General features: G+C 66.2%; 53 protein-coding genes and 2 tRNA genes (2 of these 55 only partly in view). 32 read left to right on the top strand and 23 right to left on the bottom strand.

The features are described 5' to 3' along the window. The 3 genes in view from VGU00_RS19530 to VGU00_RS19520 are tightly spaced (each overlapping or abutting the next) and all read right to left on the bottom strand, a layout consistent with a single transcriptional unit that may run on beyond the window. Positions 1-688 carry the 5' portion of a sterol desaturase family protein gene (locus VGU00_RS19530; protein ID WP_327471534.1) on the bottom strand. 227 nt of this gene lie to the left of the window's left edge, so the window shows 688 of its 915 coding nt (coding positions 1-688); its start codon is at positions 686-688; its stop codon lies beyond the left edge, outside the window. Next, on the bottom strand, positions 681-1,088 hold the full coding sequence (locus VGU00_RS19525) for a hypothetical protein (protein ID WP_327471532.1): 408 nt from the start codon (positions 1,086-1,088) through the stop codon (positions 681-683). The genes VGU00_RS19530 and VGU00_RS19525 overlap by 8 nt, the downstream gene beginning before the upstream one ends. Beyond that, the gene (locus VGU00_RS19520; protein WP_327471530.1) at positions 1,085-1,519 is read right to left on the bottom strand and encodes a TIGR01244 family sulfur transferase; all 435 of its coding nucleotides are present in this window, start codon (positions 1,517-1,519) and stop codon (positions 1,085-1,087) included. The genes VGU00_RS19525 and VGU00_RS19520 overlap by 4 nt, the downstream gene beginning before the upstream one ends. A gap of 90 nt (positions 1,520-1,609) precedes the next feature. Between VGU00_RS19520 and VGU00_RS19515 the strand changes: the two genes are divergently transcribed. After that, positions 1,610-2,236 carry a GNAT family N-acetyltransferase gene (locus VGU00_RS19515; protein WP_327471528.1) on the top strand — a complete coding sequence of 209 codons (627 nt, stop codon included), beginning with the start codon at positions 1,610-1,612 and terminating at the stop codon, positions 2,234-2,236. Positions 2,237-2,248: 12 nt separating this feature from the next. Here the strand turns inward: VGU00_RS19515 and recQ are convergent, their stop codons facing one another. From recQ to VGU00_RS19475, 8 genes are all read right to left on the bottom strand, one after another. Beyond that, positions 2,249-4,024: a DNA helicase RecQ gene (recQ, locus tag VGU00_RS19510; RefSeq protein WP_327471526.1), complete on the bottom strand. Its 1,776-nt coding sequence runs from the start codon at positions 4,022-4,024 to the stop codon at positions 2,249-2,251. 79 nt (positions 4,025-4,103) lie between these two features. Beyond that, positions 4,104-5,747 carry a YbaL family putative K(+) efflux transporter gene (ybaL, locus tag VGU00_RS19505; protein ID WP_327471524.1) on the bottom strand — a complete coding sequence of 548 codons (1,644 nt, stop codon included), beginning with the start codon at positions 5,745-5,747 and terminating at the stop codon, positions 4,104-4,106. Between the two features lie 70 nt (positions 5,748-5,817). Next, on the bottom strand, positions 5,818-7,842 hold the full coding sequence (locus VGU00_RS19500; RefSeq protein ID WP_327471522.1) for a putative bifunctional diguanylate cyclase/phosphodiesterase: 2,025 nt from the start codon (positions 7,840-7,842) through the stop codon (positions 5,818-5,820). Between the two features lie 122 nt (positions 7,843-7,964). Further along, positions 7,965-9,785 carry an ABC transporter ATP-binding protein/permease gene (locus tag VGU00_RS19495; RefSeq protein ID WP_327471520.1) on the bottom strand — a complete coding sequence of 607 codons (1,821 nt, stop codon included), beginning with the start codon at positions 9,783-9,785 and terminating at the stop codon, positions 7,965-7,967. 40 nt (positions 9,786-9,825) lie between these two features. Beyond that, positions 9,826-9,975, bottom strand: coding sequence for a hypothetical protein (locus VGU00_RS19490; RefSeq protein ID WP_327471518.1), 150 nt, complete (start codon positions 9,973-9,975; stop codon positions 9,826-9,828). Positions 9,976-10,081: 106 nt separating this feature from the next. Further along, positions 10,082-10,657, bottom strand: coding sequence for an LptA/OstA family protein (locus VGU00_RS19485; RefSeq protein ID WP_327471516.1), 576 nt, complete (start codon positions 10,655-10,657; stop codon positions 10,082-10,084). Then, positions 10,654-11,292: an LPS export ABC transporter periplasmic protein LptC gene (locus VGU00_RS19480; RefSeq protein WP_327471514.1), complete on the bottom strand. Its 639-nt coding sequence runs from the start codon at positions 11,290-11,292 to the stop codon at positions 10,654-10,656. Before VGU00_RS19480 ends, VGU00_RS19485 begins: the two co-directional genes overlap by 4 nt. 17 nt (positions 11,293-11,309) lie before the next feature. Next, positions 11,310-11,927, bottom strand: coding sequence for a ribonuclease D (locus tag VGU00_RS19475; protein WP_327471512.1), 618 nt, complete (start codon positions 11,925-11,927; stop codon positions 11,310-11,312). A gap of 263 nt (positions 11,928-12,190) precedes the next feature. Here VGU00_RS19475 and VGU00_RS19470 point away from each other — a divergent pair, with 263 nt between their 5' ends. Further along, the gene (locus VGU00_RS19470) at positions 12,191-12,973 is read left to right on the top strand and encodes a cold-shock protein (protein WP_327471510.1); all 783 of its coding nucleotides are present in this window, start codon (positions 12,191-12,193) and stop codon (positions 12,971-12,973) included. 240 nt (positions 12,974-13,213) lie between these two features. On the opposite strand, the gene VGU00_RS19465 is transcribed toward VGU00_RS19470, so the two are convergent. The 4 genes from VGU00_RS19465 to VGU00_RS19450 all read right to left on the bottom strand — a co-directional run bounded on the left by VGU00_RS19465 (position 13,214) and on the right by VGU00_RS19450 (position 15,415). Next, on the bottom strand, positions 13,214-13,675 hold the full coding sequence (locus VGU00_RS19465) for a DNA starvation/stationary phase protection protein (protein ID WP_327471508.1): 462 nt from the start codon (positions 13,673-13,675) through the stop codon (positions 13,214-13,216). A 114-nt stretch (positions 13,676-13,789) separates the two neighbouring features. Continuing rightward, positions 13,790-14,356, bottom strand: a complete 567-nt coding sequence (locus VGU00_RS19460; protein ID WP_327471506.1) for a hypothetical protein — start codon at positions 14,354-14,356, stop codon at positions 13,790-13,792. 32 nt (positions 14,357-14,388) lie between these two features. After that, a complete protein-coding gene (locus tag VGU00_RS19455) occupies positions 14,389-14,721 on the bottom strand; it encodes a hypothetical protein (protein ID WP_327471504.1) in 333 nt (110 codons plus the stop codon). Positions 14,722-14,770: 49 nt separating this feature from the next. Beyond that, positions 14,771-15,415 (bottom strand): GGDEF domain-containing protein, encoded by a 645-nt coding sequence (locus VGU00_RS19450; protein ID WP_327471502.1) that lies wholly within the window; start codon positions 15,413-15,415, stop codon positions 14,771-14,773. Positions 15,416-15,602: 187 nt separating this feature from the next. On the opposite strand from VGU00_RS19450, the gene purE reads away from it, so the two are divergent. The 9 genes from purE (at position 15,603) to VGU00_RS19405 (ending at position 25,066) form a co-directional block, all read left to right on the top strand. Next, on the top strand, positions 15,603-16,100 hold the full coding sequence (purE, locus tag VGU00_RS19445; RefSeq protein ID WP_327471774.1) for a 5-(carboxyamino)imidazole ribonucleotide mutase: 498 nt from the start codon (positions 15,603-15,605) through the stop codon (positions 16,098-16,100). 5 nt (positions 16,101-16,105) lie between these two features. Then, positions 16,106-17,179 carry a 5-(carboxyamino)imidazole ribonucleotide synthase gene (locus tag VGU00_RS19440; protein ID WP_327471501.1) on the top strand — a complete coding sequence of 358 codons (1,074 nt, stop codon included), beginning with the start codon at positions 16,106-16,108 and terminating at the stop codon, positions 17,177-17,179. Continuing rightward, positions 17,176-17,667 carry a dihydrofolate reductase gene (locus VGU00_RS19435; RefSeq protein WP_327471499.1) on the top strand — a complete coding sequence of 164 codons (492 nt, stop codon included), beginning with the start codon at positions 17,176-17,178 and terminating at the stop codon, positions 17,665-17,667. The genes VGU00_RS19440 and VGU00_RS19435 overlap by 4 nt, the downstream gene beginning before the upstream one ends. A gap of 4 nt (positions 17,668-17,671) precedes the next feature. Next, positions 17,672-18,853, top strand: coding sequence for a dipeptidase (locus VGU00_RS19430; protein ID WP_327471497.1), 1,182 nt, complete (start codon positions 17,672-17,674; stop codon positions 18,851-18,853). Beyond that, complete coding sequence (locus VGU00_RS19425) at positions 18,850-19,779, top strand: bifunctional riboflavin kinase/FAD synthetase (protein WP_327471495.1); 930 nt, start codon at positions 18,850-18,852, stop codon at positions 19,777-19,779. The genes VGU00_RS19430 and VGU00_RS19425 overlap by 4 nt, the downstream gene beginning before the upstream one ends. A gap of 85 nt (positions 19,780-19,864) precedes the next feature. Beyond that, positions 19,865-20,911: a glycerophosphodiester phosphodiesterase family protein gene (locus tag VGU00_RS19420; RefSeq protein ID WP_327471493.1), complete on the top strand. Its 1,047-nt coding sequence runs from the start codon at positions 19,865-19,867 to the stop codon at positions 20,909-20,911. 147 nt (positions 20,912-21,058) lie between these two features. Further along, entirely contained in the window at positions 21,059-24,103 is a 3,045-nt protein-coding gene (locus tag VGU00_RS19415; RefSeq protein ID WP_327471491.1) for an isoleucine--tRNA ligase, read from the top strand. Beyond that, entirely contained in the window at positions 24,100-24,621 is a 522-nt protein-coding gene (lspA, locus tag VGU00_RS19410) for a signal peptidase II (RefSeq protein ID WP_327471489.1), read from the top strand. Before VGU00_RS19415 ends, lspA begins: the two co-directional genes overlap by 4 nt. 25 nt (positions 24,622-24,646) lie before the next feature. Next, positions 24,647-25,066, top strand: coding sequence for a DUF3035 domain-containing protein (locus VGU00_RS19405; protein WP_327471487.1), 420 nt, complete (start codon positions 24,647-24,649; stop codon positions 25,064-25,066). 62 nt (positions 25,067-25,128) lie between these two features. Here VGU00_RS19405 and VGU00_RS19400 read toward each other — a convergent pair whose 3' ends face one another. Genes VGU00_RS19400 through VGU00_RS19380 form a run of 5 tightly spaced genes read right to left on the bottom strand, consistent with a single transcriptional unit; the run spans position 25,129 to position 29,012 of the window. Next, positions 25,129-25,797 carry a hypothetical protein gene (locus tag VGU00_RS19400; RefSeq protein ID WP_327471486.1) on the bottom strand — a complete coding sequence of 223 codons (669 nt, stop codon included), beginning with the start codon at positions 25,795-25,797 and terminating at the stop codon, positions 25,129-25,131. After that, positions 25,794-26,225 carry a hypothetical protein gene (locus tag VGU00_RS19395; RefSeq protein WP_327471484.1) on the bottom strand — a complete coding sequence of 144 codons (432 nt, stop codon included), beginning with the start codon at positions 26,223-26,225 and terminating at the stop codon, positions 25,794-25,796. The genes VGU00_RS19400 and VGU00_RS19395 overlap by 4 nt, the downstream gene beginning before the upstream one ends. After that, the gene (gene dxs, locus VGU00_RS19390; protein WP_327471482.1) at positions 26,222-28,150 is read right to left on the bottom strand and encodes a 1-deoxy-D-xylulose-5-phosphate synthase; all 1,929 of its coding nucleotides are present in this window, start codon (positions 28,148-28,150) and stop codon (positions 26,222-26,224) included. Before dxs ends, VGU00_RS19395 begins: the two co-directional genes overlap by 4 nt. Before the next feature lie 51 nt (positions 28,151-28,201). Further along, positions 28,202-28,777, bottom strand: coding sequence for a hypothetical protein (locus tag VGU00_RS19385; RefSeq protein WP_327471480.1), 576 nt, complete (start codon positions 28,775-28,777; stop codon positions 28,202-28,204). Next, entirely contained in the window at positions 28,764-29,012 is a 249-nt protein-coding gene (locus tag VGU00_RS19380; RefSeq protein WP_327471479.1) for a hypothetical protein, read from the bottom strand. The genes VGU00_RS19385 and VGU00_RS19380 overlap by 14 nt, the downstream gene beginning before the upstream one ends. A gap of 311 nt (positions 29,013-29,323) precedes the next feature. On the opposite strand from VGU00_RS19380, the gene VGU00_RS19375 reads away from it, so the two are divergent. After that, complete coding sequence (locus tag VGU00_RS19375) at positions 29,324-30,277, top strand: MipA/OmpV family protein (protein ID WP_327471477.1); 954 nt, start codon at positions 29,324-29,326, stop codon at positions 30,275-30,277. 95 nt (positions 30,278-30,372) lie between these two features. Here VGU00_RS19375 and VGU00_RS19370 read toward each other — a convergent pair whose 3' ends face one another. Further along, on the bottom strand, positions 30,373-30,855 hold the full coding sequence (locus VGU00_RS19370; protein WP_327471475.1) for a flavodoxin family protein: 483 nt from the start codon (positions 30,853-30,855) through the stop codon (positions 30,373-30,375). Positions 30,856-30,955: 100 nt separating this feature from the next. On the opposite strand from VGU00_RS19370, the gene VGU00_RS19365 reads away from it, so the two are divergent. The 12 genes from VGU00_RS19365 (at position 30,956) to VGU00_RS19310 (ending at position 42,370) form a co-directional block, all read left to right on the top strand. Beyond that, positions 30,956-32,917: an alkyl/aryl-sulfatase gene (locus VGU00_RS19365; protein WP_327471473.1), complete on the top strand. Its 1,962-nt coding sequence runs from the start codon at positions 30,956-30,958 to the stop codon at positions 32,915-32,917. A 25-nt stretch (positions 32,918-32,942) separates the two neighbouring features. After that, positions 32,943-33,473 carry a PH domain-containing protein gene (locus VGU00_RS19360; protein ID WP_327471471.1) on the top strand — a complete coding sequence of 177 codons (531 nt, stop codon included), beginning with the start codon at positions 32,943-32,945 and terminating at the stop codon, positions 33,471-33,473. Then, complete coding sequence (locus VGU00_RS19355) at positions 33,470-34,990, top strand: PH domain-containing protein (RefSeq protein WP_327471469.1); 1,521 nt, start codon at positions 33,470-33,472, stop codon at positions 34,988-34,990. Before VGU00_RS19360 ends, VGU00_RS19355 begins: the two co-directional genes overlap by 4 nt. Further along, positions 34,987-36,753 carry a single-stranded-DNA-specific exonuclease RecJ gene (recJ, locus tag VGU00_RS19350; RefSeq protein ID WP_327471467.1) on the top strand — a complete coding sequence of 589 codons (1,767 nt, stop codon included), beginning with the start codon at positions 34,987-34,989 and terminating at the stop codon, positions 36,751-36,753. Before VGU00_RS19355 ends, recJ begins: the two co-directional genes overlap by 4 nt. Positions 36,754-36,867: 114 nt before the next feature. Then, positions 36,868-36,943, top strand: a tRNA-Glu gene (locus tag VGU00_RS19345). Between the two features lie 49 nt (positions 36,944-36,992). Then, positions 36,993-37,067 (top strand) — tRNA-Glu (locus VGU00_RS19340). Positions 37,068-37,241: 174 nt separating this feature from the next. Beyond that, a complete protein-coding gene (locus tag VGU00_RS19335) occupies positions 37,242-37,460 on the top strand; it encodes a hypothetical protein (protein ID WP_327471465.1) in 219 nt (72 codons plus the stop codon). A 189-nt stretch (positions 37,461-37,649) separates the two neighbouring features. Next, positions 37,650-38,075, top strand: a complete 426-nt coding sequence (locus VGU00_RS19330; protein ID WP_327471463.1) for a hypothetical protein — start codon at positions 37,650-37,652, stop codon at positions 38,073-38,075. An 88-nt stretch (positions 38,076-38,163) separates the two neighbouring features. Further along, a complete protein-coding gene (locus tag VGU00_RS19325; protein WP_327471461.1) occupies positions 38,164-38,844 on the top strand; it encodes a transposase in 681 nt (226 codons plus the stop codon). A 242-nt stretch (positions 38,845-39,086) separates the two neighbouring features. Beyond that, positions 39,087-39,956 (top strand): glyoxalase III HchA, encoded by an 870-nt coding sequence (gene hchA / locus VGU00_RS19320; RefSeq protein WP_327471459.1) that lies wholly within the window; start codon positions 39,087-39,089, stop codon positions 39,954-39,956. A 2-nt stretch (positions 39,957-39,958) separates the two neighbouring features. Continuing rightward, positions 39,959-40,678 (top strand): PA1136 family autoinducer-binding transcriptional regulator, encoded by a 720-nt coding sequence (locus VGU00_RS19315; RefSeq protein WP_327471457.1) that lies wholly within the window; start codon positions 39,959-39,961, stop codon positions 40,676-40,678. A 597-nt stretch (positions 40,679-41,275) separates the two neighbouring features. Next, positions 41,276-42,370, top strand: coding sequence for an alpha/beta fold hydrolase (locus tag VGU00_RS19310; protein ID WP_327471455.1), 1,095 nt, complete (start codon positions 41,276-41,278; stop codon positions 42,368-42,370). A 15-nt stretch (positions 42,371-42,385) separates the two neighbouring features. Here VGU00_RS19310 and VGU00_RS19305 read toward each other — a convergent pair whose 3' ends face one another. Next, positions 42,386-43,276, bottom strand: a complete 891-nt coding sequence (locus tag VGU00_RS19305; RefSeq protein ID WP_327471453.1) for a LysR family transcriptional regulator — start codon at positions 43,274-43,276, stop codon at positions 42,386-42,388. A gap of 93 nt (positions 43,277-43,369) precedes the next feature. Here VGU00_RS19305 and VGU00_RS19300 point away from each other — a divergent pair, with 93 nt between their 5' ends. The 4 genes from VGU00_RS19300 to VGU00_RS19285 are packed head-to-tail and all read left to right on the top strand — an operon-like array spanning position 43,370 to position 45,087. Next, positions 43,370-43,996 carry a pyridoxamine 5'-phosphate oxidase family protein gene (locus tag VGU00_RS19300; protein ID WP_327471451.1) on the top strand — a complete coding sequence of 209 codons (627 nt, stop codon included), beginning with the start codon at positions 43,370-43,372 and terminating at the stop codon, positions 43,994-43,996. After that, positions 43,993-44,403 (top strand): VOC family protein, encoded by a 411-nt coding sequence (locus VGU00_RS19295; protein ID WP_327471449.1) that lies wholly within the window; start codon positions 43,993-43,995, stop codon positions 44,401-44,403. The genes VGU00_RS19300 and VGU00_RS19295 overlap by 4 nt, the downstream gene beginning before the upstream one ends. Positions 44,404-44,413: 10 nt before the next feature. Next, positions 44,414-44,635, top strand: coding sequence for a 4-oxalocrotonate tautomerase family protein (locus VGU00_RS19290; RefSeq protein WP_327471447.1), 222 nt, complete (start codon positions 44,414-44,416; stop codon positions 44,633-44,635). After that, entirely contained in the window at positions 44,632-45,087 is a 456-nt protein-coding gene (locus tag VGU00_RS19285) for a DMT family transporter (RefSeq protein WP_327471445.1), read from the top strand. The genes VGU00_RS19290 and VGU00_RS19285 overlap by 4 nt, the downstream gene beginning before the upstream one ends. Positions 45,088-45,251: 164 nt before the next feature. On the opposite strand, the gene VGU00_RS19280 is transcribed toward VGU00_RS19285, so the two are convergent. Further along, positions 45,252-48,329: a TonB-dependent receptor domain-containing protein gene (locus VGU00_RS19280; protein WP_327471444.1), complete on the bottom strand. Its 3,078-nt coding sequence runs from the start codon at positions 48,327-48,329 to the stop codon at positions 45,252-45,254. 166 nt (positions 48,330-48,495) lie between these two features. Between VGU00_RS19280 and VGU00_RS19275 the strand changes: the two genes are divergently transcribed. The 4 genes from VGU00_RS19275 to pbpC form a co-directional block, all read left to right on the top strand. Next, positions 48,496-48,825 (top strand): phosphoribosyl-ATP diphosphatase, encoded by a 330-nt coding sequence (locus tag VGU00_RS19275; RefSeq protein WP_327471442.1) that lies wholly within the window; start codon positions 48,496-48,498, stop codon positions 48,823-48,825. A gap of 15 nt (positions 48,826-48,840) precedes the next feature. Continuing rightward, positions 48,841-49,218 (top strand): histidine triad nucleotide-binding protein, encoded by a 378-nt coding sequence (locus VGU00_RS19270; protein WP_327471440.1) that lies wholly within the window; start codon positions 48,841-48,843, stop codon positions 49,216-49,218. Between the two features lie 143 nt (positions 49,219-49,361). Beyond that, positions 49,362-55,199 carry an alpha-2-macroglobulin family protein gene (locus VGU00_RS19265; RefSeq protein ID WP_414713592.1) on the top strand — a complete coding sequence of 1,946 codons (5,838 nt, stop codon included), beginning with the start codon at positions 49,362-49,364 and terminating at the stop codon, positions 55,197-55,199. A 171-nt stretch (positions 55,200-55,370) separates the two neighbouring features. Further along, on the top strand, positions 55,371-56,727 hold the 5' portion of the coding sequence (pbpC, locus tag VGU00_RS19260; RefSeq protein ID WP_327471436.1) for a penicillin-binding protein 1C. 788 nt of this gene lie beyond the right edge of the window; 1,357 of the gene's 2,145 nt are visible here — the first part of the coding sequence; the start codon lies at positions 55,371-55,373; the stop codon falls past the right edge of the window.

The raw sequence follows: 56,727 nt of genomic DNA, 5'->3' as shown, positions 1-56,727 counted from the left end.
GATCGTCGTCGCGTTCGGCGACGAAGCTGCCGAACATCTTGTCCCAGATGATGAAGACGCCGGCATAATTGGCGTCGAGATAGCGCGGGTTCACCCCGTGGTGGACGCGGTGGTGCGACGGCGTGTTCATCACCGCCTCGAACCACTTCGGCAACCGCTTGATCGCCTCGGTATGGATCCAGAACTGATAGATCAGGTTGAGCCCCGCGCAGAAGAACACCATCGCGGGCGGAAAGCCGATCAGGAAAAGTGGAAGGCGGAACAGGAAGGTCAGGCTGAAAAAGCCGGTCCACGTCTGCCGGAGCGCGGTCGACAGATTATAATGCTGGCTGCTGTGGTGGATGACATGGCTTGCCCAGAACCAGCGCACACGATGCGCGCTGCGGTGAAAGGCATAATAGGCAAGATCGTCGAGGAAGAAGCAGAGGATCCACGCCCACCACCATTGGCTGAACTCGATGCCGATATCGAACAACCGGTATTGATACACGAACACCGACATACCGATCACCGCCGCGCCGACGAACGCGCCGGCAACCTGGCTGAACGTGCCGAGCATCAGCGAGGTCAGCGTATCGCGTGCCTCGTACCGGCTCTTGTCGCGGCGGAGCGAGAAGAGCATCTCGGCGATGAGCAACAGGATGAAGGCGGGAACGGCATAGACGACGGGATCGGGCAATTCAGGCACGCACGATCTCCCGCATCCGGCTCGCCCACATCCCCGCATCCTTCCCCAGCTGCAACGTCACCGCGCCGAATGTCTTCTCCGGCATCGTCAATGTCAGGAAATCCTTGTCGAGCCGGCCGATCACACCGGCATCGACCGGGCGCGCGGCGAAAAAATTACCGTGCGCACGCACCAGCATCATCCGCCCCTCGGCATTTTGCACGATCGCCGCAAAGCCCGCGCGGTCGCGCGCGACCTCGACACCCCCGAACCCCGCTTCGGCCTCTTCGGCCAGCCGGATCGCGTGCGCCGCATCCTCGATGCGCGGATCGGCGCCGAGCCCGATCCTGCCAACCAGCCAGGCGACGAAAAACACGGCGGCGAGCGACGCGCCGAGCTGGATCAGTTCGGCCTGGTTCATTTTTCGCCGGCGAGTGCGTCGAGCATCGGCCGCAGCCCGGTCAGGTCGTACCCCGCCTTTGCCGCCGCCTCGACGATGGCGTCAAGGTCTTCGCCCGCGCGCGCGCGCGCCAGCGCCCAGAGATGCGTCGAGCGCGTTCCCGACCGGCAATAGGCGAGAATCGGGCCCGTCGCATCGGTCAACAATTTGTCGAGCGCGTCGATCTGCGCGTGGCTGAAACCAGCATGGCCGATCGGGATCGCGGCATAGGCCAGCCCCTCGGCGGCGGCGGCGTGCGCGATGTCACCGCCCTGCGGCGCCGAAGGCTCTTCGCCGTCGGGGCGATTGTTGACCAGCATCGCAAAGCCCGCAGCCTTGGCCTCGGCCACATCCTCGATGCTGATTTGCGGGGCGACGCTGAAGTCGGCGGACAGGGGTCGAAAATCGCTCATGCCAGCGATCTACTCCTGCCACGCGCTTGCTGACAAGAGTGAAGGCGCGTTACCGTTTTCCTTGCCGCGCGCTTCGCCTAGTGTCGGGACATGGACGATCATTTTAAATGGGCCTTCGGCTATTGCGCGGCGCGTGGATATGGCCCTCCGGTCGCCGCGACCGACCCCTCGACGCTCTGGTTCGATGCCGGAAAGCCCGATCAGGCCGGCCGCTTCATTCTGGGCGCTGCGTCGGGCATCGCAGCGGCCACCGTCTTCGCCGCGGTCGGGGCGCCCAATATCTTTGTCGATATCGCGGGCGCGCGCGAAACGATCCTTCCGCACATTCCGCCACGTTGGCAACCGCGCGACCCGATGTGGCTGATGGCGGCCGGTGCCGACGTGCCCGCGGCAGCACTCACGCCCGATTTCACGATCGAAGTCGCAGAAGACACCGACCGTTTCGAAGCGATCGCGCGGTACGCGGACGGATCGCTCGCCGCGCGCGGAGTCCTCGGCATCCATGGCACGACCGCCGTCTATGACCAGATCGTGACCGAGCCGCAGTTCGGCCGCCGCGGGCTGGGGTCGGCGATCATGGCCGAACTCGGCCGCTGTGCCGCCGGCCGCGGCGCAACCGAGCGCCTGCTGGTCGCGACCGCCGACGGCAAGGCACTCTATGAACGACTGGGCTGGACGCTCCGCAGCGACATCGTGTCGGTCATTTCGCCGGACTAGCCGGCAACGGGATCAGAACTGCCGGATCACATTCAGGAACGCATCGCCCCACGCGTCGAGCTTCTTGCCCCCGACCCCCGGAATGTCGGCGAGCGCGCTCCGCGTCGCGGGTCGCTCGCTCGCCATCGCGCGCAGCACCGCATCGTGAAAGATGACATAGGGCGGCACATTCGCCTCCGCCGCCAGCTCGCGCCGCATCGCGCGCAGCGCATCGAACAGCGGATCGCCGACCGGGTTCGCCGCGGCGCGGTCCGCACGGCCCGCGCGCTGCGTCCGTTTCACCGGCGGCTCGGCGATCAGCACCTGCGTCTCGCCCTTCATAACCGCGCGCCCCTCGCGCCCGAACATCAGCCCGCCATGTTCGGTCGTCTCGAGCGCCTCGCGCGCGACGAGCGTGCGGACGAGCGGCTTGATCAGCCGCGCTTCCTCGCCCGCGACGATGCCGAACACCGACAATTTGTCGTGGCCGCGCTGGGCGATCCGTTCGTCGCTCTTGCCGGTCAGCACCGCCTCGACATGCCCCGCGCCATAGCTTTGGCCCGTGCGATAGACCGCCGACAGCAGTTTCTGCGCGAGCACGGTCGCATCGACCTGTCGCGGCGGTTCGAGGCAATTATCGCAATTGCCGCAGCGTTCGGGCGGGGTCTCACCGAAATGGCGGAGCAGCAGCGCGCGGCGGCATTCGACCGTCTCGACCAGTGCCGCGAGCGAATTGAGCCGCGCCCGCTCGCCCGCAAGCCGCGCTTCGGGCAGCTCGCCCAGCCGCATCCGCGCGCGCGCGAAATCCTCGGCACCCCACAGCATCAGCGCCTCGGCGGGATCGCCGTCGCGGCCGGCGCGGCCGGTTTCCTGATAATAGCTCTCGATCGACTTCGGAAGGCCCGCATGTGCGACGAAACGCACGTCGGGCTTGTCGATCCCCATGCCGAAGGCGACCGTCGCGGTCACGATGCCGTCCTCCGACGCAACGAAATCATGCTGCACCTGCGCGCGCCGTTCGGGGTCGAGCCCGGCGTGATAGGCGGCAACGCTGCGCCCCGTCGCCGCCGCAAGCTTCGCCGCCATCCGCTCGGTCCCGTCGCGCGTGGGACAATAGACGATGCCGGGCCCCGGATTGGCGGCGATGAAATCGGTGAGCTGTTTCGCCGGGCTCACCCGCGGCGTTACGCGATAGCGGATATTGGGCCGGTCGAACCCGGCGAGCACCAGTCCTTCGGCCGGGATGCCGAGCTGGACGAGGACATCCTCGCGCGTATGCTTGTCGGCGGTGGCCGTCAGCGCAAGGCGCGGCACCGCGGGAAAGGCGTCGAGCAACGGACGCAGCAACCGGTAATCGGGGCGGAAATCATGTCCCCATTCCGAAACGCAATGCGCCTCGTCGATCGCGAAGAGCGCCGGCGTGCGTGCCTCCATCAGCGATCGAAACCCCTCGCCCGTCGCGCGCTCGGGCGCGATGTAGAGGAGGTCGAGCTGGCCGTCGCGATACGCCTGCCGCGTATCGGCGAAATCGGCATCGACGCTGGTCAGGCTAGCCGCACGAATCCCCGCCGCGCGCGCGCCGCGCAGCTGGTCGTGCATCAGCGCGATCAAGGGCGACACGACAACCACGCAGCCATCGAGCGCGACCGCCGGCAGCTGATAGGTCAGCGACTTGCCCGCGCCGGTCGGCATCACCGCAAGCGTGCGCTCGCCCGCCATCACCCGCGCGACCACATCGCCCTGACGGCCGCGAAAATGGTCGAAACCGAAGGTCGTTTTGAGCAGCGGGAGAAGAGCGTCGGCGGACATTGTGCGAGGGCGATAGGGCGGATGGGGAGGAGAGGGAAGCCCCGGACTCATCCAGACGGACAACAAATCAACGTGGGGACTAAGCCCGTGTCAGCATCGCCCGTTCGGCCATCCGCGACGCGGTCTCGCGTTCGGCCATCACGACATGGTCGGCGCCGCGTCGTACCAGATCGGTCACTTCCTCGTCCGAATGCGCGCGCGCGACGATCACCAGCTTCGGGTTGATCGCACGCGCGCGGCGAACGATCGCCCCCGCCTCGACCCCCTCGGGGATCGCGATCAGCAGCGTCGACGCCTCGTCGAGCCCTGCCTGCCGCAGGATGCTTTCCTTGGTCGCGTCGCCGACGATCACCGTTGCGCCCGCTTCCTTTGCCGCGGCCGCCATGTCCTTCTGGTCCTCGATCACCGTCAGCCCCTCGCCGCGGCCGCAGATCATGCTGCCGATATGGCTGCCGACGCGGCCGTAGCCGATCAGCACGACGCCCGCGTTGCACGGTTCGGGCGCATCTTCGGCGACGTCGCCCGGGACGTCCTCGACCGGCTCGTCGGCGCGGATGCGCTTCACCGCCAATGTGAAGAGGATGGGATTGAACAGGATCGACAGCAGCGAACCGGCAAGGATCAGGTCGCGCCCCGTCTCGGGCAGCACCTCCAGCCCGACACCGAGCCCCGCGAGGATGAAGGAGAATTCGCCGATCTGCGCGAGGCTCACCGAAATCGTCAGCGCGGTCTGCGACTTGTGGCCGAAGGCACGGACGAGCGCATAGGCCGCGACCGACTTGCCGACGACGATGATCGCGACCGTCGCGATCACCGGCAGCGGCTGCTCGACGATCACCTTGGGGTCGAAAAGCATGCCCACCGACACGAAGAACAGCACCGCGAACGCATCGCGCAGCGGCAGCGTCTCCTCGGCCGCGCGCCGCGACAGCTGCGTCTCGCCGAGGATCATGCCCGCGAAAAAGGCACCGAGTGCGAACGACACGTCGAAAATCACCGCCGCGCCGAACGCGACCCCGAGGGCAATCGCCAGCACCGCGAGCCGGAACAGCTCGCGCGATCCCGAATGCGCGACCCAGTGCAGCACCCACGGCAGGACGCGGCGCGCGATCAGGAACATGAAGGCGGCGAAGCCGACGACCTTGACCAGCACGATCCCCGCCGACTGGAGCAGCCCCGCACTCACCCCCTCGTCGCCGCGGTCGCCGAACATCGCAGGCAGCAGCACGAGCGCGAGCACCATCACCAGATCCTCGACGATCAGCCAGCCGACCGCGATCCGGCCCTTTTCGGTCTCGACCATGTCGCGCGCCTGCAGCGCACGCAGCAACACGACGGTCGACGCGACCGACAGCGCCAGCCCGAACACTGCGCTGCCCTCGACCGACCAGCCAAGATACAGGCCCAGCATCATGCCGAGCGCGGTCGCCACGGCGATCTGCGCGATCGCCCCCGGCACCGCGATCTTGCGCACCGACAGCAGGTCTTTCAGCGAGAAATGGAGGCCGACCCCGAACATGAGCAGGATCACGCCGATTTCGGCAAGCTGCATCGCCAGCCCGGTGTCGGCGACGAAGCCCGGGGTGAAGGGGCCGACGAGGATGCCCGCGAGCAGATAGCCCGCAATCGGCGAAATCTTGAGCCGGTGCGCGAGCGCCCCCATCAGGAAGGCAACGCCAAGGCCCGCGACGATGGTTCCGATCAGCGTGGTATCATGCGGCATGACCCCTTGCGTAGAGGGGCGGTGCGCGCGGGGTCAACCCAAGCCAACCATTTTCGTTACGATTGAACCATCAGGCGGCATGGACCCGCGCGTCGTTGCCCTCGCCGCCGTTCGCTACCCCGCGCCCCGGCCGCCCGATCAGGAAACCCTGCGCCTCGTCGCAGCCTTCGCGGCGCAGCACGTCGAGCTGTTCGGGCGTCTCGATGCCTTCGGCGAGGATCGGGATCGACAGGCTTTTACCGAGCGCCAGCACCGCACGCAGGATCGCCGTCGACTGGATATTGCCCTCGAGCTCGGCAGCGAAGAAGCGGTCGAGCTTGATCTTGTCGAACGGAAAGGCGCGCAGCGTCTCGAGCGACGAATAGCCCGTACCGAAATCGTCGAGCGCGACCCCGACGCCAAGCGCCTTGATCTGGCGCAGCACGTGCAGCGCGCGTTCGCGGTCGGCGATGATCGCGGTCTCGGTCAGCTCGATCTCGAGCCGCCGCGGCGGCAGCCCGGTGTCGAGCAAGATCTGGTGGAACAGCCGCGGCAGGTCGACATGCGCCAGCTGGAGCGGCGAGACATTGACCGCGACCTTCGATTGGTGCGGCCAGGCCGCGGCATCGCTGCACGCGCGCCGCATCACCCATTCGCCGAGCGTCAGGATAAAGCCGTTCGCCTCGGCGAGCGGGATGAACACCGCCGGCGGGATCGCCCCGCGCGCGGGGTGCGTCCAGCGCAGCAGCGCCTCATAACCGGTGACCTCGCCCGTCGTAACCGATGTCTGGACCTGGTAATGGACGTCGAGCTGGTCGCGGTCGATCGCGTTTCGCAGATCGGTCGCGAGTTCGCGCTGGTCGCGGATCGCCTCGTCGAGCTGCCAGTCGTAATGGCACGGCACCGTCGCGGCGTCGGCCTTCGCGCGGTACATCGCAAGGTCGGCGTTGTTCGCCAGCATTTCGGCGGTTGCCGCATCGTCGGGGAAAACCGCGACGCCGATGCTCGCGCCCAGCCGCGCCTCGAAATCGGGAAAGACCAGCGGCGTCTTGAGTTCGGCGTCGAGCCGCGCGGCGAACGCCACCAGCTGCGCGCGGTCGGTAAAGCGCGTCAGCGCGACGAACTCGTCGCCGCCGAGCCGCGCGACGAACTCATTGTGACCAAGTGTATCGCGCATCCGCTGCGCAATCCGCGCGAGCACCTCGTCGCCCGCCTTGTGGCCGTGGACGTCGTTGATTTCCTTGAACCGGTCGAGGTCGATCGCGCACAGGCCGACGCGCTCGCCGCTCACCAGCGCCGCGCCGATCTGCCGCGACAGCTCGGCGCGAAAGGCGGTGCGGTTGGGCAGGCCGGTCAGCGCGTCGTTCATCGCCATCCGCGTCAGCTCGCGCATCGCCTCCGAGCGCGTCTGGCGGTCGAGCATCGCGGCGAACACGCCCGCCGCGATCACGATCCCGCCGACGAGTACCGTCGCGAGCGCGAGCGCGTTGAATTCGGACGGGCGCAGCGGCGTCTCGTCGAGCGCCATCGGGGTGATCCGCATCGCCGTCATCGCAAGGAAATGGAGCGACGCGATCGCGAGGACGATCAGCAGGGTCGCTAGCGGAACGCGGTAACGCACCTCGCGGCCCGTACGCAGCACGGTCAGCGCCGCGGCGGCGAAGGCCATGCCGCTCATGACCGCAGCTGCGATATAATTGCCGTCCCACGCGACGATGCCGTCGACGCGGTACGCGGTCATGCCGGTGAAGTGCATCGCCGCGATCGCGGCGCCGAAAAGCGCACCGCCGATTGCACCGAAAATCTCCTTCTTGCCCCACGCGGCAACCGCAAAACCGATGAAGGAGCCGACCATCGCGACCATCAGCGACGCGATGGTCAGCACCGGATCGAGCGTCACCGGCGCCTTCGCCTCGAACGCGAGCATCGCGACGAAATGCGTGCACCAGATCGTCGCGCTCGCGGCAACCGCGACCAGGAAGGCCCAGGCGATTCCCTGCGAGCGCTGCGCATCGCGCGCGCGCTCGAACATCTGGACGATCGCGAACGCGCCGACGCCGCAAATCGCAACCGCCAGCGCCACGAGCCACGGATCGTGGTCGATCGCGATACACATCGCCAGCCTGATCAAAATCCCACCTTTCGCCTCGAGCGTCCGCCTGTGATGCGGACGGGTCCCCAAAGGCCCAATTGGTGGAAATCACTTACAAAATTGTAAACGCCGGGATTCCGCGATGCTCAGGCCTCGACGGTGCCCTCGTCGCGCTCGGCCTGCTGGCGCGCCCACATGTCGGCATAGAGCCCGCGCATCGCGAGAAGCTGGTCGTGCGTCCCCGTCTCGGCAACGCGGCCCTTCTCGAGCACGATGATCCGGTCGGCATTCGTCACCGTCGACAAGCGGTGTGCGATCACCAGGGTCGTGCGCCGCGCCGCGATGCGCTCGAGCGTATCCTGAATCGCCGCCTCGGTGCGGCTGTCGAGCGCACTCGTCGCTTCGTCGAGGATCAGCAGCGGCGGGTTCTTGAGCAGCGTGCGCGCGATCGCGACGCGCTGCTTCTCGCCGCCCGAAAGCTTCAGCCCACGCTCGCCGACCTCGGTCTCATAGCCCTGCGGCAACAGCGCAATGAAACCGTCGATCGCCGCGCCCTCAGCCGCTTCCGCAATGGCTTCGGCGCTCGCCCCCTCGCGGCCATAGGCGATGTTGTAACCGATGCTGTCGTTGAACAGCACCGTGTCCTGCGGGACGATGCCGATTTCGGCGCGCAGGCTTTTTTGCGTGACCTTCGCGATATCCTGATCGTCGATCATGATGCGCCCGCCCTGCGGATCGTAGAAGCGGAAGAGCAGCCGCGCGATCGTCGACTTGCCCGCGCCCGACGGCCCGACGATCGCCAGCGTCTCGCCCGCGCCGACCGCAAAGCTCACGCCGTTCAGGATCGTGCGGTCGGGCTCATATCCGAACACGACATTGTCGAACGTCACCGCGCCGCCATTCACGACGAGCGGCCAGGCGTCCGGGGCATCGGCGATCTCGGACGGGGTGTCGATCAGGCGGAACATCGCCTCCATGTCGATCAGCCCCTGCCGGATCACGCGATAGACCATGCCGAGCATGTCGAGCGGGCGGAACAACTGCGCGAGCAAGGTGTTCACCAGCACCACGTCGCCGACCTTATATTCGCCGACAGACCAGCCCCACACCGTATAGGCCATCGCGCCGGCAAGCGCGGCGTTGGTGATCAGGCTCTGCCCGATGTTGAGCCAGGCAAGGCTGTTTTCGCTCTTCACCGCGGCGCGCGCATATTGGTCGGCGACATCGCGGTACCGCGCTTCCTCGCGCTCTTCGGCGCCGAAATATTTGACCGTCTCGTAATTGAGCAGGCTGTCGACGCTGCGCCCGATCGTCAGTGTGTCGAGGTCGTTCATCCGCGTGCGCAGCGCGTTGCGCCAGTCGGTCACCTTGCGCGTGAAGATGATATAGACGACAACCATCAGCGCGGTGGCGCTGGCAAGGCCGAAGCTGAACTTGGTCCAGAAGATGATCAGCACCGCCGCAAGCTCGATCACCGTCGGCGCGATATTGAACAGCAGGAAATAGAGCATCGTGTCGATGCTCTTGGTGCCGCGCTCGATCACCTTCGTGACCTCGCCCGTCCGCCGCGCGAGGTGGAAACGCAGGCTCAGCGCGTGCAGATGGCTAAAGGTCGTAATCGCGAGTTCGCGTGTCGCATCCTGCCCGACGCGTTCGAACACGACGTTGCGGAGGTTGTCGAACAGGACCCCGGCAAAGCGCGCGCCGGCATAGGCGAGCACCAGCCCGATCGCGAGCGCCGCGCCCTCCTCCATTCCCGGCACCATCTTGTCGATCGCGGCGCCATAGAGAAAGCCCATCGAAAGCTGCACGCCCTTCGACGCGAGCACGATCAGCCCCGCGAGAACGATGCGCAGCTTCGCCTCGCCCTGCCCGGCGGGCCACAAATAGGGAAGGAACCGCTTCAGCGTCGCAAGGACGGGCGGTTCGCGGCTGGCATCGGCAGAGGTGGAGGTGTCGGGCGGCATGGAGGCCCCATGTAGGGCGCCGATGCCGTTCCGCCAACGGTTAGCGCGATTCGCGATATCCTGCGCGGGCGATGATGCGATCGATCAGCCGCCGTTCCTCGGATGTCGGGGTCGGCACGATCGCCGCGGGCGGTTCCTGACGACGGCCGAACAAGGGGCGCCGGGGCGGGACGATAGGCGAAAAGCGCATGGGGGCTCGCTTTCTATGTGCAGCGTCGCCCCCCGGCACCGCAAGTGGATCTGGTCCCGCGCACCTTGGTGCAGGCGCATGGTTGCAGTCCGGTAAAGCGGGCTGGTTACTGCTTTCTTTCCGGTACCGTGAAGGTGCCCGTCACGCGCCCGCCGGTGCCGCCCTGTACCGGATTGCCGTCGGGTCCGCGCGCCGCGCCGCGCCCGTCGACCGTCGCGCGGCCGCTGTTGAGGTCGATCACCATGCGCCCGCCGCGCAGCTGGTTGCCGCGCTGGCGCAGCTCGACATTGCCGACCATCGTGATCAGGCGCCGGTCGAGGTCATAGATGGCGACATTGCCCGATGCACGTTCGTCGCCCTTCGTCACCACGACCCCGCCCGTGGCGTCGAGCCGGTTGACGTCGGTGCCGCCCGAGCGCGTATAGGCGACGGTCATCCGCGCCGCGGTCAGCGTCATGCCCGCCTGTGTCACGCGGACATTGCCCGAAATGACGACGCGGTCGGCGCGGTCCTGCACTTCGATGCTGTTCGCGGCGAAATCGACCGGGGCGTTGCTGTTGTGGTTCGCGAGCGCCTGCGCCTGCGCGCGGTCGCCGCCGCCCGACGACAGGATGGCAAGGCTGGTCAGGGCAAAACCTGCCCCCGCGAGCGCCATGCTCTTCATGGTCCAGAGCCGGTTCATTTGAGCACTCCCTGATTGATCCTGAGCCGCGCATTGCCTTCGAGGCGTACGATCCGCTTGTCGAGGTCGGCGGACAGGCGGTTGGCCGAGAAGGGGCCGATGTTGAGCGCGCCGTCCACGCCGCCAGTGCCGAGCAACGTCCGCGTTTTCAGATCGACCGCGACATTGCTTGCATCGATCCGGTATCCGCCCGCGCTCTTGACCTGCACCAGTCCCGGCACCGCGACCTTTTCGGTATCCATATTATAGGCGCTGTCGCGCGCGACGATCGTCGCTGGCCCGTCGTCGAGGCGAATCGCCCCCGACAGGTCGGTCATCCGCACGACCGGCTCGGCCGAACTTTTCTGTACCGCGCTGCCCGCGAGCAGGGCAAAGGGCTGGCCCTTCGCGTCCTGGCCGCGATATTCGGCGCGGGTGACCTTCATCCGTTCGCTCGCCATGTCGACCTTGTCCTTGGCGAGCAGGAAGCTGATTTCGGCGCGCTGGGTGAAGGGCGAGAAGACGAGCACCGCGGCAACGACGCCGATCACCAGCGGCAGGCCGAAGCGCAGGATGCGCACGACCTTGTCGTGGCTCGACCCGCTGGCCGCCCACATGCGGCGCATCGTGCGGTCAAGATCGGCGCGTTCGGACATCGTTCCCTCTCGCGGCCTCAGCTATGCGCGAAAATATCGGTTTCGGGCCAGCCGGCAAGATCGAGCGCGGCGCGCGTCGGCAGGAAATCGAAACAGGCCTGCGCAAGCGCCGTGCGCCCCTCGCGCGCCAGCCGCATGTCGAGAATCTCCTTCATCGCATGCAGGAAGCGCACATCGCTCGCCGCATAGTCGCGCTGCGCATCGGTCAGATCGGCGGCGCCCCAGTCGCTCGACTGCTGCTGCTTCGACACTTCCTGGCCCAGCAGTTCGCGCACCAGCTCCTTGAGGCCGTGGCGGTCGGTATAGGTCCGGATCAGCTTCGAGGCGATCTTGGTGCAATAGACGGGCGCGGTGACGACGCCGAGCGCCTGCTGCAGCGCCGCGATGTCGAACCGCGCAAAATGGAACAGCTTCAATCGGGCGGGGTCGGTCAGGATCGCCTTCAGCACCGGGGCATCATAAGCGCTGCCCGGTTTGAAGCGGACGAGATGCTCGTCGCCCGACCCGTCGCTGATCTGCACGAGGCACAGCCGGTCGCGCAGCGGGTTCAATCCCATGGTCTCGGTGTCGATGGCAACCGCACCCGGGCGCAGCACGCCTTCGGGCAAATCTTCTTCGTGGAAATGGACAGTCATGCGCTTCGCCTTAGGCCAAGCCGCCGTGCCGCTCAATGACTGGTTTTGGTGCCGGTCGCCTGCCCGCCGCGCGCCTGCGGCAAAGCGCATGTTATTCGGCTTCGCGACGTTGAATTTTCTGTTCGCAGAGCGCGTCCATATAGGCTATATATTACGCCGTTAGCGGCACGGGGCGAGTCTGTGCCCATGGTGAACTGCGTCCCCGTCCGGCGCAAGGCGCCGGTCGAATGGGTGATGGACGAACCGAAAGCGACTATTAGACAATGAGTTTCAACAAGGATCGCCGCGGCCAGCGGGGGCGCGGTAAGCGCGACGATTTCGGCAATTTCGACAGCTTTGAACCGGCTCCCTACGGTGGCGACAGCTACGGCGGCGGACGCGGCGGCTTCGGCGACCGCGATCGCGGCGGCTTCGGCGGTGGGGACCGCGGTGGCTTCGGCGGCGGCGATCGCGGCGGCTTCGGCGGCGGCGGCGGCGACCGTGGAGGCTTCGGCGGCGGACGTGGCGGCGGCATGCCGGCACAGGTTGTTGGCGAGGGTCAGGGCACGGTGAAATTCTTCAACGCGTCGAAGGGCTTCGGCTTCGTTGCCCGCGACGACGGCGGCGAAGACGTATTCGTGCACATCAGCGCGGTCGAGCAGGCGGGCCTTCAGGGCCTCGCTTCGGGCCAGCCGCTCGGCTTCACGCTCGTCGAACGCAATGGCAAGGTCTCGGCGATCGATCTGAAGATCGAGGGCGAACCGATGCCGGTCGAAGAATTCGCCCCGCGCCAGCGTGACGATCGCGGCGGCGCCCCCGGCGGCGCGCGTGGCCGTCGCCAGCTGACCGGTGAACGCACCTCGGGCACCGTCAAATTCTTCAACACGACGAAGGGCTTCGGCTTTATCGCGCGTGATGACGGACAGGCCGATGCCTTCGTTCACATCAGCGCGGTGCAGCGCGCCGGCATGGCGGGCCTCGACGAAGGCGACCGCGTCGCATTCGACATCGAAGTCGACGACCGCGGCAAGTTCGCGGCCGTGAACATCCAGCCGCATCAGGACTGATCGGCGGATCCACGATATAGAAAAGGGCGGCTCTCGGGCCGCCCTTTTTTTGTTTCGAATGAAGAATCGCCAACCGAGCCGAAACGACCGATAGAGATTGTGCACCCCGGCGAAAGCCGGGGCCCAGAATTCCGGCATGAACCTAATCGGTTGCAGCCCCGGGCCCCGGCTTTCGCCGGGGTTCACCGGGGGCCGCTCCCAACCCCGAAACCGTGCAAGGGGCCGGAGCGAACCGCCGGCTCAATAACCCAGCGTCGCTTCGAGGAACCAGATACGCTGCTGCGTTTCATCGGCCCAACCGTCGACCAGCCCGCTCGTCGCGATATCGCCATCGGCTTCGGCGGCGGCCTTCACCTCTTTGAGCTGGCCGAGCAAAGTCTTGTTGTCGCCCGCGAGGTTGCGGATCATCGCTTCGGCATCGACGCCCGCGGCATCATCGTCGCGGATCGACGCGCGGCGGCTGACATCGCCGATCGAACGCAGCGTCGGCGCGCCATTCTTGCGCACGCGCTCGGCGATCAGGTCGGTCGTCGCGAAAATCTGCGCCGCCTGCTCGTCGAACAGCAGGTGCAGCTCGCGAAACCGCGGGCCCTGAACGTGCCAGTGATAATTTTTGGTCTTGAGATAGAGCGCAAAGCTGTCGGCGAGCAGCGCGTTCAGCGCATCGGCGACGGCGGGGGCATTGTTGTTCTTGTCGGACATGAGAGCATCCTTTCTGTTGCCCCGATCATGTAGCGCGCCGACACGATATTTTCCCATTGAAGCTTTGGGTGAGTTTCATCGACAAAAACGATGAAACGCAATCCAAAAGGCGATTCAACCGATCAAACCAAACGCGCCGAGCCCGGTGCGGAGGCCCCATAGCGTCAGGATCAGCGCGCTCAGCCAGCGCAGGACGCGCGCCGCGCGCCCTTCGGAAAGCGCCGGCCCAAAGGCCAGAAAGGGCAGCATCGCCAGCGTCCAGCCGACCAGCCCGCCCGCGGCCGCCCATTGCCCCGCGCCGCTCGTCGCGGCGAGCGCGCCGATCAGGAAATGGCTGCGGTCGCCGAACTGGCGCGCCAACATCTGCCCCGCCAGCAGGACGGGCGACATATCGCCGGCTGCCGCGCCGGTATCGGGCTTGCCGCGCCACAGCAGCGCCGCCGCCGCCGACAGCATCGCGAGCGCGACAAGCAGCGCCGCCACCCCCTGCCCGATCATGCGATTGGCGATCGCACCCGCAATCGCCGCGACCAGCGCGTTGAGGATGAAGGCGCCAAAGGCGATCCCGACGGTCACCCGACGGTCGCTGCGCACACTCAGCAGCCGCGACAGGAAAATCCCGCTGCGCCCGTCGGCATTGGCGAGCAGCACCGCCACCAGCGCAAGCATGATTGCATCCATGACGTCGGATTTGAAGGGTCAGGCGGCGGGCGTCAATGGCCGAGCCGCACGGCGACCGACGCCAGCCAGGCTTCCTGCATCGCGGCGGGCAACGCCCCTTGCGGCGCGCCTGCGGCATCGCTCATCGCGTCGAGATAGGTCAGGATCGCAGCGCGATAGCCGCCCCCGGCAACCGCCGATTCCAGATGGCTCGCCAATGTCTCGACCGCGGCAAAGCCATTGTCGCGCGCAAGGCAGCGGATATCGTCGATCCCCTGCACGATCTGTGCGAGCGCGCAATGCGGCAGGGCTTCGGCCAGCGCGCCAACCTGCCCGATGATCCGGCTCTGGATTTCCTGATAATGTTCGGTTTGGGTTTGCATCATCCACCCCCTGTCCTGACGGTGACGATGCGCCTTTATGGTTAACGGGCGGTTAGCGGTGGCCCGGCAGGCCGCCCAGGCCCTGCTTGCTGCGATACATGTCGCGATCGGCGGCCGCCAATATGTCCGATTCGGTCATCCCGGTCTGCAGCATCGCGATGCCGAAACAGGCCGACAGCGCAATCTCGTGCCCGTCATATTCGGCGGGCGCGGCGGCAAGCACCTCGCACAATCGGTCGACCTGCGCCCGCGCGCCGGCTTCGTTCGACTGGTCGAGGATCAGGCCGAATTCGTCGCCGCCGATGCGCGCCGCGACATCGGTCGCGCGGATCGACGCGGCGAGCCGCTTGGCGATTTCCATCAGCGCGAAGTCGCCCGCGGCATGGCCGAAATTGTCGTTGATATATTTGAGCTGGTTCACGTCGATGAAGACGACGGCGGCGCGCTCGGCATGGCGCTCGAACCGCGCCATCCGGTGATGGATCGCGGTCAGGAAATAACGCCGGTTGAACAGCGGGGTCAGCGTGTCGCGTTCGGACACGCGCTCGAGCTCGGCGACGGCGATCTTCAATACGCGGTTTTCGCGGCGCAAGGCGTCGCGTTCCCGGCGTATCTCGCGCAGCTGGTCCTCGATGGAGTCAACGGAAACGGTGCCGAACTGGTCGACCGCGATCCGTGCCCCCCCTACGCTGTCCATTCAACGTCCCCGAAGCGAACCCATGGTCCCCGGCCCCATGCCGGTGGATATTGTCGGGCGACCCTAGCCGCGACTTGATACCAATCGGTAAACGCGAACCGCATAATTGGCGCCGTTGCCCGCAGGGAACACAGTCGCTAGGGGAAAGGCGGCGGCGATTCATTGCCGCCCGCAGGAGGGATGGGTGATGGGCGACAGTGCGCCGCAAGTCGGTGTGATCATGGGCAGCCAGTCGGACTGGCCGACGATGGTGCACGCGGTCCAGATCCTCGAAGAATTCGGCATCGCGCACGAAGTGCAGATCGTCTCGGCGCATCGCACCCCCGACCGCCTTGTCGGCTATGCCAAAAGCGCGGCCGATCGCGGGCTGAAAGCGATCATCGCGGGTGCCGGCGGCGCCGCGCATTTGCCCGGCATGGTCGCATCGATGACGCGCGTTCCGGTGCTTGGCGTGCCCGTCCAGTCGGCGGCGCTGAGCGGCGTCGACAGCCTCTATTCGATCGTCCAGATGCCCGGCGGCGTTCCCGTCGCGACCTTTGCGATCGGCAAGGCGGGCGCGACGAACGCCGGCCTCTTCGCCGCGGCGCTGCTCGCGAATAATGATGCCGATCTGGCACAAAAACTCGATGCGTGGCGCGAGGCGCAAACGAATAGCGTCGCCCCCACCCCCGTGCGCGAGGGCTGACCGCCTTGCTGGCACCGGGTTCGACGATCGGCATTCTCGGCGGCGGCCAGCTCGGCCGGATGCTCGCGGTCGCGGCCGCACAGCTCGGCTACAAGGTCCACATCTATGCCCCCGACGCCGAAAGCGTCGCGGCCGAAGTCACCGCGCACCACAGCCAGGCGGCATGGGACGACGAACCGCGCCTCGCCGCCTTTGCCGCGGCGTGCGACGTCGTCACCTATGAATTCGAAAATGTGCCGGTCGACACGGTGCGCTTCCTGTCGGGCCATGTCGCGGTCCGCCCCGGCGTCGCGGGGCTGAAGATCGCGCAGGACCGGCTCGAGGAAAAGAATTTCGTCGCCGGCCTCGGCGGACGCCCCGCCCCTTTCGCCGCGGCGCCCGACCGCGCCGCGCTCGATACCGCGCTGGCCGACATCGGCGCGCCCGCGATCCTCAAGACGGTGCGCATGGGCTATGACGGCAAGGGGCAGGCGCGCATCATGACGCCCGCCGACGCCGACGCCGCATGGGACGGGATCGACCGCCATGCCGCGGTTCTCGAGGGTTTCGTCACCTTCGAACATGAATTTTCGGTGATCCTCGTGCGCGGGATCGACGGCGAAGTCCGTTTCTGGGATTCGTCGGTCAACGTCCATGAAGGCGGGATCCTTGCCACCTCCAGCCTGCCGCCGCCGCAGATCGTCGCCGACCAACAGGCCGAAGCGCGCGAACTGATGACGCGCATCGCCGCCGAGCTCGACTATGTCGGCGTGCTCACCGGCGAATTTTTCGCCACCGAAGCCGGCCCGGTGTTCAACGAGATGGCGCCGCGCGTCCACAACAGCGGCCACTGGACGATCGAGGGCGCGGCCCAAAGCCAGTTCGAAAATCATATCCGCGCCGTCGCGGGCCTGCCGCTCGGCAGCACCGCGACGCGCGCCTTGCCCGTCACGATGCGCAACCTGATCGGCGCCGACATCGCGGACATCCCCGCGCTGCTCGCCGACGAAAACTGCCACGTCCATCATTACAGCAAGACCGAGGTGCGCGAGGGGCGCAAACTCGGCCACGCCACATGGGTTGGAGCCTCTCCCGCATGAATCGACCCGAGATTACGCTGATCCTTGCCCGTGCAGCCAATGGCGTGATCGGGGCGAACGGCAAGATGGCGTGGCACCTGCCCGCCGACCTCCGCCGTTTCAAGCAGCTCACCATGGGCCGCCCGATGATCATGGGGCGCAAGACCTTCGACAGCCTGCCTGCGGTGCTCGAAGGCCGTCGCCATATCGTCATCACGCGCGATCCCGACTGGCAGGACGAAGGCGCCGAGCCGGTCGGCACGATCGAGGAAGCGCTGCGGCTCGCCAATGCACCGCATGTCATGGTGATCGGCGGCGCCGAAATCTATCGCCTCTTCCTGCCGCTCGCCGACCGGATCGAGCTCACCGAAGTCGCGCTCGAACCAAAGGGCGACGCACTCATCGACTATCCCGCCGCCGCCGAGTGGCACGAGATCCTGCGCGAGGATCATCCCGCCGACGACGCCGGCCGCCCCGCCTACAGCTTCGTCACGCTGACAAGGAAATAGGCCGATGCGCCGCTGGATCCTGAGCATCCTCATCCTGATCGCGCTCGCCGCGGCCGCCTTTTTCACGCTCGCGCCCGGCATGATCGAAAAGGATCTCAACAAGATCGACGGCAAGCCGCTCCCCGCGATCGGCGCGCGTGCAGAGGCGCTGCACAAGACGCTGACGATCGTCGACCTGCACAGCGACAGCCTGCTCTGGAGCCGCGACTTCCTCGATCGCGCCGACCGCGGCCATATGGACCTGCCGCGGCTCGAGGAGGGCCATGTCGCGCTGCAGATCCTCGCGAGCACGACCAAGTCGCCCAAGGGGCAGAATTACGACGCCAACAGCGGCGACACCGACAATATCACCAGCCTCGTGATTGCGCAGCTCCAGCCGATCCGCACGTGGAACTCGCTGCTCGAACGCTCGCTCTGGCACGCCGAAAAGCTGCACCGCGCGGTCGCCGCATCGGCGGGCAAGCTGGACGCCGTCGCCGCGCCCGAAGATATCGACAAATTGCTCGCCGGACGACGCAGCAAGGTCCCGCCCGTCGGCGCACTGCTCAGCATCGAGGGGCTGCACGTCCTCGAGGGCAAGCTCGCCAATCTCGACAAGCTCTATGCCGCGGGCTTCCGCATGGCGGGGCTCACCCACTTCTTCGACAATGATCTCGCGGGGTCGATGCACGGGATGAAAAAGGGCGGGCTCACCCGGCTCGGGCGGCAGGTCGTCGCCGACATGGAAGCCAGGGGCATGATCGTCGACATCGCCCATTGCTCCAGCGCCTGCGTCGCCGATATCCTCAAAATGGCGCGCCGCCCCGTCGTCTCCAGCCACGGCGGCGTGCAGGCGACGTGCAAGGTCAACCGCAACCTCAGCGACGAACAGATCCGGGGTGTCGCCGCGACCGGCGGCCTCATCGGCATCGGCTATTGGGACGCCGCGGTGTGCGACACTTCGCCCGCGAGCATCGCGAAGGCGATGAAGCATGTCCGCGACCTCGTCGGCATCCAGTATGTCGCGCTCGGCAGCGACTATGACGGCGCCACCACGGTGCGCTTCGACACCTCGAAGCTCGTGCAGGTAACGCAGGCGCTGATCGATGCGGGCTTCAGCGACGACGAAATCCGCGCCGTCATGGGCGGCAACGCGATCCGCGTGCTCCGGGCGGGGCTCGTCCCGCTGACCCCGCCCGCCCCATGATCCGCCTCGACGGCCATCGACGCATCGAAGGTAACTTGCGCGGCGGGGTGATCGCGCTCGGCAATTTCGACGGTTTCCATGCGGGGCATCAGGCGGTGGTCGGCCGCGCGGTGCGCCATGCGAAAGATGAGGGCCGCCCCGCGATCGTCGCGACCTTCGACCCGCATCCGGTGCGCTTCTTCAAACCCGACGTCCCGCCCTTCCGCCTGACCACGCTCGCCCAGCGGCAGGAATTGTTCGCCGCGGCGGGCGCCGACGCGATGCTCGTCCTGCCCTTCGACGCCGCGCTCGCCGCGACGACCGCCGAGGATTTCATCACCGAACTGCTGCTCGGTCGCTATGGCGCCGCCGGCGTCGTCACCGGCGCCGATTTCGTCTTCGGCAAGGGCCGCGGCGGCGACGTCGTTACCCTCGCCGATCATGCCCGCCGCCTCGGCTTCTTCACCGAAATGGTCGCCCCCGTCGACGATAGCGCGGAAGTGATCTCGTCGAGCCGCATCCGCGAAGCGCTGCAGGCCGGCGACTGCGCCGCCGCGACGCGCCTCCTCACCCGCCCTTTCACCGTGCGCAATGTCGTGCAGCACGGCGACAAGAACGGCCGCCTGCTCGGCTTCCCGACCGCCAATCTGGAGATGGGCCAATATCTCCGCCCGCGCTACGGCATCTATGCCGTGACCGGGAAACTCCCCGACGGCCGCGTGCTCAAGGGCGCGGCGAACATCGGCATCCGCCCCAGCTTCGATCCGCCGAAGGAATTGCTCGAACCGCATTTCTTCGACTTCGCCGAGGACCTTTACGGGCAGGAAATCGATGTCGCCTTCCACGCCTTCATCCGGCCCGAGGCGAAGTTCGACGATATGGACGCGCTGATGGCGCAGATCGCGGCCGATTGCGATGCGGCGAAGCGACTGTTGGCTGACGTTTGATTGTCACCCCGGACTTGATCCGGGGTCCAGACGAGGGCGGGGTATGGATGCCGGATCAAGTCCGGCATGACGAATTGGGGGGCATATGACCGACAACGACGACTGGGCATCGGCCCTCGAAGGCCCGCCCAAAAAGCCGATGAAGCGCCGCACGAAGATCCTCCTCTGGCTCTTCGCCGCGCTCGTCGCCTGGTTCACCCTGTCGAACGCCAGCTTCCTCGCCCCCGATCCCGAAGGCAAGCCCAAGCTGATTGCGCATCGCGGCGTCTATCATCTCTACGACAAGCGCGCCGCGGTCGGCCGCGACACCTGCACCGCCGCGCACGCACTGCCGCCCAGTCATGAGGTGTTCGAGAATACCCCCGAATCGATGCGCTGGGCGGTCGGGCTCGGCGCGAACATGGTCGAGGTCGACGTCGCCCCGACGAAGGACGGCCGCATGGTCCTCTTCCACGACTGGACCGTCGACTGCCGCACCAACGGCAAAGGCGAGACGCGCGACCTGACGCTCGCAGAGCTCAAGGCGCTCGATATCGGCTATGGCTATACCGCCGACGGCGGGCAGAGCTTCCCGCTGCGCGGCAAGGGCGTGGGCAAGATGCCGACTGTCGAAGAAGGTCTCGCCGCGCTTCCCGTCCACCCGATCCTCTTCAACTTCAAATCGAACGACGCCGCCGAGGCCGACCAGCTTTTCGCGATCCTCAAAGCATCGGGCCGCGACAGCGCCAAACTCGGCGATGCCTTTTACGGCGGCGAACGCCCCGTGAAGCGGATGCGCGAACTGCTCCCCGCCAACTGGTCGTTCGACCTCAAGACCGGCGGCAAGGCCTGCACCAGGGATTATGTCAAATGGGGCTGGACCGGCATCATCCCCGAAAGCTGCCGGAACGGCGTGATCGTCATCCCGATCAACTATCAATGGGCTTTCTGGGGCTGGCCCGACCGGCTGATCGCGCGCATGGACAGCGTCGGCGCGCGGGTCATCGTGCTTGGGCCCTATGAAAGCGGCAAGTCGAACGAAGGCCTGACGACACCGCAGCAACTCGCCAAAGTACCTGCCAGCTTCAACGGCTATATCTGGGTCGAGGATATCCGCGAAGTCGGCCCCGCGCTCCGACCGCGGCAGAAGTAGCCTTACAAATTCCGTTCGTGTCGAGCGAAGTCGAGACACCCCGAAGGCGTGCACGCCCGATGGGCATCTCGACTTCGCTCGATGCGAACGGGAATTGAAGACGACGGTGGTTTGCTCCCGCCCGAATCTGCGCTAAGCGCCGCCACCATGACCGAGAGCACGCCCGCCGCCGAACAGCGCGATTATCGCGACACCGTCTTCCTGCCCAAGACCGACTTTCCGATGAAGGCCGGCCTGCCGCAGAAGGAGCCGCTGATTCTGGCGAAATGGATCGAGGGCAATCTGGAAGGGCAGATTCGCGAAGCGCGCCGCGGCCGCGAGCAGTTCGTCCTCCACGACGGCCCGCCTTACGCCAATGGCGACATGCACATCGGCCATGCGCTCAACCATATCCTGAAGGACATGGTCGTCCGCACCCAGACGCTGAAGGGCAAGGATTCGCCCTACGTCCCCGGCTGGGACTGCCACGGCCTGCCGATCGAGTGGAAGGTCGAGGAGCAGTATCGCAAGAAAAAGCTGAACAAGGACGAGGTTCCGGTCGAGGAATTCCGCGCCGAATGCCGCGCCTATGCGCAGCATTGGGTCGACACCCAGCGCGAGCAGCTGAAGCGCCTCGGCATCGGCGGCGACTGGGACCATCCGTACCTGACGATGGATTATGAGGCCGAGGCCACCATCGTGCGCGAACTGCTGAAGTTCGCCGCGAACGACATGCTCTATCGCGGCGCCAAGCCGGTGATGTGGTCGCCGGTCGAAAAGACCGCGCTCGCCGAGGCCGAGGTCGAATATGAGGATATCGTCTCGACCCAGATCGACGTGGCGTTCGAAATCGTGGAGAGCCCGAACAGCCCGTGGCTGGTCGGCAAATCAGCCGTCATCTGGACAACCACTCCTTGGACGATCCCGGTCAATCAGGCTTTGGCCTATGGCTCCGACGTCGACTATGTCGAAGTAATGGTCGATTTCGATACCACGCCGCCCGAGGGCGAAACTGATTTCAACGCCATCGCCCGTGCGCTCCCCGTGTTGGACCGATTGGATGGCGGTGGCTTTATTGTTGCTAAGGAGCTCACTGGGGCATTCGAGCAGCGTCTTTGCAATACAATCGCTTCGCTTGCAGGGGAGGCAACGAACTACGAAGTCTCGTTCCGTCACTCCGAGCCGTTCAAAGGCTCCGACCTCGCCGGCACCGTCGCCCGTCACCCGATGCACCATCTCGGCGGCTTCTTCGCGCGCCCGCGCCCCTTCCTCGCCGGCGATTTCGTCACCACCGACAGCGGTACCGGGCTCGTCCATATGTCGCCCGACCATGGCGAGGATGATTTCGACCTCTGCAAGGCGAACGGGCTCGACCCCGTCTTCGCGGTCGAGGGCGACGGCAAATATCGCGAAGACTGGGCATGGCTCGGCGGTCAGGGATCGGTGATCAACCCCAAGTTCAACGCCCCCGACGGCCCGATCTGTTCGGACCTGCGCGACGCCGGCGCGCTGCTCGCGGCATCGGCCGATTACAAGCACAGCTATCCGCACAGCTGGCGCTCGAAAGCCAAGGTCATCTATCGCTGCACCCCGCAATGGTTCGTGCCGATGGACAAGGTGATGACGCACATCGAGCCCAAGACCCCGCGCGAAAAGCGCTGGGAGAATGAGGGCGGCGCGATCAACCCGCACGAAGAGGATCTCTGCGACGCCCCGACCTTGCGGCAGGCAGCAATGCAGGCGATCGCCGACACGCGCTTCGTCCCCGCCAAGGGCCGCAACCGCATCGGATCGATGGTCGAGGGACGCCCCGACTGGGTGCTGAGCCGCCAGCGCGCGTGGGGCGTGCCGATCACGCTCTTCGTCGACCGCAAGACCGGACACTATCTGAACGACCCGATCGTCAACGACCGCATCGTCGCGGCCGTCCGCGAGGGCGGCGTCGACGCGTGGAACGACGCGCGCGCTCAGGAATATCTCGGGCCGGACTATGACGCCGCCAACTACGAGCGCATCACCGACATTCTCGACGTCTGGTTCGATTCGGGCTGCACGCACGCCTTCGTGCTCGAAAGCGGCAAATGGCCGCATCTCGTCCGCCACGATGGCTCGACGCACAGCGCCGACCTCTATCTCGAAGGCAGCGACCAGCATCGCGGCTGGTTCCAGTCGTCGCTGCTCGAAAGCTGCGGCACACGCGGGCAGGCGCCTTACAAGGCGGTGCTGACGCACGGCTTCACGATGGACGCCAAGGGCTTCAAAATGTCGAAGTCGCTGGGCAACACGATCAGCCCGATCGACCTGATGCGCGACTATGGCGCCGACATCCTCCGCCTGTGGGCGCTATCGGTCGATTTCACCGAGGACCACCGCATCGGCAAGGAGATCCTGACCGGCGTCGCCGACCAGTATCGCAAGCTCAGGAACACCTTCCGCTACCTCTTGGGCGCGCTCGACGGGTTCAGCGAGGAAGAGCGCATCACCGACGTTTCGGCGATGCCCGAGCTCGAACGTTACATGCTCTCGCTGCTCGCCGATCTCGACGCGAAGATGGCGCAGGCGGTCGATGACTTCGACTATAACAGCTACACGCGCCTGCTCGCCGATTTCTGCAACGAGGACCTCTCGGCCTTCTATTTCGACATCCGCAAGGACGTCCTCTACTGCGACCTCGGCCCCGCCGCGCCGCTCGGCACCGACACGCGCCGCGCGTACCGCAGCGTGCTCGATGTGCTGTTCCACGCACTCGTCCGCTACGCCGCGCCGGTGCTGGTGTTCACGAGCGAAGAGGTCTGGGGCACGCGCTATCCCGATGCGGGCAGCGTCCACCTGCTGGAGTGGCCAAATCTCGACAATGTAAAGGCACAACACGTCGGCAATCTATTAAACCGGTGGTCTGCAATCCGTAGTCTCAGGTCCAAGATTTCGGAAGAAATCGAGCCGCTCCGTCGAGAAAAGAAGATCCGCTCCAGCCTGGAAGCACAGGTTTGGATTCACTCTGCAACTCCCGGCTTGGAATGGATTTCGAACGAGGCGCTCGAAGAGGTGCTGATCTCTTCGACCGTGACGACAAGCGGCGAGGCTCGTGGACATTCGATGGAAATTGCCCCTACCGAAAACCACAAATGCGGCCGCTGCTGGCGCCACCTGCCCGAAGTCACCGAGGACGGCGCCTTGTGCAATCGCTGCGACACGGTATTGACCGCGGCATGAGCAGAACCCGTTCCCCCTATCTGCGCTTCGGCCTGATCTTCGCCGCGGTCGCCTTCGTCCTCGACCAGATCACCAAATGGATCGTCACCGTGCCCTTGTCGCTCGAACCCAAGGGGCAGATCGAGATCACGGGCTTTTTCAACCTGACCTGGGCTGAAAATTGCGGGATTTCGCTGTCGATGTTCGCCAGCTGCACCGACACGACGCGCTGGACGCTCGTCGCGGTGACGGGGATCGTCGCTGCTGCGGTCGCTTTCTGGATGACGCGCGAACAGGCGAAGGGCGACGTGATCGCGCTGGCGATGATCCTCGGCGGCGCGCTCGGCAATATCGTCGACCGCGTGCGCTTCGGCTATGTCGTCGACTTCGCCGACCTGCATTTCGGCGATTTCCGCCCCTTCATGATCTTCAACGTCGCCGATGCGTGCATCACGCTCGGTGTGCTTTTGCTGGTTGCGCGCGCGCTGCTCTTGGGCGAAAAGGCCGCGAACACGGACGGCAAGCTGTCCGCCGACTAACGGGGCGCATTGGGAGTATAGTAAAGTGAACCGGACCACCGCCATCCTGGCAGCCTCGATTCTTGCCACCACCCTGTCGGCCTGCGGGTCGAACAGCCTGTTCAGCCGCGACCGTCCCGACGAGATGATGGTGTCGCGTCAGGCACCGCTCGTCGTGCCGCCCGACTATTCGCTGACCCCGCCCGCGCCCGGATCGGTCCGCCCCGGCGGCGAATCGACCGCGGAGCAGACGCTGCGCGCGCTGTTCGGCGGCCCCGCCCCGCGCAGCCCCAACGAAACCGCGGTGATCAGCAGCGCCGACGGCCAGCGCGCCGACCCCGGCATCCGCAGCCAGGTCGGCAGCCCCGACACGCAGGTCGTCGACAAGGGCCTCGTTACCCGCGACATCCTCGCCGCCCCCGAAGGCGACGGCCGCGAAGCGTCGGCCGCGATCCCCACGGGCTAAGCCTTCCCAAAAAGGCAACGGAATCGGGCGGCTTCGGCCGCCCTTTTTCATGCCCGGCGCGCCTAGCTGAACAGGCTCGACAAGACGAACATCGCGGCGAGGCTCTCGACCATCGCGCGCGAGGCGTGGCCGAAGGCGCGGAGCCGCCCGCATTTCAGATGCTGGTTGAACCACGCCGTCTGCAAAAAGCCGAACCACAGGAGCCCGGCCAGCGCGAGCGCCCAGCCCGCAAGCAGCGACCAGCTGTGCGCGAGCTTGATCAGGATCACCGCGCTCCCCAGCACCATCGCCAGCACCGCGGCGACATAGCATTGGCTGTAAAAGGGCGCGCGCAGCGTATCGCGGTTGACCTGAAGTTTCTGCGCGCGAACCATGCGCGTCGCCATCATCACCGGGAACAGGCTGTAGGTCACGATCCGCAGCATGATCAGGTCGGTGTTGTTGCTGACAAAGGCCGACAGCCCGACCTTGCTCATGACCACCGCGTCATTGCCGACCAGCGCGATCTCGGCGGCATGGACGATGATCAGCGACAACAGCAGGAACAAAGGCGGGCTCAGCGTGTCGGTATATTGCTGGTCGCTGGCATCGCCCTGCTCGCTGTCCGAATAATCCATCATCTGCAGCGGCCGCACGAGCGTGCGCCACAGCGTGATCGGATAGAAGACGAGCCACGACATCACCTCGTACAAAAGCTCGTCGAGCGATTGCAGGAGGTTGAAGAAATTCATGCGGCCGCGTCCACGACTGGCGATGCCGGCCCATTGGAAAGCCAGCGCGCGAAATTACGGACCGTCGTCGGCTGGCTCCGGTCCCAATTCGTCCAGTGATGCCAGTCGAGCCCCCGGCTTTCGCAATAATGTTCGAGCCAGTCCTGCGGCTCCTCATCGTCGATCGACAGGTCCTTCAGGAAATCATCGTCGGGATGCGGTGTGAGCCCGGCGTGCCAATACGCCCACTCGGGCACCAGTTCGTCCCACAGAAACTCCGCAACATCCGGTTCGCAATCGTTGGCCAGCATAGTGATGAACTGCTCGCGCCCGACATTCTCGCGCCGGACCGCCAGCGCCGCCACCTGCCGTTTGTCACGCCGCGAGACGATGAGCGAATAGATCAGGAACAGTCCGACGCAACCGGCGGCGAACCACCAGCCGTTCAAGCCCGCGCGCCCGCTTCCTCGACGCCCGCGCTGTTGTGGCGCAGCGCCTTCAGCACGGTATCGACGATCTGCGGCGCGTTGAGCCCCGCTTCGTCATATTGCAGCTCGGGCTTGTCCTGGTCCTGGAAGACGTCGGGAAGGCGCATCGTGCGCAGCTTCAGCCCCGCGTCGATCAGCCCCTCGTCGCTCGCGAGCGTCAGCACATGCGCGCCCAGCCCGCCGATGCTGCCTTCCTCGATCGTCACGCAAACCTCGTGCGCGGCGAGCGTCTTGCGGATCAGCTCCTCGTCGAGCGGTTTGGCGAAGCGGAGGTCGATCACGCTCGTCGAAAGCCCGCGCGCTTCCAATGTATCGGCGGCTTTCAGCGCCTCGGCGAGCCTTGTGCCGAGCGAGAAGATCGCGACCGTCTTGCCTTGGCGCACGACGCGACCCTTGCCGATCTCCAGCTTCTGCGGAACCGCAGGCAGCGCCACGCCGGTACCGTTGCCGCGCGGATAGCGGAAGGCGATCGGCCCCGCGTCATATTCGGCCGCGGTATAGGTCATATGGACCAGCTCGGCCTCGTCGGCCGCCGCCATCACGACCATGTTCGGCAGTGTCGCCAAATAGGTAACGTCGAACGACCCCGCATGCGTCGACCCGTCGGCGCCGACGAGCCCCGCACGGTCGATCGCGAAACGCACCGGCAAATTCTGGATCGCCACGTCATGCACGACCTGATCGTAAGCGCGCTGTAGGAAGGTCGAATAGATCGCCGCGAACGGCCGCATGCCCTGGGCGGCGAGCCCCGCGGCGAAAGTCACCGCATGCTGTTCGGCAATCCCCACGTCGAAGCTGCGGTCGGGATGCGCCTTGGCAAATTTGTCGACCCCGGTCCCCGACGGCATCGCCGCGGTGATCGCGACGATCCTTTTGTCGGTTTCGGCGAGCTTCGCCAGCGTTTCGCCAAAGACATTCTGGTACGACGGCGGCCCCGGCGGCGCCTTCGCCTGCTCGCCGGTGATCACGTCGAATTTCTGGACGCCATGATATTTGTCCGCCGCGGCCTCGGCAGGCGCATAGCCCTTGCCCTTCACGGTGACGGCATGGATCAGCACCGGGCCATGGTCGCTGTCGCGGACATTTTCGAGCACCGGGATCAGATGGTCGAGATTATGCCCGTCGATCGGCCCGACATAATAAAAGCCGAGCTCTTCGAACAAGGTCCCGCCCATCGCCATGCCGCGCGCATATTCGTCGGTCTTCTTCGCCGCCTTGTGCAGCGGCTCGGGCAGCTTGCGCGCGAAGCGCCGCGCAATCTCGCGCAACTCGACGAAGGGCCGCGACGACACCAGCTTGGCGAGATAGGCGCTGAGCCCGCCCACCGGCGGCGCGATCGACATGTCGTTGTCGTTGAGGATCACGATCAGTCGGTTGCCCGCCTGCTGCGCATTGTTCATCGCCTCATAGGCCATGCCCGCCGACATCGACCCGTCGCCGATCACCGCGATCGCGCGGCCCGGCGCATCGGTAAGCTTGTTCGCGATCGCAAAGCCCAGCGCGGCGCTGATCGAGGTCGAGCTGTGCGCCGCGCCGAACGGGTCATACTCGCTCTCGCTGCGCTTGGTGAAACCGCTGAGGCCCCCGCCGGTGCGCAAGGTGCGGATCCGGTCACGCCGCCCGGTGATGATCTTGTGCGGATAGCATTGGTGGCCGACGTCCCACACGATCTTGTCGCGCGGCGTGTCGAACACATAATGGAGCGCCGTCGTCAGCTCGACGACACCCAGCCCGCTGCCCAGATGGCCACCGGTGGTCCCGACGGCCGAAATCATCTCGGCGCGCAGTTCGTCGGCGAACTGGCGGAGGTCTTCGGGCTTCAGCTTGCGGAGGTCGGCGGGGACATCCACCGTGTCGAGCAGCGGCGTATGCGGACGGTCGGTCATCGCGCCGTCATACTGCCAAGCGCATGGGGTGTCGAACGAAAAGGGGCCGCCTCAACGCCGCGCGATCGCCGGGTTGCGGATATCCTCGACCAGCCGCCAGCAACCGCCGGCGGGTTCGAAGACCAGCGAACCGCTCGTCCCGACCCGCTCGATCAGCGTTCCCGGCCCGTCGCCCTCGCCCGGTTCGAAGCGCCCCTCGGTCCAGTCGGCGCGGCGGCGGCCGCCCGGCGCATCGTGGAAATCGACCTCGACATAGGCGAGCAGCGCCGGGTCGCCGCCGCCGGGCGCCTCGAACGCCCGGATCGACGGCCCCGTGACATAGCTATAGTCGATCATCGCGATCGGAAAATCGCCGCGGTCGAGATAGGCCGCCGCCGGGACGTCGCGCGTCCGGCCGCCCTCGGTCACGCGGACGCGCGCGGCGCTGTGGCGTTCGCGCACCGCGCGGCTGTTGGCAAAGGGCCAGACGAAGGCCGGAAAATCCTGCGTATCGCACGCGCCCTTCGCTTCGGTGAGGTGAAAGCGATCGCTTTCGTCCGGTGTCGTATCGGCCGCCCATGCCGTCGATGCGAACAGCCCGAGCGCCGCCGCCATCAGCCGGCCGATATGTCGTTCAGTCCTTGTCATCGTGGCTTGTCTCCTCTTCGTCGGCGGCGTGCCTTGCCGCGTCGACCTGCGCATAGAGGCCGCGAACCATCAAATCTGTGAACACGAGCATAACCCCGATCATTCCGACGAGCAGCGCCACCGCCGCCACCGGAAAGGGCCCGATCGCCGCGATCGTGCCGCGCCGCATCAGCACGGCGAGCAGCACGGCCGCCGCCATCAGCGCATAGCCGGCGAAACGCCCGGCGCGGGTCACGCGCGTCCTCCCGGCTGCCGCCCGATCGTGCGGATGTTCATACGCGCGACAGCCTTGACGGCACAATATTGCTCCCGGCTGCAACGGAACCAAAGGCGACGGGGCCGGGTATGGCAAGGGAATGCTGGTGCATGAAAGCCACGATGAAAGCAAAAGCCGCGCGGGGCAAGACGAAGCCTTTGCAATATCAGGACGATCACCTACACCCCCGCGCAGAGGGGCAAGAATATAGGATGCATATGCCCGATTTGACGCCGCTTTTCCGAATTGTCCGTCCGCGGCGTTCGATCCGACTATTTTCCGCGCTCGCCATGGCCGGCTTCGCCGCGCCCGCGTCGGCCGAAGAGGCCGCGCTGCCTTATGACCTGACGGAAACCGACGATATGGCGTTTCCCGGCGCAGCTGAAACGCCGCCGGCGCGCTATATTCAGAGCGGCGACATCGACGAAAATATCCTGCTACCCGGCGCGCGCACCGACGATGACGACGACGCGGACCGCAAATGGTCGCGCGACTATTTCGCCGTCGCGGCGGGGGTGATGAGCACCCCCGATTATAACGGGTCCGACGACCGCCGCTTCCTGCCCGCCGTCTACCTGCGCGGCCGGTACGAAGGCTTTTCCTTTTCGACCCGCGGGACCAATTTCCAGGTCGACCTGATCCGCCATCGCCGCGGGCAAAAGATCGACTGGAAATTCGGGCCGATCGTCAGCCTGCGCGCCGACCGCACCGGCAGCGTCAAGGATCCGCGCGTCGACCTGCTCCCCGACCGCAAGATGGCGGTCGAAATGGGCATCTTTACCGGCGTCACCAAGACCGGCGTCATCACCAGCGCCTATGACCAGATCGGCTTTCGCGTCGTCGCGCTCAAGGATATCTCGGGCCGGCACGGCAGCTGGACCGCCTCGCCGACGATCGATTACGGCACCCCGCTGTCGAAACGCGCCTTTGTCGGCATCTCGGCATCGATGAACATCTATGGCAAGGGTTTCGGCCGCTATTATTTCGACGTCGACCCGCTCGGCAGCGCGGCGAGCGGCCTGCCCGTCTATACCGGCGCCGGACAGAAGGCGACGATCGGCAAATATACGCTCGGGATGGCGGGCGCCTATGCGCTGTCGGGCGACCTTCGCAAGGGCTTCGTGCTGATCGGCGGCGCGCAATATGGCCGCATGGGCGATCGCTACGCCGATTCGCCGATCGTCGCCGACGCCGGCAGCGCCGATCAATGGCTGTTCGGCGGCGGCCTCGCTTACCAGTTCTGACGGTTTTCTAGCGGAAGCTGCCGATTGAGATTCTGCACCCCGGGGAAAGCCGGGGCCCACCACCCCAAATCCGCCGCTTGCTCCGCCGGCACCGCTCAGAAAATACCTGCCGCAATCCCCTCGGCCAGCGCCGCCCCAAGGTCGCGCGCTTCGGCAAGGCGGTCTTCGGCGATCGTCTTGGGCGCAAGAATGGTCTCGGGCGTCTGCGCGGCGGTGTTCACGATCAGCGGGTCGGCGACGCGCTTCAGCCGCCAGCCGGTCGCGATGCGGTCGAGCTGGCGCTGCGCATTTTCGCCGTCGGACCCCGCGCAGATGATCGTCGCATAGGGACGCCCTTCGAGCCGGCCGAGGCACGGGTAATAACAGCGGTCGAACATCTCCTTCATCGCGCCCGACAGCGCAGCGAGATTTTCGGGACCGACGAAGAGATAGCCGCCTGCGGTTTGCAGCAGGTCCGGGGTGACATCGTCTGCGGCGACAAGCCGGGTCCCGTCCGCAACCCCGGCGGCCGCCTCGGCCAGCGCGCGGCTGCCGCCGGTGCGGCTGTGCCAAATGACAAGAAGTTTACATTCTTCCATGCGCCGATCCTCTATCCTGCCCCCGCCGGCATCGCCGGCCCCTCGCTTGCCAAGCCGCGCGGCGCGACGCAAGCTGGGCGCCAACAGGGGGAGAGAGATCATGCGCCGACTGACCACCGTGCTGCTCGCGGGCTGCCTGCCGTTCGCAGCGCTCGCGCAGGATGCCGCGAGCGAGGCGACGCGAACCGCGCAGGCCGAGATCGCGGCGCGCCTGCCGCTGGACGATCCGCGCGACGAGGCCAATGTGCTGCGCGGCAAGCTCGCCGAGATTCCGGGCGGCGTCATCACGGACAAGCAGGGCAAGACGGTGTGGGACCGGCGCCCCTATGCCTTCCTCGATACGAAAGAGGCGCCCGACACGGTCAACCCGTCGCTGTGGCGGCAGGCGCGGCTGAATGCGGTGCACGGGCTGTTCGAGGTCGTGCCGGGCAAGATCTGGCAGGTGCGTGGTTACGATATTTCGGTGATGACGATCATCCGCGGCAAGAGCGGATGGATCGTCGTCGACCCGCTCTTGTCCGAGGAAGCGGCGGCGGCGAGCTGGAAGCTGTTCGCCGACACGGTCGAGGCGAAATCGGGCAAGCTGCCGATCAGGGCGGTGATCTTCAGCCACAGCCATAGCGACCATTTCGGCGGCGTCGGCGGCATCGTCACCCCCGAGCAGGTGGCGAAAGAGAAGATCCGCATCATCGCGCCGCACGGCTTTTCGGAGGAAGCGACGTCGGAGAATGTTCTCGCGGGCGGCGCGATGGGGCGGCGCGCGCTCTATATGTTCGGCGCGATCCTGCCGCCGGGGGCGCAGGGGCAGGTCGACACCGGGCTGGGGCCGAAGCTGTCGTCGGGCACCGTCGGCTATATGGAGCCGACCGAGACGTTAAGCGAAAAGGGCGGGACGCTGACGATCGACGGGCTGGTCTTCGACTTCCTCGACGCAGGCAGCACCGAGGCGCCGTCGGAATTCGTCTTCTACATCCCCGCCTACAAGGCGCTGCACACGACCGAGGTCGTCACGCACACGCTGCACAATGTGCTGACGCTGCGCGGGGCGCAGGTGCGCGATGCGCTGCACTGGTCGAAGGTGATCGACGCGATGCTGCTGAAATGGGGCGGCACCGCCGAGGTTGCGCTGGCGTCGCACCACTGGCCGACATGGGGCGCGGGCGAGGTATCGGCGCTGCTCGCGAACCAGCGCGACGCGTATCGCTATGTCCACGACCGCACGCTCTTTCTCGCCAACCGCGGCGCGACCTTGCACGAGCTCGCCGACCAGACCGCCGAGGCGCCGGTGCAGGCGGGCGATTTCGCAACCCGCGGCTATTATGGCACGGTCAATCACGACATGAAGGCAGTCTATCAGCGCTATTTCGGCTGGTGGGATGGCAATCCGGCGAATTTCAACCCGCTGCCGCCCGAACAATCGGCACCCAAATATGTCGCGCTGGCGGGCGGGGCCGACAAGCTGCTCGCGGCGGGGCGCGCGGCATTGCAGGCAGGCGACTATCGCTGGGCGGCCGAGCTCTTGAACAAGCTGGTGTTCGCCGATCCCGGCAACAAGGAGGCGCGCGCGGCGCTCGCGTCGGCGTACGACCAGATGGGCTATCAGGCCGAATCGGGCGCCTGGCGGAACTATTATCTCGCCGGTGCGGCGAGCCTGCGCGGCAATGCGGTCGACGCGGTGACCGGCAACGGGCAGAGCCGCAGTTTCGTCAGCGCGATCCCGACCGCGGTGTTTTTCGATGCGCTCGCCACGCGCTTCGATGCTGCGAGAGGACGCGCGGTTAAAGGCACGTTCCAGTTCGTGCTGCCCGACAGCAAGGAGGCGGTCGCGGTGGTGGTCGGCGGGGGCGTCGAATTCCCGCGCTATGGCGTGACCGACCCCGCGCCGACCGCGACGGTGACGATCGACCGCAAGATCCTCGACGAGGCGATGATGGGGCGCGCGCAATTCCCCGCGCTGATCCAGTCGGGCGCGATCCGCATCGACGGCGACCGCGCCGCATTCCTGTCGTGGTTCGCGCTGCACCCGCCCGGCGACCCGCGCTTCAATGTGGTTGTGCCATAGGCCTCTAACACGGTAACGGGGAAGAATGACCGACGCCCCGACCGCGCACCCGACCGATCCGTTCGACGCAGAGGCGATCAACGCCGCCGAAGGGCTCGACCCGGTCGACCCCGCCTATGCGCAGGTGCTCCGCATCACGACCGCGCTCAACCTGATCCCGCTCGCGATCGGGGCGAGCGTCTTCGACTATCTGCTGATCCGCCATATCGAGGGCCCCTATGGCCTGATCACCGCGCTCGCCTGGCTGGCCGCAACCCTGATGATCGTCAGCTTTCCGGCGCGGCGTATGCAGCGCTGGGGCTACAAGATCGGCGAGGGGCAGCTTCGCGTCGCGCGCGGCTGGCTGTTCCGCACCGATACGATCGTCCCGTTCGTGCGCGTCCAGCATATCGACGTCGGACAGGGGCCGGTCGAACGCTGGTTCGGGCTGTCGCACCTGATCGTACACACATCGGGCACGCACAACAGCACGGTGACGCTGCCCGGCCTCCGCAGCGACCTCGCCGCCGCGATGCGCGAGACGATCCGCCGCCATATCCAGACCGATTTCGCATGAGCGACGCCGTCGCCATAACGACAGCCGAAGCCGAGCCGGACTGGCAGCGGCTGCACCCCGCGACGCTGGCGCTCTCTGTCGTCGAACTGGGACCGCGCTCGCTGCAATTCCTGCCTGCGGTCGCCGCGTTGGGCTTTACCGGCAACTGGATCTGGATCGTCCCCGCGATCGGCGCCTTCCTGCTGATCTCGCTCGCCGCGGCGTGGTTCCAGTGGCTGCGCTTCCGCTTCCTCGTCGGCGACGACGAGGTGGTGATCGAAAGCGGCGTCTTTTCGCGCCAGCACCGCACCATCCCGTTCGACCGCATCCAGGACGTCAGCATCGAACAGGGGCTGGTGTCGCGCGCGCTCGGCATCGCGAAGGTCGGGTTCGAAACCGGCGCGGGCGGCAAGGAGAATGACGCGAGCCTCGACGCGATCGCGCTCGACGCCGCGCAGGCGCTGCGCACGACGATCCGCGCGCATCGTAGCGGCGCGGCCCCGGCGCCAGCAGCCGCCGATGCGCCCGATACGGCCGATGCGGCGCAGCCCGACGACCGGCTGCTCTTCGCGATGGGGCCGGGGCGGCTGCTCGTCGCCGGCCTGTTCAATTTCTCGCTCGCCGCGCTCGCCGTGGTCGGCGCGGGCATGCAGTTTTTCGACAATCTGCTGCCGTTCGATTTCAACATCTTCAACCCGATGGACTGGATCGACCTTGCCGAGGATTACGGGCTCGACCAGTGGCTGCTCGCGCACCGCTGGATCGCGGCGGTCGGCGGCATCGTCTCGCTGTTGCTGATCGGCTTCGCGAGCGGGATCGCAACGATGTTTTTCGCCAACTGGGCGTTCCGGCTGACGCGCGAGCCGCGCGCGCTGCGCCGCACGCGCGGGCTGACGACGCGCACCGACGTCGCGGTCCCCGTCAAGCGCGTACAGGCGGCGATCGTCGTCACCGGATGGCTCCGCCAGCGCTTCGGCTGGCACGAACTGCGCCTGCAGAGCCTTGCCAGCGACGGCGAGAAGGAGCGCGACCATCAGGTCGTCCCCTTCGGCAAGCTGGGCGAGGTCGACCCGGTGCTCGCCGAGGTCGCGATCGCGCGGCCCGGCGCCGATGCCCCTTGGCAGCACAGCCACCGTATCATCGCGCTCGGCGGGCTCATCGGCGCGCTCGGCGCGACGACCGGCGGGCTGATCGCGGTCTCGCTCGGACAGCCGCTCGGCTGGTTCGGTCCGCTCGCCGGGCTGCTGATCGGCGCCGGATCGCTGATCGGCGCGCGCTTCCACCGCTGGACCGACATGCCCGATCAGGTCGCGATCCGCCGCGGGCTGTGGAAACCCAAGATGACCCTGCTGCCGCACGCGTCGGTGCAGAGCATCGATCTCAAGACCGACTTCATCCTCCGCCCGCTCGGCCTCGCAACGCTCGTCTTCGGCGTCCCCGGCGGCAGCTCGCTTGCGAGCCACGAAATTCCCGCCATCCCGATCGCCACTGCACGGATGCTGCGCGACCGCATCCTCGCCGCGAGGACCCGGCGATGAGCGACACGGCCCTCGGCATCACCCGTTCGATCCTCGGCCAGCCCTGGCACTGGCGCCGCGCGAGCGCCGACATGGCGTCCGAAAATCTGGCGCCCGACGATCTGGTCACGCAATTGCTGCTCGCGCGCGGGGTGCCGCGCGACGACCTCGACCGCCAGCGGACGCCTACCTTGCGCGGTTTCATGCCCGACCCGTCGCTGTTCCGCGACATGGACGCCGCCGCCGCGCGGCTGGCCGACGCGGTCGAGAAGGGCGAAGCGGTCACCATCTTCGGCGATTATGACGTCGACGGCGCGACCTCGGCCGCGCTGCTCGTGCGGCTGCTGCGCGCGCTCGGGCTACCGGCGGGCGCCTATATCCCCGACCGGTTGATGGAGGGCTATGGCCCGTCGGGCGCCGCGCTGGTGAAGATCGGCGAGGCCGGATCGAAGCTGGTCGTCACCGTCGATTGCGGCGCGCAGGCGTTCGACGCGATCGCCGAGGCCAATGCCGCGGGGGTCGAAGTGATCGTCGTCGACCATCACCAATGCGCGACCAGCCTGCCCGCCGCGCTCGCGCTGGTGAACCCCAACCGGCTCGACGAGGAACCCGACGCCGCGATCCACGGCAATCTGGCGGCGGTCGGGGTCGCCTTCCTGCTCGGCGCCGCGCTGCTCCGCACGCTTCGCGCACGCGGCTTTTTCGCGAACCGCGACGAGCCCGCGCTGATCGACCTGCTCGACCTTGTGGCGCTGGGCACCGTCGCCGACGTCGCGCGGCTCACCGGATTCAACCGCGCGCTGGTGACGCAGGGACTGAAGGTGATGGCACGGCGCGGCAATATCGGCCTCGCGGCGCTGATGGACGCCGCGCGCCTCACCAAGCCGCCGGGCGCGAGCGATATGGGCTTTGCGCTCGGCCCCAGGATCAACGCCGGCGGGCGCGTCGGCAAATCGGACCTCGGTGTCCGGCTGCTCACCACCGGCGACCCGCAGGAAGCGGCCGAAATCGCGCAGGAGCTCAACCGGCTGAACGAGGAACGGCGCGCGATCGAGGCCGCGGTGCTCGAACAGGCGATCGACGCGAGCGCCGCGTGCGGCAACGCCCCCGTCGCGATCGTCGCGGGTCAGGGCTGGCATCCGGGCGTGATCGGGATCGTCGCCGGGCGCCTCAAGGAGCGCCTCCACCGCCCCGCGATCGTGATCGCCCTCGACGAGGATGGCGTCGGCAAGGGATCGGGCCGCTCGATCGGCGGCGTCGACCTGGGCACCGCGATCCTCGCCGCGAAAGAGAGCGGCCTGCTCGTCGCGGGCGGCGGGCACGCGATGGCGGCCGGCCTCACCGTCGCCGCCGACAAGGTCGATGCCCTCGGCGCCTTCCTGAACGACCGGCTCGCCGCCGACGTCGAACGCGCGAGCGGCGACAAGTCCTTGCTGATCGACGCGGTGCTTGCGCCGCGCGGGATCAATCCCCTGTGGTGCGACGCGATCGAAAGCGCCGGCCCCTATGGCGCCGGCTGGCCCGCGCCGCGCGTCGCCACCGGCCCGGTGCGAATCGTCGAATCGGGAATCGTCGGGACCGACCATGTCCGGTTGATCGTGTCGGGCGACGACGGCGCGCGCTTCAAGGCGGTCGCCTTTCGCAGCGCCGAGACCGAGCTGGGGCAGACGCTGCTCAACGCGCGCGGACGCAAGCTGTGGCTCGCGGGCCGCGCAAAACGCGACGATTGGGGCAGCCGGCCCGCCGCCGAACTGCATCTCGAGGATGCGGCCTGGGCCGATTGAAGGCAGATCGGCGGCCGGCCGCCATGGCGCAACGCAACATTTTTGCGTGCGAGCGCGCCACTGCGCTTGACCGCACCGGAACGCCCGTCTAAGGCGCCCGCTCACCGATCAGACGGCCCCTTCGTCTAGCGGTCTAGGACGTCGCCCTTTCACGGCGAAAACACGGGTTCGAGTCCCGTAGGGGTCACCATCGGTCACGGGAGCGGTCGGCTCCCCTTTCCGCAAATTTCCGACCCGAAGGCCCCTTCGTCTAGCGGTCAGGACGCGGCCCTCTCACGGCTGAAACACGGGTTCGATTCCCGTAGGGGTCACCAGAATTTCCACGCATGTTTGCCCCGCTTCAGGGGGCGACCGCCGCGCGAGTTCGGCGATTTCGGTGACAGTTTACCTAACCCCTGATTGATCGGTCGCAGAGCCAGGTATCTTGGCGGTGGATTGACGCACGGGGTCGAGCACCCACGCCCTGTGTAGCGCGGCAAAGGACGACGTTGTACCGTTCGTCGGCGCCCGACCGCGTGGGCGACTTTACCGCCTTCCTTGACGAGGCGTTCGACGAAGCCTTTACCTATGCCGCCGTGCGCAAAGCCGAAAGCATCGGTCGGCCCATTGGTTCACCTCAATGGCTGGACGATATGGAAGCCCGGACCGGATTGGTCCTGAAGCCCGGAAAACGGGGACCAAAGGCAAAAAGGGCATTTTGGGGTTAGGTAAGCTGTCACCGTAATCCCAGCAAAACGGGGGCCGAAGAAAAGAGAATTAAGTGCACTGTCACCGTAATCCCGGACCGCACATCAATGTGTGGGATTTTCGGTATCAGAAAGGGCCGGAATCTAGATCCCATATCGAGTTTCAAGGCACGAAAAAAGCAGTTGACAATATATTGAAGAGATTCAACGATGAGTGATACAGTATTTATTTCTAATATTATTAGCAATAATATTGACGGCATAGAATTTTGCTATTACGATACTTTTTTTGAAAGATTGAGGATTAATTTCCCATTTTATGGAACGCAGATAAATTATGATTTGTTGAAAAACCTTAGGATATGCGATTCAGATTACATCGATGAAAAGTTATGCATATCATTTATAAATGAAATATTGGATGATGGATTGATAGCTGGCGAATCTGTCTGCTCTGGAGACGCGTGCACTGAGGGGGTAATTAAGTGCAACGTTAATAAAATTTCAAATTTGTTGCCTGATTTGCTTTCCTATCCTCAATATTACTATATATCTTCTCCAGATTTCGATTGGATTATTGTTATAACAATGAGGCTGATAGCATTCGGATTTTCCCCCGTAGTTCATATTCAATAGCAATGTAATCGGAATTACGAATTACGGTGGAATTACGGTGACAGTGCACTAAATTGACATCTGTGGCGGTATCGGCCACCCATATCGAATGGCCCGTCTTGCCCGCTACGTTCTGCCTGGCATTCCGCACCACGTGACGCAGCGCGGCAATGGGCGGCAGCAGACTTTCTTCTCCGATGGCGACTACGCGGCCTATCGCGATCTGCTTGCCTTTCATTGCGCCGCCCATGGCGTGGCGGTGTGGAGCTGGGTGCTCATGCCCAACCATGTTCATCTCATCCTGGTGCCAGACCACATCGACGCCCTGCGCGGGGCGTTGTCGAAGGTGCACCGCGCCTATGCCGGGCGCATCCATGCGCGGGAACAGCGGACGGGCCATTTCTGGCAAGGCCGGTTCGGCTGCGTCGCGATGGACGAGCCGCACCTGCTGGCGGCCTTGCGTTACGTCGCCTTGAATCCCGTTCGGGCGCGCCTCTCTGGGCGGGCCGAAGACTGGCCCTGGTCGAGTACCCGCGCATTGCTCGATCCGGAGCGCGGCGACGGTCTGACCGATATCGCGCCAGTGCTGCAGCGGGTGCCGGACTTTGCCGCGCTGTTACAAATTGGGGAAGACGCCGACCTCTCCGCCGCCTTGCGGCGTTCGGAGACCACAGGCCGTCCGGTGGGATCGAGTGCTTTTCTCGAACGGGTCGAGGCAATTCTGGGCCGAGATCCTAGGCCAGCAAAACGGGGGCCGAAGAAAAGAGAATTAAGTGCACTGTCACCGTAATCCTCACCGTAATCCAAGTGCACTGTCACCGTAATCCGTAATCCGTAATCATAATCCTGTCGTCACCGTAATCCTGTCACCGTAATCCCGATAGGGATGGTGTTTTGCGAATGGGCGCCTCTTCGAACAACCCTCGATCCCTCGGGCATACAAGAACATCAACGACGCTGAAGATTGGGGGAAATCCCGCATTCATCGATGCGAATGAGGAGCTATGATCGGGTAGCTGAGGAGAACCGAAAATGAGCATCCTGCCACTGAGCAAAGAACCGCAACCCGACGAGGCGGAGTTCAACGCCTTCTTCCCATCGAAATTCTCGCTGAGCCAGTTCACCAGCGCGAAAAGCGATCTCGACGGCGCCGATTATGCGCAGCCCTACACGGGCACGCGCCGCATTCTCGTGATCGGCACCGACGAACGCTATTTGATGATGGAGAACGGGACGCTGTTCTCGACCGGCAACCATCCGGTCGAGACACTGGTGCCAATGTATCACCTGCACAAGGCGGGGTTCGAGTTCGACATCGCCACGGTGTCGGGAAATCCCGTCAAGTTCGAGTTCTGGGCGATGCCAAAGGAGGACGAGGCCATTACCGGCTTGCACGAAGCGTATCTGGAGGGTTTCCAGAAGCCGCTGAAGCTCGCCGACATAGTCGCCGGTCTGGGGCCGGACAGCGACTATGCGGCGGTGTTCATCCCCGGCGGTCACGGGCCGCTCGCGGGCCTGCCGTTCAGCGACGAGGTGGGCGCAGTGATCCGTTGGGCACTGGACAACGACCGGCATATCATCTCGATCTGCCACGGTCCCGCCGCTCTGCTCGCCTGCACCCCCAAGGTCGATGGCGAGCCGTTCCCGCTGGCAGGCTACAGCATCACCGCGTTTCCGGACTCGGCCGATCGCCAGACACCCGATGTCGGCTACATGCCCGGACATCTCACCTGGCATTTCGGCGAGAAGCTGAAGGCGCTGGGCGTCACCATCCTCAACACCGAGGTCGACACGTCCACGCATCAGGATCGCAAGCTGCTGACCGGCTCCAGCCCCTTCGCCGCGAACAATCTCGGCAAGCTGGCGGCCGAGACACTGCTTGCCGAGATGGCGACCGCCTGACGATGGGCGGGGCGGCGCTGACTGGCGCGGCAGCGACCGTCGCAGCTATCGAGGCTTGCACGGACGAGGATTTGCTCCACGACACGGTGCGGGCCTTTGCGGCCCCGTTCGGCTTCGACCGCTTCGTTGTCTATACCGCCCCGCCACCCGGCGATGGGGCGGTCGATCGCATCCTGTGGATCGAAGGCGACTGGTTTGAAAGCGGCCGGGAGGTCACTCCGGAAACCTATCTGGCGCGCTGCCCGGTGAACCGGCACGTGCTGGAAACGGATCAGCCGTTCTTCTGGACGAAGATCGGCGGCGCGGAGCATGAGACCTACCGTGTGGTGGCCCATCCGCACGGCCGCGGCCTGCACGGCTTGCAAGTGCCGGTGTTCGGCCATGCCGGGCTGACCGGTGCAGTCAGCTTCGGCGGCCGGTCGATCGACAGTTCGGTCGATGCGCGCTTGGCCTTGACGCTGGTTGGCACAGTGGCGTTCCGCGCGGCCGAACGGCTCGTGGGGCCGATCACGGCAAAGGGCGCGCCGCGGCTTTCCAGGCGGGAACGCGAGGTGATCCGCTGGATCGCATCGGGCCGCCGGCAAGCTGATGTCGCGCTGCTGCTCGGCCTGTCGGAACGCACGATCGAAAACCACCTGCGCCGCATCCGCAACCGGCTCGGCGCCGCCAGCACCGCTCAGGCTGTTCACCTGATGATGCGCGCGGGTGAGCTGGACAGGTGATGCGACCGGCACCGCACCTTCAAGGAAGATCGAGATGAGCGAGCCGAACCCTTCCCGGGAAGACGCCCATGATTTCATCGGGCGATTCTCGCTTCTCGTCAGCCAATGTGCCTGAGTCATTGAAAGCACTTCAAAGGAAGGTGGGGCTGCGGGGGAATACGAGACGGGAATTACGGAGACATTTTACTTACCCCCAAACTCACGCCCCTCTGAAAAACCGCTGTCCTACAATATCGGCGTGCTTTAGCCTCCTCGCCATGGCGCCCTCCGTCTCTCTTTCGCTTCCCCGCATGCGCTGTCCCGCGCCCGCGGCACAGCTGTTGCGGCGGTCGCTTAAAGCCACAAAAGCCCCATGTTCGATGCGTCGATGCGGGGCTTTTGTGGCTTTAAGCGCGCGGCAGAGGCCGGGGCACGGCTCCCGCCGTGAGCGATCTTCGCCACCTTTCCCCACCCCCGAAATGGAACGGTGCGACAGGATATCGGAAGAATGACGATGGCACCGGTGAAATCGATGCTCGCGGCCGCCGGCCTGACGCGGCTCGAATATATCAACCCGCGCGCAGTGAGGGACGAACGCCGTCCCGAAGGGAGAGAGATATGACGTTCCTGAGCCTCGCCTTGCTCGCCATGCAGCCGGCGCCCCCCGCCACGCCGCCAGCCCCGGCACCCGTTGCCGCGCCGGTCAAATGGGCGACGAAGGAGGGCGACGTCGCGATCCGCGATTTCCGTTTCCGGTCGGGCGAGACGATGCCGACGGTCCGAATGCACTATACGACGCTCGGCACCCCGCACCGCAATGCGAAGGGCGAGATCGACAATGCGGTGATGGTCCTCCACGGCACCGGGGGCAGCGGCAAGCAGTTCCTCCAGCCGCAATTCGCCGACGAGCTTTATGGCCCCGGCCAGCCGCTCGACATCGATCGCTATTATATCATCCTGCCCGACAATGTCGGCCATGGCGCCTCGTCGAAACCGTCCGACGGCCTCCGCATGAAATTCCCGCAATATGATTATGCCGACATGGTCGACCTGCAGCACCGGATGCTGACCGAGGGACTCGGCATCAAAAAGCTGCGCCTGATCATGGGCACCTCGATGGGCTGCATGCACGGCTTCATCTGGGGCGAGACCTACCCCGACTTCGCGAGGGCGCTGATGCCGATGGCGTGCCAGCCGGTCGAGATCGCGGGCCAGAACCGCATGTGGCGCCAGCTCCTGATCGACGGGATCAAGGCCGACCCCGCATGGATGGGCGGCGAGTATAAGAGCCAGCCGCTGCTGGGGCTGCGCACCGCGGCGTCGCTGTCGGTGATCGCGGGCGGCGCGCCGCTCAACCTCCAGAAAAATTACCCGACGCGCGATGCCGCCGCGGCCTATGCCCGCGAACGCGTCGAGCGCGACGTCGCCAGCCGCGACGCCAACGACATGATCTATCAGTTCGAATCGTCGCGGACCTACAATCCCTGGCCGGAGCTCGAAAAGATCACCGCGCCGATGACGTGGATCAACTCGGCCGACGATTTCATCAACCCGCGGAACCTGCCCTATCCCGCCGAGGCGGTGAAACGCATGCCCAACGCGCGCTTCCGCCTGATCGCCGAAAGCGACGAGACGCGCGGCCATGGCACGCACACATGGGCGGTCCACTGGAAGGCCGACCTGATCGACCTCATCGCGCGCAGCGGCGGCTAGCCCTTCGCAAATCGCTCAAACCAGCCCTGCCATCCGCATACGCGCCCTCATCGCCGCGACGAGCAAGCGCACCGCGGGCAAAGCCGCGCGCGACGGTTCGAACAGCAGGTGCACCGGCAGCGCGGGCGGCTGCTCGTCCGCCAGCAGCGAAATCAGCCGCCCCGTATCGACCGCCGCGCTCGCCTGGTAACTGAGCAGATTGGCCATCCCGAGCCCCGCTTCGGCCGCCGCCAATATGCCGTCGACGGTGTTGAGCACCAGCCGGGCACGCGGCTCGATGCGCCAGCGGCCGCTCGCGAACTGCCATTCGCCCGCCGCGCGCGGCCCCATCGCGGCGATCAGGTCGTGCCCCGCCAGGTCGGTCACGCGCGCCGGCGCGCCGCGCCGCGCGAGGTAGGCGGGGCTCGCGATCAGCATTTGGCGCACCCGGCCGATCCGCACCGCTTTCAGGCTCGAATCTGCGAGCGGACCGATCCGCACCGCGACGTCGATCCCCTCCTCGACGATGCGCACATTGCGGTCGATCAGCATCATCCGTACCGCGAGCTCGCGGTGCTGCGCCATCAGCTCGCCGACGACGGGCAGCACATGCAGCCGTCCGAACATCACCGGTGCAGTCAGGTGCAATTGCCCGCGCGGTTCGGCCTCGGCGCCGCGCAGCTCGCGCTCGGCGCCCGCAAGGTCGGCAAGGATACGCCGCGCCTGTTCGAGGAACGCCGCGCCTGCATCGGTCAGCGCCACCGCGCGCGTCGATCGGTGGAACAGCACCGTCCCCAGCCGCGCCTCGAGCGCCGCGATGCCGCGCGTTACCGCGGGCGGCGAGCTGCCGAGCTTGCGCGCCGCCGCGGCAAAGCCGCCTTCGTTCGCGACCGCGACGAACATCTCAAGCGTGAGCAGGCGGTCCATAATTATTCCACTTACCGGAATTAACTCCTTCGATATTCCATGATTATCGCATCCTGCGCAACGACCTAAATCCACGTTCGAAAGGACGTCCCGATGGCGCAGAATTACCGGCAAACCCTGTTCGACGATGCGGTGAAGGCCGAGCAGGAACGTCATGGCTCACGCGCATCCTACGCGAAAATGGATCTGGGCGCCGACGGGACCCCCGACACGCTGACCGCGCGCGAGATCGCCTTCATCGAGGAGCGCGACAGCTTCTACATGGCGAGCGTCAACGCCGAAGGCTGGCCCTATATGCAGCATCGCGGTGGCCCCGCCGGCTTCCTCCGTCACATCGCCGGCAACCGCATCGGTTTCGCCGACTTTCGCGGCAACAAGCAATATATCAGCACCGCGAACCTCAAGGGCAATGATCGTGTCTCGTTGTTCCTGATGGATTATCCGAACCGCGAGCGGCTGAAGCTTGTCGGCCATGCGCAGAGTGTCGAGCTCGCCGACGATCCCGCGCTCGTCACCTCGCTGATGCCCGAAGGCTATCACGCGGCGCCCGAGCGCGCCTTCCTCATCGATGTCATCGGCTGGGAGTGGAATTGCTCGCAGCATATCACGCCGCGCTTCACCGAAGCCCAGATTTCCGCCGCGATCCGGCCGATGGCGGACGAGATAAACCAGTTGCGCGCCGAGATTGCGGCGCTGCGAGCAGAGAAGGAAGACCCATGAAAGAATCGCTGACCCAGGGCGCCCACCATATCGGCCTCGCCGTACGCGATATCGTCGAGGCGCGCGATTTCTTCGTCGAAGCGCTGGGCTTCGCCGTCGCCGCCGAACGCCCCGACTATCCCGCGATCTTCGTCTCCGACGGCACAACCCTGCTCACGCTCTGGCAGGTCGCCGATCCGTCGAGCGCAACGCCTTTCGACCGCCGCGCGAATATCGGCCTCCATCACCTCGCGCTGCGCGTCGCCGACCTCGATGCGCTGCGCACCGTCTTCGCCCGCGTGCAGGGGCATCCCGGCGCGGTGATCGAGTTCGACCCCGAACCGATCCGCGAGGGCGCGACGACGCATCATTTCATCTGCGCGATGCCCGGTGGTATCCGGATCGAATTCGCCACCCCCTTCGCCTGAGGAGCCCGCCATGCCCTACGTCAATATCCGCATTACCCGCGAGGGCGCGACGCCCGCCCAGAAGGCCGAGCTGATCGCCGGCGTCACCGAATTGCTCCAGCGCGTCCTGAACAAGAACCCGGCGACCACCGTGGTCAATATCGACGAGGTCGATTTCGAAAATTGGGGGATCGGCGGGCTGCCCGTCCTCGACTATCGTGCGGTGCAAGCCGCCAAGGAGCCCGACCGATGACCGCCAGCAACGCCCCGACTTTCGCGACGATCATGTTCCTGACCGGGGTCGGCATCCCGATCCTCGCCGCGCTGAACGGCGGGCTCGGGGCGCGGCTCGGCAGCCCGATGGCGGCCTCGATGATCCTCTTCGGCCTCGCCTTCCTGATCGCGACGACGGGTGCGCTGCTGACGGGATCGGCCGGCCAGATCCGCTTCACCTCGGACATTCCCGCGCATTTCTATTTCGGCGGGCTGTTCGTCGCTTTCTACGTGATCGCGGTGACCTTCATCGCGCCCAAATTCGGCGTCGGCAATGCGATCTTCTTCGTGCTCGTCGGCCAGTTGGTGAGCGCGGCGACGATAGACCATTTCGGCCTGTTCGGCGCGCTGCGCTCGGCGATCGACCTTAAACGCGTCGCCGGAATCTCGCTGATGATCGCCGGCGTCTACCTCGCGCGCCGTACCGGCTGAAGGCCGGTTTCGGACATTCCCGATATCGTCACTCCGGACTTGATCCGGGGTCCCGCTTGATGTCGAAACCTGCGCTCGTGTCATAAGAAGCGGGATCCCGGGTCAGCCCGGGATGACGAAGGGAATCGCACGAACCCCCGCTCCCCACCGCCAAACCGGCAACCCTAAATCTTCCCGCGTACCCCTAGGAAGAAGCGTCGGCCCAGATAGTCATATTGCGTCCCGAACGCCGGCGCCTGCCCGATCACCGGCGGCGTCGCATTGACCACGGTCGACACGCGCGGCGGCGCGGTGTCGAACAGGTTGGCGACCCCCAAGGTGATGCGGAAGCGGTCGGCGACATCGCGGCTCAGCGACAGCGAGTGATAGAAGGTCGCGGGCACGCTGACGTCGGGGCAGAACCGCCCGCCCGGACGGAAGCTCGACGTGCGACAGGCATCGCCGCCCTGCGCGCGCAGCAGATCCTTCATGTTTGACGCCGCGCCGGTGACATCGAGCCCGTAAAAGAGCGTCCAGCCGTCCTTCATCCAGCCGAGGTTGAAATCGCCGACCCACTTCGGATTGCCGATCTTGCCATTGTCGTCGATCGTCGTGCCGGGGAACAGCTCGACCTTGTCTTCGATCTGCCAGGTCATCTGCGCGCGCAAGGTGAGCGCGCCGAGCTTGCCAAGGTCCTGGTCGACCGCCAGCGACAGATCGACGCCGCGGTTCCGCTGGCGGCTGACGTTGACATAACGGTCGGTCACCGTCGCGACGCTCTGCGCGTCGGGGCCCGCGGCCGTGCGCGTGAACAGGCCGCAAAAGGCATCGGCCCCGAAATTGTCCGAATCATAGCAGCTGGTCAGAATGTTGGTCGCACCGAGCAGCGTGATCTCGTCCTTCACCTTGATGTCGAAATAATCGACGGCGAGGCGCGTCTTGAGCCCGCCCCACAGCGCCCCCGACAGATCGGGGGTCAGGATCACCGACACCGTTTTCGCGGTCGAGGTTTCGGGCTTCAGCCGGCCAAGCCCGCCACCCGAGGTGATCGTCGCGGGGCCGACGCCCCCCGCATAATTGGGGCCGATGCCGTCGGCGGCGCAATTGGCGAATATGCGCTGGCTGATCGCCCCCGCCGCGAGCCGCGCCGCGGTCTGGATGCACGGATCGATGTCCTGCTGGCCGAGGAAGCCCGTCTGGTCCTGCAGGAAGAGTTCGAACAGCGCGGGCGCGCGGAACGAGGTGCCCCAGGTACCGCGAAAGCGCAGCCAGTCGTTGACCGCCCAGTCGGCGCCGACCTTCCACGTCGTGTCGCTGAAATTGTCCCGTGCGCCGGTGCGCGACGTCGCCTCGACATGCGTGTAGCGCGCCGCGCCCGACAGCGTCAGCCGCTCGATCATCGGCACGCCTTCGAGCAAGGGCAGTTCGATCTCGCCGAACAGCTCCTTCGATACGGTGCGCCCGGCGGTGATGCCCGAGGTCGTGAAATTGGCGACATTGCCCGCCAGCGTCGCTTCGCCCGGCGTGTCGTCAATCTCGTCGCGGCGGATATTCGCCCCGAACGCCGCGCCGACCGGCCCCGCGGGCAGGGTGAATAATTTGCCCGTCACCAGCGCCTCGGCCGACGTCTGCTTGAACAGCGTCCGCCCCGTCTCGCGGCCCATCAGGAAGGCGCGCTCTTCCGGCGTGAAATCGCCGCGCAGCACGCGCGGATCGGTAAAGTCGATGTCGATGCACTGGACATCGCGGATCGCCGTCCGCGTTCCCGCGCACGAACGCGTGCGCAGCGTCTGCGACGCGATCGCATCCTGATAGATGACATCCTGCGTATAGCTGGCATCGGACCGGCTGTGCTGGCCATGGACGTCCCATTTCCACCCGCCGCCAAATTCACCGCGTAGCCCGAGCACGCCGCGATAATAATCGACGTCGGCCGCGCTTTCGCTTTTCACCAGCACGCGCGGGCGCAGGATCAGATTGCCCGCAAACTCGCCGTTGAGCGGATCGCCCACGTCGTTGGGGTCGCAATTATAGGCGGTCGGATCGCACAGGAAAAAGGGCAGCATCGACGCGCCGGTGAACTGCTGGAGCTCGATGCGCTGGACGCCATTGTTATGCGACTTGCGGTTGCTGAACAGGAATTCGCCATAGGCGGTGATGCCGCCCGCCACCTCATAGGCGCCCTCGATAAAGGCACTCACGCGGCGCACGTCCGAAAAGACGTCCATATCCTGTTCAACCGGCTCGAACTGGTTGAGCGCGCCGGTCGACGGGCCATCGAAATTGACCCCGTAGAAATTGGCCGGCCCGGCCACGCCGATCGGGTTATACGCATTGATCGGAATGCCGACGCCCGCAAATTCATTGCCATATTGGCCGGCGAAGATCGCCTGCCCGTTCGGCGCGATCAGCCCGGGGCCAAAGGTCGGAAAGCCGTTTTCGTCGACCCCCGAAAAATCGCCGAACACGATCATGTTCGCCTGCGTGCTGCTGCACGCCGGGCGCCCGGTGCGGAAATCGACGATATCGGCGGGGCTGCCGTCGGCCTCGCGCTTCAGATATTCTTCGGAGCAGAAAAGGAAGCCGCGGTCGCGGCGGGTGAGATTCTGCTGGCGGAAATAATCGACCGTCGCAAAGATATGCCCGCGGTCGAACTTTTTGCCGAAACTCGCATCGACCCCATAGCTTTCGCCGCCGCCATGCTCGGTGACCGACGAGAAGCCGCCGCCTTCGAAGCCGTCGAGGTCGTCGCGGGTCAATATGTTGACCACCCCCGCCACGGCATCGGATCCATAGATCGACGAGGCGCCGGTCTTGAGTATCTCGACCTTCCGGACCACCGAAAGCGGCAGGACATTGAGGTCGAAGGGCGCGACCGAGCCGCGAATCCCCGCCGGGCCCGCGCGGCGGCCGTTGATCAGCACCAGCGTGCGCTCGGCGCCGAGGCCGCGCAGCGACACGCTCTGCACATCATTGCCGCCATTGGCGACGAAGCGGTTCGAAATCGCCGAAGTAATCTGGATCGATCCCTGCGCCGCGGGCGTCCGTTGCAGCACGTCGGCGAGCTGGACCTGCCCCTGCAATTTCGCCGTCTCGGGGTCGATGACCTGGATCGGATCGGCGCTGGTGAACTCGCTTTTCGCGATGCGCGACCCGGTGACGATAATCTCGCTTTCGTCCTGCGCCATGGCGGGCGACGCCGCGAGCGCGAGGACCGAAGCCGTCGCCGCCAGCAACGCCTGCGAGTGGGTGCCTGATTTCATTGTCCTTTTTCCGACTTAAAAGTTGATCACGCCCCCCGGCGCGTCGGAAATTACCGCCAAGGGCGTTTCGATATGGTTACCAAGGCGGTAAGTTTTCGCACCGCGCGGCGCCCGCTTGTCGTGCGCGCGCGGCGCGGCTAGGCAGGCGCGCGAAAGGATCGGCGCGATGAGCAAGGCAATGGGCGAAACGCTGGGACGGCTCGAAGCGGTCATCCATAACCGGCTCGCTGCGGGCGAGGCCGAGGCCTCCTATGTCGCGAGCCTCGCCGCGAAGGGCCGCGGCAAGATCGCGCAAAAACTCGGCGAGGAAGCCGTCGAGGCGGTGATCGCCGCGGTCAGCGAGGATGATCCCGAACTGATCGGCGAGGCGAGCGACCTCATCTTCCACCTCTCGATCCTCATCGCCGAGCGCGGCCTGACATGGGACATGATCGCCGCCGAACTCGACCGCCGCCACGGCACTTCGGGCCACGCCGAAAAGGCCGCCCGCCAGTAACGACAGGAATCCTCCATGCCGATCGACGCGACCCTCCCCTATGACAAGACCAATATTTTCGCACGCATCCTGCGCGGCGAACTGCCGTCGAAGACCGTCTATGAGGACGAGTATGCGCTCGCCTTCCACGACATCAACCCGCAGGCGCCGCTCCACATCCTCGTCATCCCCAAGGGCCGCTATGTCAGCTGGGACGATTTCTCCGAACGCGGCAGCGACGCCGAAATCGCCGGCTTCGTCCGCGCGGTCGGCAAGGTCGCGCGCGATCAGGGCCTCGTCGCGCCCGGATACCGCCTGCTCGCCAACGTCGGCCTCGACAGCCACCAGGAAATCCCCCACCTCCACGTCCATATCTTTGCGGGACAGCCGCTCGGCCCGATGCTCGCGCGCTGATTTTCCGATTTGTCTGTGATCCCGGTCACAGCATTTTCCCGAAGCGCGACTAACCGTGTGCGATGCGCGGCGACGGGTGGACTCTTCCCCCTGTTTCCAGCAGGATAGAGGTTCGGGCCGAACCGGGGAGACAGGCGATGAAAATGCAATGGCGCCAGCTGGCTATTTGGTTGACCGGCAAGGCAAAACTGGCGCTGATCGTCCCGCTCACCCTCGCGATGGCAGCGACCGCCACCGCAGACACGGTGCCGCAGGTCACCCTCGCGACCCCCGGCAGTTCGGGCACCGGCGACGGCACGATCACGCGCTTCACGCTACGCTTTTCCGAAGACATGGTGCCGCTCGGCGATCCCCGCGCCCCCGCCCCCGCGACCAATGACTGCAAACTCCCGTCGTCATCCCGCTGGGTCGATACACGCACGTGGGTGCTCGAGTTCGACAAACCGCTTCCCGGCGGGCTCGCCTGTCATGTCGAGCTGCGCGACGGGCTCAAGACCGCGCGCGGCGTGTCGGTCGCGGGCAACAGCCGCTTCGCGCTCGACACCGGCGGCCCCTCGGCGCGCGCCGTGCTCGCGGGCGGGATGGACGGCGATATCGAGGAGGACCAGATTTTCCTCGTCGCGACCAATGTTGCCGCCGACCGCGCCTCGGTCGGCCGCTTCGCCTATTGCGCCGTCGACGGCATCGGCGAGAAGATCCCCGTCGACGTCCTGCCGCGCACGACCGCGACCGAAATTTTGACCGGGCTCGGCGACAATAATTGGTCGCGCCAGTCCTTCACCTATGACGCGGGCCTGCCGCAGCGCCTGCCCGCCGCGGGCGCCGACCGCGAGGCCGCGCTCGACCGCGTCGTCGCGGTCAAATGCCGCCGCCCGCTGCCCCCGGGGCGCGAAATGGCGCTCGTCTGGGACGCGCGCATTTCGCAGGCCGGCGTGCCGAGCCGTACCGCCGGGCGCGACCAGCGTTTCGACCATGACGTGCGCCCCGCCTTCACCGCGAAGATGTCGTGCAGCCGCATCAATCCGCAGGCGGGCTGCAACCCGATCAAGGATGTGATGCTGAGCTTTGCTTCGCCGGTACCCCGCGAAACGATTCTCGCGGCGACGCTGAGCACCGCCGACGGCAAGAAACTGACGCCGAAGATCGACGAGGACGACAGGAATGACGCCTGGCTGACGACCGTCCGCTTTGCCGGCCCGCTGCCGCAGAATGTCGACGCGACGCTCATCCTCCCCGCCGACGTCACCGACCAGAGCGGCCGCAAGCTGCAGAACGAGTCGAATTTCCCGCTGAAATTCCACATCGACCGCGCCCCGCCCTTGGTCAAATTCGCCGCCGAATTCGGCATCCTCGAAGCCGGCGAGGGCGGCGTGCTGCCCGTCACCGTGCGCGGGGTCGAAAGCAGCCTCGTCCAGTCGAACCTCAAAATGCCCGCCGCGACGCTCAAGGTCGGCGACGACGATGCCGCGATCGCGCGCTGGCTGAAGCGTGTCGCCGACGCCGACGACACCGATTATCGCGAGGAAAAGAACGCCGCGGGCAAGGAAGTCACGGTCAACTACACCGGCACGAAATCGGTGTTCGACGGCGCGCCGTCGGGCGGCGAACGCCGCGACCTGCAACTCGCCCCCGCCGCGGGCGGCAAGGAGTTCGAGGTCGTCGGCATACCGCTGTCGGAAAAGGGCTTCCACGTCGTCGAGATCGCGAGCCCCGAACTCGGCGCCGCGCTGCTCGGCCGCAAATCGACGCGCTATGTCGCGACCGCCGCGCTCGTCACCAATATGGCGGTGCATTTCAAATGGGGCCGCGAAGGCTCGCTCGCGTGGGTGACATCGCTCAATAGCGGCCTGCCCGTCGCGGGCGCCGAAATCCGCGTCACCGACAGCTGCACCGGCCGCCTGCTCGCGCGCGGGACCGCCGACAAGGCCGGCCGCCTCGCCTTTGCGGGCGGATTGCCCGAGCCCGAAACCTATTCGAGCTGCCGCGAAGACGCCGACCCCGCCAGCAGCGAAGGCCATGCGCTGATGGTCAGCGCGCGCTCGGGCGACGATTTCAGCTTCACGCTCACCGACTGGGGCAATGGCATCCGCCCCTATGACTTCGACCTCCCTTATGGCTGGTCCGAGCGCGACGATATCCTCCACACCGTCTTCGACCGCTCGCTCGTGAAAGCGGGCGAGACCGTCCATATGAAGCATGTGCTGCGCCGTCCGGTCGGCACCGGCTTCCGCACCCCCGCAGCGCTCGCGGGCAAGCTCCGCCTCGTCCACCGCGGCTCGGACACCGAATTCGAAATGCCCTTCGCGATCGCCGCGAGCGGCAGCGGCGACACGACATGGAATGTCCCCGCCTCGGCGCCGATGGGCGATTATGAGCTCGTCTTCGTCACCAAGGACAAGGATGGCGAGGACAAGACGATCTGGTCGGGCCAGTCGGTCAAGGTCGACGAATATCGCCTCCCGACGATGAAGGCGACGATCACCGGGCCGAAGACTGCGCTCGTGCGTCCCGCCGCCGTCCCGCTCAACCTTTTCGTCGGTTATCTGTCGGGCGGCCCCGCGCCGAATATTCCGGTCGAACTGCGCACCAATTTCCGCTCATCCTGGTCGCCGCCCGAAGATTACAAGGATTGGGATTTCGACGGCCAGCCGGTGAAGGAAGGCGTCGTCCAGCTCGACGACAGCGGCGACGAACCGTCGGCCGAACTGCCGCTCGCGCGTTCGGTACCGCTGAAACTCGACGCCAATGGCGCCGCAACGACGAGCGTCACGGTCGACCAGCCGATCACCGAACCGACGCTGATGGCGGCCGAAATGGATTATGAGGATGCCAATGGCGAAACGCTGACGTCGAGCCGCCGCATCACCCTCTATCCGTCGGCCGTCCGGCTTGGCCTCAAGACCGACGGCTGGCTGATGCGCGACAATGATTTGCGCCTCAATTTCATCGCGCTCGACCTCGACGGCAAGCCGATCGCCGGCAAGCGCATATCGGTCGCAGTCTACAACCGCGAGATCATCACCGCGCGGCGCCGCCTGATCGGCGGCTTCTACGCCTATGACAACCAGATGCGCACGACGCGCCTCGACGCGACCTGCTCGGCGACCACCGACAAGCTCGGCCGCGCAAGCTGCGCAATGGCGCCCGGCGTTTCGGGCGAAGTCACCGTCGTCGCGACGGCGCAGGATGCCGACGGCAATGAAGCGCGCGCGGTGCGCTCGGTCTGGCTCGCGGGCGACAATGACTGGTGGTTCGGCGGCGACAATGGCGACCGCATGGACGTGATCGCCGAAAAGCCGCGCTACGCTGCGGGCGACACCGCCCGCTTCCAGGTCCGCATGCCGTTCCGCGAAGCGACCGCGCTCGTCACCGTCGAACGCGAAGGCGTATTGTCGAGCTTCGTCGTGCCGCTGAAGGGCACCAACCCCGTCGTGCAGGTCAAGCTGCCCGCCACCTATGCGCCCGACGTCTATGTCTCGGTGATGGCGGTGCGCGGCCGCGTCACCGGCGAGGAAAGCTGGTTCCGCAAGATGAAACGCGCGGTCGGCTTCAAGATCGAGAATAGCGAAGGCGCCCCGCCGACCGCACTCGTCGACCTTGCCAAGCCGAGCTACCGCATGGGGATCGCGCGCATCAAGGTCGGCTGGGAAGGCCATCAGCTCGGCGTCAAGGTGAAGGCCGACAAGGCAAAATATTCGGTCCGCGAAACCGCGAAGGTCGCGATCGAGGTCAAGACCCCCGATGGCAAGGCGCCGAAGAACGCCGACGTCGCCTTCGCCGCGGTCGACGAGGCTTTGCTCCAGCTCTCGCCCAACGAAAGCTGGGACATCCTGCCCGCGATGATGGGCGACCGCACGCTCGACGTGCTCACCTCGACCGCGCAGATGCAGGTCGTCGGCAAGCGCCACTATGGCCGCAAGGCATTGGAACCTGGCGGCGGCGGCGGCGGCGACCTCTCGGGCCTGACGCGCGAGGATTTCCGTCCCGTCCTGCTGTGGAAGGGCAATGTCCCGCTCGACAGCAAGGGCCGCGCGATCGTCGATGTGCCGCTCAGCGACAATCTCTCGGGCTTCCGCCTCGTCGCGATCGCCACCGACGGATCGCAATATTTCGGCACCGGCGAAACGAGCGTCCGCACCGTGCAGGATCTCGGCGTCTTTGCCGGCATGCCCGAACTGGTGCGCACCGGCGACACTTATGATGCGCGCTTCACGCTGCGCAACGGCACCGACCAGCCGATGGAGGTCGTAGCGACCCCGACGCTGTCACCCGCCGTCGCGACCGCACCGCCGCTCACCGTCACCATCCCCGCAGGCGGCGCGGTACCGATCAGCTGGTCGATGACCGCCCCCGAACAAACCGGCCCGATCGAGTGGACCGTCGATGCGGTGGCGAAAGGCGGCAAGGCGCGCGACAGGCTCGTCTTCGAACAGGTCGTCGAACCCGCGGTGCCGGTCGAAACCTGGGCCGCCAGCCTGTTCCGCGTCGGCCCCGCGACGACGCTGCCGATCGCGATCCCCACGGGCGCGCTGCCCGGCGGCTATGTCGATGTCGCGCTAGCGGGCACGCTCGCGCCGCCGCTCACCGGCGTACGCGACTATATGGCCGCCTATCCCTACACCTGTTTCGAACAGCAGACGTCGCGCGCGGTCGCGCTCGGCGATGTCGGTCGGTGGCAGGCGCTCGCGGGCGCGATGCCGACCTATCTCGATGACGACGGGCTGCTTCGCTACTGGCCGAACGAAAATCTCACCGGTTCGATCGAGCTCACCGCCTATGTCATGAACGTGACCGCGGCGAACGGCTTCGCGATCCCCGAGGCATCGAAGGCAAAGATGGTCAAGGCCTTGCAGGCGGTCGTCGAAGGGCGGCTGACGCGCAAGGGCTATGGCCCGTGGGATATCCGCCCCGTCCGCATCGCGGCGCTCGCCGCGCTCGCACGCAACAATGCGTCGAGCGCCAGCCTCGCCGCCGCGATCGACGTCGCGCCGGTCGACATGGCGACCGGCACGCTCGCCGACTGGCTCGTCGCGCTCGAAAAGACGCCGGGCGTGCGGAACGCGCCCGCGCTGCGCACCGCGGCCGAGGCCGAACTCAGGAAGCGCCTTGTCTACGAAGGCACGCGCCTCGACCTCGTCGACGATGCACGCGCGCCTTGGTGGATGATGACCAGCGGCGACGAAATGGCGATCAAGGCATTGGAAGCCGTGCTCGGCCGCAAGGGCTGGGAGGATGAGGCAGGCAAGCTGATGGTCGGCGTCGCACAGCGCCAGCGCAAGGGCCATTGGGACACCACCCCCGCCAACGCATGGGGCGCGGTCACCGTCCGCCGCTTCGCCGAACTCTATCCGGCAAGCGCAATCACCGGCGTCACCAACATCGGCCTCGCGGGCGCCACCGCCTCGCAAAGCTGGCCGATGCCCGCCGAGCCCGTCTCGCCGCTGCGCGTCGCGCTCAACGCCGCGACGATGAGTCTCCAGCATGACGGCACCGGCACGCCCTGGGCGACCGTCAGCGTCAAGGCGGCGGTGCCATTGAAGGAACCGCTCAACGCGGGCTACCGGATCAAGCGTTCGGTCAGCATCGTCAAGGCGGCGAACAAGGACCGGCTGACGCGCGGCGACGTGATCAAGGTGCGGATCGAGGTCGTCGCGGCCGCGGGCCGGACGTGGGTCGTCATCAACGATCCGATCGCGCCCGGCGCGACGATCGTCGGCAACCTCGGCGGCCAGTCCGAAATGCTGGCCGAACAGGCGGGCGGATCGGGCGCGCAGCCGAGCTACGTCGAACGCGGCAAGGACAGCTGGCGCGGCTATTTCGGCTGGATGCCCGCGGGCACCCACGCGGTCGAATATGTCGTCCGCCTCAACGGCTCGGGCCGCTTCACCCTGCCGCAAACGCGGGTCGAGGCGATGTATTCGCCCGCGATCCGCGGCCAGTGGCCGAACGCCCCGATGACGATCGCGAGCGTGGCGCAGTGATCGGACGGCGCACCAACAAGATCCTCCCTGTCGCGCAGCGATGGGGAGGTGGCAGCGCGCAGCGCTGACGGAGGGGCTTTTGGCGCACCACCCCGGCCCCTCCACCATCCTTCGGATGGTCCCCCTCCCCATGCCTGTGGCACAGGGAGGATTTTTCAGGCCCTTCGTTCGATGATGCCCCGCAAACGCCGCTGGTTCGATGCACTGGCGTGGACGGCCCTCACCCTGCTCGTCCTCGTCACTATCGCGCATCTTTTCACCCGCCCGCCCGCGATGCCCGAGTATGAAAAGGTCCGCGCCGGCTGGAAATCCAGCGAGGCCTGGCTCTACGACCGCGACGGCCAATTGCTCGACAGCGAGCGCGTCAATTTCGAACGCCGCCGCCTTGCATGGGTGCCGCTCGACGACATCAGCCCCGCCGTCCGCACCGCCGTGGTGCAAAGCGAGGACCGCCGCTTCTGGTCGCACGGCGGGGTCGACTGGCTCGCGATCGCGAGCGCCGCGCGCGCGCGCCTGTCGTGGGGCGGGGGCGGCGGACGCTCGCGCGGCGCATCGACGCTGCCGATGCAGCTCGCCGCCTTCCTCGACCCGACGCTCGCCCAGCCCGGCCAGCGCGACTGGCGCAAGAAGATCCGCCAGATGCGCGCCGCGCAGCTACTCGCCGACAATTGGTCACGCGAAGAAATGCTCGAGGCCTATTTCAACCTGCTGCCGCTGCGCGGCGAGGCGCAGGGGATCGGCGCGGGCGCGCAAAGCCTGTTCGGAAAAACGCCTGCCGAGCTGGGTCGCACCGATGCCGCACTCTTCGCGGGCCTCCTCCCCAACCCCGCCGCCGGAGCCGAGGCGCTCGGCGGCCGCGCGTGCCGCATTGCGAAAGCGAAGGATTGCTCGGCGATCCGCGCTGCCGCCGCGACGCTCGTCTCGGGCGAACAGGCCGCGCGCGTCGACCCCGCGCTCGCGCCGCATCTTGCCGTGCGCCTGCTCGACCAGCCCGGCAAGCGCGTCAAGACCACGATCGACCGCCGCATCCAGACCGTCGCGATCGTCGCGCTCCGCCGCCAGCTTGCCGGGCTCGGTTCGGACCGCGTGCGCGACGGCGCGGTCGTCGTGCTCGACAATGCCACCGGCGACGTGCTCGCCTATGTCGGCGGCGTCGGGCTCAAATCGACCGCATCGCAAGTCGACGGCGCCAATGCGCGGCGGCAGGCAGGCTCGACGCTGAAACCGCATCTCTATGCGCAGGTCATCGAACATGGCTGGCTCACCGCCGCCTCGATCCTCGACGACAGCCCGGTCCAGCTCGACACCGCCTCGGGGCTCTACGTGCCCAAGAATTACGACCACAGCTTCAAGGGTCCGGTCAGCGTCCGCCACGCGCTCGCCAGCTCATTGAACGTCCCCGCCGTCCGCGCGCTCGTGATCGACGACGTCCAGCAGTTCCGCGACCGCCTCTGGGCCCTGGGCTATCACGGCCTCGTCGAGGACGGCGAATATTACGGCTTCAGCCTCGCTTTGGGCTCGGCCGAAG

This window comes from Sphingopyxis sp. (assembly GCF_035944815.1).
GTDB lineage: Bacteria > Pseudomonadota > Alphaproteobacteria > Sphingomonadales > Sphingomonadaceae > Sphingopyxis.
This window is presented reverse-complemented; position numbering and strand designations above follow the sequence as displayed.

Excerpts from the sequence above, each read along its gene's own strand:
- purE (WP_327471774.1), top strand. The coding sequence starts at position 15,603 with ATGGGCGACAGTGCGCCGCAAGTCGGTGTGATCATGGGCAGCCAGTCG.
- VGU00_RS19265 (WP_414713592.1), top strand. The coding sequence starts at position 49,362 with ATGCAATGGCGCCAGCTGGCTATTTGGTTGACCGGCAAGGCAAAACTG.
- VGU00_RS19465 (WP_327471508.1), bottom strand. The coding sequence starts at position 13,675 with ATGTCCGACAAGAACAACAATGCCCCCGCCGTCGCCGATGCGCTGAAC.
- VGU00_RS19295 (WP_327471449.1), top strand. The coding sequence starts at position 43,993 with ATGAAAGAATCGCTGACCCAGGGCGCCCACCATATCGGCCTCGCCGTA.
- recQ (WP_327471526.1), bottom strand. The coding sequence starts at position 4,024 with ATGTCCGCCGACGCTCTTCTCCCGCTGCTCAAAACGACCTTCGGTTTC.
- VGU00_RS19385 (WP_327471480.1), bottom strand. The coding sequence starts at position 28,777 with ATGACAAGGACTGAACGACATATCGGCCGGCTGATGGCGGCGGCGCTC.
- VGU00_RS19460 (WP_327471506.1), bottom strand. The coding sequence starts at position 14,356 with ATGGATGCAATCATGCTTGCGCTGGTGGCGGTGCTGCTCGCCAATGCC.
- VGU00_RS19290 (WP_327471447.1), top strand. The coding sequence starts at position 44,414 with ATGCCCTACGTCAATATCCGCATTACCCGCGAGGGCGCGACGCCCGCC.
- VGU00_RS19415 (WP_327471491.1), top strand. The coding sequence starts at position 21,059 with ATGACCGAGAGCACGCCCGCCGCCGAACAGCGCGATTATCGCGACACC.
- VGU00_RS19490 (WP_327471518.1), bottom strand. The coding sequence starts at position 9,975 with ATGCGCTTTTCGCCTATCGTCCCGCCCCGGCGCCCCTTGTTCGGCCGT.
- VGU00_RS19430 (WP_327471497.1), top strand. The coding sequence starts at position 17,672 with ATGCGCCGCTGGATCCTGAGCATCCTCATCCTGATCGCGCTCGCCGCG.
- VGU00_RS19485 (WP_327471516.1), bottom strand. The coding sequence starts at position 10,657 with ATGAACCGGCTCTGGACCATGAAGAGCATGGCGCTCGCGGGGGCAGGT.
- VGU00_RS19470 (WP_327471510.1), top strand. The coding sequence starts at position 12,191 with ATGAGTTTCAACAAGGATCGCCGCGGCCAGCGGGGGCGCGGTAAGCGC.
- VGU00_RS19495 (WP_327471520.1), bottom strand. The coding sequence starts at position 9,785 with ATGCCGCCCGACACCTCCACCTCTGCCGATGCCAGCCGCGAACCGCCC.
- VGU00_RS19275 (WP_327471442.1), top strand. The coding sequence starts at position 48,496 with ATGAGCAAGGCAATGGGCGAAACGCTGGGACGGCTCGAAGCGGTCATC.
- VGU00_RS19370 (WP_327471475.1), bottom strand. The coding sequence starts at position 30,855 with ATGGAAGAATGTAAACTTCTTGTCATTTGGCACAGCCGCACCGGCGGC.
- VGU00_RS19325 (WP_327471461.1), top strand. The coding sequence starts at position 38,164 with ATGGCCCGTCTTGCCCGCTACGTTCTGCCTGGCATTCCGCACCACGTG.
- VGU00_RS19360 (WP_327471471.1), top strand. The coding sequence starts at position 32,943 with ATGACCGACGCCCCGACCGCGCACCCGACCGATCCGTTCGACGCAGAG.
- VGU00_RS19365 (WP_327471473.1), top strand. The coding sequence starts at position 30,956 with ATGCGCCGACTGACCACCGTGCTGCTCGCGGGCTGCCTGCCGTTCGCA.
- VGU00_RS19435 (WP_327471499.1), top strand. The coding sequence starts at position 17,176 with ATGAATCGACCCGAGATTACGCTGATCCTTGCCCGTGCAGCCAATGGC.
- VGU00_RS19525 (WP_327471532.1), bottom strand. The coding sequence starts at position 1,088 with ATGAACCAGGCCGAACTGATCCAGCTCGGCGCGTCGCTCGCCGCCGTG.
- VGU00_RS19270 (WP_327471440.1), top strand. The coding sequence starts at position 48,841 with ATGCCGATCGACGCGACCCTCCCCTATGACAAGACCAATATTTTCGCA.
- VGU00_RS19280 (WP_327471444.1), bottom strand. The coding sequence starts at position 48,329 with ATGAAATCAGGCACCCACTCGCAGGCGTTGCTGGCGGCGACGGCTTCG.
- VGU00_RS19355 (WP_327471469.1), top strand. The coding sequence starts at position 33,470 with ATGAGCGACGCCGTCGCCATAACGACAGCCGAAGCCGAGCCGGACTGG.
- VGU00_RS19305 (WP_327471453.1), bottom strand. The coding sequence starts at position 43,276 with ATGGACCGCCTGCTCACGCTTGAGATGTTCGTCGCGGTCGCGAACGAA.
- VGU00_RS19450 (WP_327471502.1), bottom strand. The coding sequence starts at position 15,415 with ATGGACAGCGTAGGGGGGGCACGGATCGCGGTCGACCAGTTCGGCACC.
- VGU00_RS19315 (WP_327471457.1), top strand. The coding sequence starts at position 39,959 with ATGGGCGGGGCGGCGCTGACTGGCGCGGCAGCGACCGTCGCAGCTATC.
- recJ (WP_327471467.1), top strand. The coding sequence starts at position 34,987 with ATGAGCGACACGGCCCTCGGCATCACCCGTTCGATCCTCGGCCAGCCC.
- VGU00_RS19375 (WP_327471477.1), top strand. The coding sequence starts at position 29,324 with ATGGCCGGCTTCGCCGCGCCCGCGTCGGCCGAAGAGGCCGCGCTGCCT.
- VGU00_RS19310 (WP_327471455.1), top strand. The coding sequence starts at position 41,276 with ATGACGTTCCTGAGCCTCGCCTTGCTCGCCATGCAGCCGGCGCCCCCC.
- VGU00_RS19475 (WP_327471512.1), bottom strand. The coding sequence starts at position 11,927 with ATGACTGTCCATTTCCACGAAGAAGATTTGCCCGAAGGCGTGCTGCGC.
- hchA (WP_327471459.1), top strand. The coding sequence starts at position 39,087 with ATGAGCATCCTGCCACTGAGCAAAGAACCGCAACCCGACGAGGCGGAG.
- VGU00_RS19520 (WP_327471530.1), bottom strand. The coding sequence starts at position 1,519 with ATGAGCGATTTTCGACCCCTGTCCGCCGACTTCAGCGTCGCCCCGCAA.
- VGU00_RS19300 (WP_327471451.1), top strand. The coding sequence starts at position 43,370 with ATGGCGCAGAATTACCGGCAAACCCTGTTCGACGATGCGGTGAAGGCC.
- VGU00_RS19285 (WP_327471445.1), top strand. The coding sequence starts at position 44,632 with ATGACCGCCAGCAACGCCCCGACTTTCGCGACGATCATGTTCCTGACC.
- VGU00_RS19515 (WP_327471528.1), top strand. The coding sequence starts at position 1,610 with ATGGACGATCATTTTAAATGGGCCTTCGGCTATTGCGCGGCGCGTGGA.
- VGU00_RS19500 (WP_327471522.1), bottom strand. The coding sequence starts at position 7,842 with ATGTGTATCGCGATCGACCACGATCCGTGGCTCGTGGCGCTGGCGGTT.
- dxs (WP_327471482.1), bottom strand. The coding sequence starts at position 28,150 with ATGACCGACCGTCCGCATACGCCGCTGCTCGACACGGTGGATGTCCCC.
- VGU00_RS19480 (WP_327471514.1), bottom strand. The coding sequence starts at position 11,292 with ATGTCCGAACGCGCCGATCTTGACCGCACGATGCGCCGCATGTGGGCG.
- ybaL (WP_327471524.1), bottom strand. The coding sequence starts at position 5,747 with ATGCCGCATGATACCACGCTGATCGGAACCATCGTCGCGGGCCTTGGC.
- VGU00_RS19455 (WP_327471504.1), bottom strand. The coding sequence starts at position 14,721 with ATGATGCAAACCCAAACCGAACATTATCAGGAAATCCAGAGCCGGATC.
- VGU00_RS19330 (WP_327471463.1), top strand. The coding sequence starts at position 37,650 with ATGAGTGATACAGTATTTATTTCTAATATTATTAGCAATAATATTGAC.
- VGU00_RS19425 (WP_327471495.1), top strand. The coding sequence starts at position 18,850 with ATGATCCGCCTCGACGGCCATCGACGCATCGAAGGTAACTTGCGCGGC.
- VGU00_RS19420 (WP_327471493.1), top strand. The coding sequence starts at position 19,865 with ATGACCGACAACGACGACTGGGCATCGGCCCTCGAAGGCCCGCCCAAA.
- lspA (WP_327471489.1), top strand. The coding sequence starts at position 24,100 with ATGAGCAGAACCCGTTCCCCCTATCTGCGCTTCGGCCTGATCTTCGCC.
- VGU00_RS19400 (WP_327471486.1), bottom strand. The coding sequence starts at position 25,797 with ATGAATTTCTTCAACCTCCTGCAATCGCTCGACGAGCTTTTGTACGAG.